The organism is Mycobacterium sp. KBS0706 (assembly GCF_005938675.2).
GTDB lineage: Bacteria > Pseudomonadota > Alphaproteobacteria > DSM-16000 > Inquilinaceae > Inquilinus.
Window position 1 is genome coordinate 57,297 of record NZ_VCCH02000010.1, and the last position, 55,646, is coordinate 112,942.

Annotated in this window: 53 protein-coding genes and 1 pseudogene (2 of these 54 cut by a window edge); 26 read left to right on the forward strand and 28 right to left on the reverse strand. The window is 68.5% G+C overall.

Annotation, left to right across the window (positions count from 1 at the left end; genetic code table 11):
* Positions 1-588, forward strand: partial view of an alpha/beta hydrolase gene (locus tag FFK22_RS07530; RefSeq protein ID WP_138888165.1) — the 3' portion only. Its footprint begins 63 nt before the window's first position; the window shows 588 of its 651 coding nt (coding positions 64-651); its start codon lies beyond the left edge, outside the window; it ends in the stop codon at positions 586-588.
* A gap of 132 nt (positions 589-720) precedes the next feature.
* Entirely contained in the window at positions 721-993 is a 273-nt protein-coding gene (locus FFK22_RS07535; protein WP_138888166.1) for a hypothetical protein, read from the forward strand.
* Positions 994-1,780: 787 nt separating this feature from the next.
* Here FFK22_RS07535 and FFK22_RS44380 read toward each other — a convergent pair.
* Both FFK22_RS44380 and FFK22_RS07545 read right to left on the reverse strand, forming a co-directional pair.
* A pseudogene (locus FFK22_RS44380) lies at positions 1,781-2,221 on the reverse strand (IS5 family transposase); the annotation flags it as partial.
* Between the two features lie 433 nt (positions 2,222-2,654).
* On the reverse strand, positions 2,655-2,933 hold the full coding sequence (locus FFK22_RS07545) for a hypothetical protein (protein ID WP_138888168.1): 279 nt from the start codon (positions 2,931-2,933) through the stop codon (positions 2,655-2,657).
* Positions 2,934-3,092: 159 nt separating this feature from the next.
* On the opposite strand from FFK22_RS07545, the gene FFK22_RS07550 reads away from it, so the two are divergent.
* The 9 genes from FFK22_RS07550 (at position 3,093) to ppa (ending at position 11,934) form a co-directional block, all read left to right on the forward strand.
* Positions 3,093-3,350 carry a helix-turn-helix domain-containing protein gene (locus FFK22_RS07550; RefSeq protein WP_138888169.1) on the forward strand — a complete coding sequence of 86 codons (258 nt, stop codon included), beginning with the start codon at positions 3,093-3,095 and terminating at the stop codon, positions 3,348-3,350.
* The gene (gene hyfB / locus FFK22_RS07555; RefSeq protein WP_138888170.1) at positions 3,351-5,363 is read left to right on the forward strand and encodes a hydrogenase 4 subunit B; all 2,013 of its coding nucleotides are present in this window, start codon (positions 3,351-3,353) and stop codon (positions 5,361-5,363) included.
* Positions 5,360-6,310 (forward strand): respiratory chain complex I subunit 1 family protein, encoded by a 951-nt coding sequence (locus FFK22_RS07560; RefSeq protein WP_221938459.1) that lies wholly within the window; start codon positions 5,360-5,362, stop codon positions 6,308-6,310. Before hyfB ends, FFK22_RS07560 begins: the two co-directional genes overlap by 4 nt.
* The gene (locus tag FFK22_RS07565; protein ID WP_138888172.1) at positions 6,311-6,973 is read left to right on the forward strand and encodes a hydrogenase-4 component E; all 663 of its coding nucleotides are present in this window, start codon (positions 6,311-6,313) and stop codon (positions 6,971-6,973) included.
* Positions 6,970-8,418, forward strand: a complete 1,449-nt coding sequence (locus tag FFK22_RS07570) for a hydrogenase 4 subunit F (RefSeq protein ID WP_138888173.1) — start codon at positions 6,970-6,972, stop codon at positions 8,416-8,418. Before FFK22_RS07565 ends, FFK22_RS07570 begins: the two co-directional genes overlap by 4 nt.
* Positions 8,419-8,492: 74 nt before the next feature.
* The gene (locus FFK22_RS07575; protein ID WP_221938460.1) at positions 8,493-9,938 is read left to right on the forward strand and encodes an NADH-quinone oxidoreductase subunit C; all 1,446 of its coding nucleotides are present in this window, start codon (positions 8,493-8,495) and stop codon (positions 9,936-9,938) included.
* Between the two features lie 7 nt (positions 9,939-9,945).
* Complete coding sequence (locus tag FFK22_RS07580) at positions 9,946-10,479, forward strand: NADH-quinone oxidoreductase subunit B family protein (RefSeq protein ID WP_138888175.1); 534 nt, start codon at positions 9,946-9,948, stop codon at positions 10,477-10,479.
* Positions 10,480-10,493: 14 nt separating this feature from the next.
* Positions 10,494-11,330, forward strand: a complete 837-nt coding sequence (locus FFK22_RS07585) for an SMP-30/gluconolactonase/LRE family protein (RefSeq protein WP_138888176.1) — start codon at positions 10,494-10,496, stop codon at positions 11,328-11,330.
* 58 nt (positions 11,331-11,388) lie between these two features.
* Complete coding sequence (ppa, locus tag FFK22_RS07590; protein ID WP_138888177.1) at positions 11,389-11,934, forward strand: inorganic diphosphatase; 546 nt, start codon at positions 11,389-11,391, stop codon at positions 11,932-11,934.
* Positions 11,935-12,043: 109 nt separating this feature from the next.
* On the opposite strand, the gene FFK22_RS07595 is transcribed toward ppa, so the two are convergent.
* The gene (locus tag FFK22_RS07595; RefSeq protein WP_138888178.1) at positions 12,044-13,099 is read right to left on the reverse strand and encodes a chromate transporter; all 1,056 of its coding nucleotides are present in this window, start codon (positions 13,097-13,099) and stop codon (positions 12,044-12,046) included.
* Positions 13,100-13,186: 87 nt separating this feature from the next.
* Between FFK22_RS07595 and FFK22_RS07600 the strand changes: the two genes are divergently transcribed.
* Complete coding sequence (locus FFK22_RS07600) at positions 13,187-13,339, forward strand: type II toxin-antitoxin system VapC family toxin (RefSeq protein ID WP_221938461.1); 153 nt, start codon at positions 13,187-13,189, stop codon at positions 13,337-13,339.
* A 209-nt stretch (positions 13,340-13,548) separates the two neighbouring features.
* On the opposite strand, the gene FFK22_RS07605 is transcribed toward FFK22_RS07600, so the two are convergent.
* The 4 genes from FFK22_RS07605 to FFK22_RS07620 are packed head-to-tail and all read right to left on the reverse strand — an operon-like array spanning position 13,549 to position 19,372.
* Complete coding sequence (locus FFK22_RS07605; protein WP_138888179.1) at positions 13,549-16,251, reverse strand: glycoside hydrolase family 2 TIM barrel-domain containing protein; 2,703 nt, start codon at positions 16,249-16,251, stop codon at positions 13,549-13,551.
* 40 nt (positions 16,252-16,291) lie between these two features.
* Complete coding sequence (locus FFK22_RS07610) at positions 16,292-17,578, reverse strand: sugar ABC transporter substrate-binding protein (RefSeq protein ID WP_138888180.1); 1,287 nt, start codon at positions 17,576-17,578, stop codon at positions 16,292-16,294.
* 22 nt (positions 17,579-17,600) lie between these two features.
* Positions 17,601-18,446, reverse strand: a complete 846-nt coding sequence (locus FFK22_RS07615) for a carbohydrate ABC transporter permease (RefSeq protein WP_138888181.1) — start codon at positions 18,444-18,446, stop codon at positions 17,601-17,603.
* Positions 18,446-19,372, reverse strand: coding sequence for a carbohydrate ABC transporter permease (locus FFK22_RS07620; protein WP_138888182.1), 927 nt, complete (start codon positions 19,370-19,372; stop codon positions 18,446-18,448). The genes FFK22_RS07615 and FFK22_RS07620 overlap by 1 nt, the downstream gene beginning before the upstream one ends.
* A 196-nt stretch (positions 19,373-19,568) precedes the next feature.
* Here FFK22_RS07620 and dgoD point away from each other — a divergent pair, with 196 nt between their 5' ends.
* Both dgoD and FFK22_RS07630 read left to right on the forward strand, forming a co-directional pair.
* Entirely contained in the window at positions 19,569-20,741 is a 1,173-nt protein-coding gene (gene dgoD, locus FFK22_RS07625; RefSeq protein ID WP_138888183.1) for a galactonate dehydratase, read from the forward strand.
* A 1-nt stretch (position 20,742) separates the two neighbouring features.
* Positions 20,743-21,495 (forward strand): FadR/GntR family transcriptional regulator, encoded by a 753-nt coding sequence (locus tag FFK22_RS07630; RefSeq protein WP_138888184.1) that lies wholly within the window; start codon positions 20,743-20,745, stop codon positions 21,493-21,495.
* 38 nt (positions 21,496-21,533) lie between these two features.
* On the opposite strand, the gene FFK22_RS07635 is transcribed toward FFK22_RS07630, so the two are convergent.
* From FFK22_RS07635 to FFK22_RS07680, 11 genes are all read right to left on the reverse strand, one after another.
* A complete protein-coding gene (locus FFK22_RS07635; RefSeq protein WP_138888185.1) occupies positions 21,534-25,007 on the reverse strand; it encodes a YhaN family protein in 3,474 nt (1,157 codons plus the stop codon).
* Between the two features lie 3 nt (positions 25,008-25,010).
* Positions 25,011-26,246, reverse strand: a complete 1,236-nt coding sequence (locus FFK22_RS07640; protein ID WP_138888186.1) for a DNA repair exonuclease — start codon at positions 26,244-26,246, stop codon at positions 25,011-25,013.
* A 57-nt stretch (positions 26,247-26,303) separates the two neighbouring features.
* A complete protein-coding gene (locus FFK22_RS07645) occupies positions 26,304-27,143 on the reverse strand; it encodes a MaoC family dehydratase N-terminal domain-containing protein (RefSeq protein ID WP_138888187.1) in 840 nt (279 codons plus the stop codon).
* Positions 27,143-28,306, reverse strand: a complete 1,164-nt coding sequence (locus tag FFK22_RS07650) for an acyl-CoA dehydrogenase family protein (RefSeq protein ID WP_138888188.1) — start codon at positions 28,304-28,306, stop codon at positions 27,143-27,145. The genes FFK22_RS07645 and FFK22_RS07650 overlap by 1 nt, the downstream gene beginning before the upstream one ends.
* Positions 28,307-28,425: 119 nt before the next feature.
* Positions 28,426-28,734 carry a hypothetical protein gene (locus tag FFK22_RS07655; RefSeq protein ID WP_138888189.1) on the reverse strand — a complete coding sequence of 103 codons (309 nt, stop codon included), beginning with the start codon at positions 28,732-28,734 and terminating at the stop codon, positions 28,426-28,428.
* Positions 28,731-29,414: a hypothetical protein gene (locus FFK22_RS07660; protein ID WP_138888190.1), complete on the reverse strand. Its 684-nt coding sequence runs from the start codon at positions 29,412-29,414 to the stop codon at positions 28,731-28,733. Before FFK22_RS07660 ends, FFK22_RS07655 begins: the two co-directional genes overlap by 4 nt.
* A 6-nt stretch (positions 29,415-29,420) precedes the next feature.
* The gene (locus tag FFK22_RS07665) at positions 29,421-30,812 is read right to left on the reverse strand and encodes an APC family permease (RefSeq protein WP_138888191.1); all 1,392 of its coding nucleotides are present in this window, start codon (positions 30,810-30,812) and stop codon (positions 29,421-29,423) included.
* Between the two features lie 25 nt (positions 30,813-30,837).
* Positions 30,838-30,981: a hypothetical protein gene (locus FFK22_RS42765; protein ID WP_186002364.1), complete on the reverse strand. Its 144-nt coding sequence runs from the start codon at positions 30,979-30,981 to the stop codon at positions 30,838-30,840.
* Positions 30,978-31,379 carry a hypothetical protein gene (locus FFK22_RS07670; protein ID WP_138888192.1) on the reverse strand — a complete coding sequence of 134 codons (402 nt, stop codon included), beginning with the start codon at positions 31,377-31,379 and terminating at the stop codon, positions 30,978-30,980. Before FFK22_RS07670 ends, FFK22_RS42765 begins: the two co-directional genes overlap by 4 nt.
* Positions 31,351-31,686, reverse strand: a complete 336-nt coding sequence (locus FFK22_RS07675; RefSeq protein WP_186002359.1) for a hypothetical protein — start codon at positions 31,684-31,686, stop codon at positions 31,351-31,353. Before FFK22_RS07675 ends, FFK22_RS07670 begins: the two co-directional genes overlap by 29 nt.
* Before the next feature lie 111 nt (positions 31,687-31,797).
* Positions 31,798-32,418 (reverse strand): GNAT family N-acetyltransferase, encoded by a 621-nt coding sequence (locus tag FFK22_RS07680; RefSeq protein ID WP_138888193.1) that lies wholly within the window; start codon positions 32,416-32,418, stop codon positions 31,798-31,800.
* Between the two features lie 526 nt (positions 32,419-32,944).
* Here FFK22_RS07680 and FFK22_RS07685 point away from each other — a divergent pair.
* The 3 genes from FFK22_RS07685 to FFK22_RS07695 all read left to right on the forward strand — a co-directional run bounded on the left by FFK22_RS07685 (position 32,945) and on the right by FFK22_RS07695 (position 34,878).
* Entirely contained in the window at positions 32,945-33,166 is a 222-nt protein-coding gene (locus FFK22_RS07685) for a hypothetical protein (RefSeq protein WP_138888194.1), read from the forward strand.
* Positions 33,167-33,213: 47 nt separating this feature from the next.
* Complete coding sequence (locus FFK22_RS07690) at positions 33,214-34,188, forward strand: aldo/keto reductase (RefSeq protein ID WP_138888195.1); 975 nt, start codon at positions 33,214-33,216, stop codon at positions 34,186-34,188.
* 102 nt (positions 34,189-34,290) lie between these two features.
* On the forward strand, positions 34,291-34,878 hold the full coding sequence (locus tag FFK22_RS07695; protein ID WP_138888196.1) for a GNAT family N-acetyltransferase: 588 nt from the start codon (positions 34,291-34,293) through the stop codon (positions 34,876-34,878).
* On the opposite strand, the gene FFK22_RS07700 is transcribed toward FFK22_RS07695, so the two are convergent.
* Positions 34,827-35,663, reverse strand: a complete 837-nt coding sequence (locus FFK22_RS07700; protein WP_138888197.1) for a dimethylarginine dimethylaminohydrolase family protein — start codon at positions 35,661-35,663, stop codon at positions 34,827-34,829. The two genes, FFK22_RS07695 and FFK22_RS07700, sit on opposite strands and share 52 nt — an antisense overlap.
* A 553-nt stretch (positions 35,664-36,216) precedes the next feature.
* Between FFK22_RS07700 and FFK22_RS07705 the strand changes: the two genes are divergently transcribed.
* Positions 36,217-37,128: a hypothetical protein gene (locus FFK22_RS07705; RefSeq protein WP_138888198.1), complete on the forward strand. Its 912-nt coding sequence runs from the start codon at positions 36,217-36,219 to the stop codon at positions 37,126-37,128.
* Between the two features lie 48 nt (positions 37,129-37,176).
* Here FFK22_RS07705 and FFK22_RS07710 read toward each other — a convergent pair whose 3' ends face one another.
* The 7 genes from FFK22_RS07710 to FFK22_RS07740 form a co-directional block, all read right to left on the reverse strand.
* A complete protein-coding gene (locus FFK22_RS07710; protein ID WP_138888199.1) occupies positions 37,177-38,067 on the reverse strand; it encodes a glycine betaine ABC transporter substrate-binding protein in 891 nt (296 codons plus the stop codon).
* A 26-nt stretch (positions 38,068-38,093) separates the two neighbouring features.
* Positions 38,094-38,873: an ABC transporter permease gene (locus tag FFK22_RS07715; protein ID WP_138888200.1), complete on the reverse strand. Its 780-nt coding sequence runs from the start codon at positions 38,871-38,873 to the stop codon at positions 38,094-38,096.
* A complete protein-coding gene (locus tag FFK22_RS07720; RefSeq protein ID WP_138888201.1) occupies positions 38,870-39,991 on the reverse strand; it encodes an ABC transporter ATP-binding protein in 1,122 nt (373 codons plus the stop codon). Before FFK22_RS07720 ends, FFK22_RS07715 begins: the two co-directional genes overlap by 4 nt.
* Positions 39,988-40,650 carry an ABC transporter permease gene (locus FFK22_RS07725; RefSeq protein ID WP_138888202.1) on the reverse strand — a complete coding sequence of 221 codons (663 nt, stop codon included), beginning with the start codon at positions 40,648-40,650 and terminating at the stop codon, positions 39,988-39,990. The genes FFK22_RS07720 and FFK22_RS07725 overlap by 4 nt, the downstream gene beginning before the upstream one ends.
* Before the next feature lie 29 nt (positions 40,651-40,679).
* A complete protein-coding gene (locus FFK22_RS07730; RefSeq protein ID WP_138888203.1) occupies positions 40,680-41,363 on the reverse strand; it encodes an isochorismatase family protein in 684 nt (227 codons plus the stop codon).
* Positions 41,363-42,667 (reverse strand): Xaa-Pro peptidase family protein, encoded by a 1,305-nt coding sequence (locus FFK22_RS07735; protein WP_138888204.1) that lies wholly within the window; start codon positions 42,665-42,667, stop codon positions 41,363-41,365. The genes FFK22_RS07730 and FFK22_RS07735 overlap by 1 nt, the downstream gene beginning before the upstream one ends.
* Before the next feature lie 108 nt (positions 42,668-42,775).
* Positions 42,776-43,756, reverse strand: coding sequence for a GlxA family transcriptional regulator (locus tag FFK22_RS07740; protein WP_221938462.1), 981 nt, complete (start codon positions 43,754-43,756; stop codon positions 42,776-42,778).
* An 89-nt stretch (positions 43,757-43,845) separates the two neighbouring features.
* Between FFK22_RS07740 and FFK22_RS07745 the strand changes: the two genes are divergently transcribed.
* The 3 genes from FFK22_RS07745 (at position 43,846) to FFK22_RS07755 (ending at position 49,214) form a co-directional block, all read left to right on the forward strand.
* Entirely contained in the window at positions 43,846-44,694 is an 849-nt protein-coding gene (locus FFK22_RS07745; protein WP_138888205.1) for an alpha/beta hydrolase, read from the forward strand.
* A 283-nt stretch (positions 44,695-44,977) separates the two neighbouring features.
* Entirely contained in the window at positions 44,978-47,167 is a 2,190-nt protein-coding gene (locus tag FFK22_RS07750) for a hypothetical protein (protein ID WP_138888206.1), read from the forward strand.
* A 4-nt stretch (positions 47,168-47,171) separates the two neighbouring features.
* Positions 47,172-49,214, forward strand: a complete 2,043-nt coding sequence (locus tag FFK22_RS07755) for a glycoside hydrolase family 5 protein (RefSeq protein WP_138888207.1) — start codon at positions 47,172-47,174, stop codon at positions 49,212-49,214.
* 7 nt (positions 49,215-49,221) lie between these two features.
* Here FFK22_RS07755 and FFK22_RS07760 read toward each other — a convergent pair whose 3' ends face one another.
* Both FFK22_RS07760 and FFK22_RS07765 read right to left on the reverse strand, forming a co-directional pair.
* Entirely contained in the window at positions 49,222-49,857 is a 636-nt protein-coding gene (locus tag FFK22_RS07760; protein WP_138888208.1) for an NrsF family protein, read from the reverse strand.
* Complete coding sequence (locus tag FFK22_RS07765; RefSeq protein WP_138888209.1) at positions 49,854-50,411, reverse strand: sigma-70 family RNA polymerase sigma factor; 558 nt, start codon at positions 50,409-50,411, stop codon at positions 49,854-49,856. Before FFK22_RS07765 ends, FFK22_RS07760 begins: the two co-directional genes overlap by 4 nt.
* Positions 50,412-50,790: 379 nt before the next feature.
* On the opposite strand from FFK22_RS07765, the gene FFK22_RS07770 reads away from it, so the two are divergent.
* The 5 genes in view from FFK22_RS07770 to FFK22_RS07790 are tightly spaced (at most 21 nt apart) and all read left to right on the forward strand, a layout consistent with a single transcriptional unit that may run on beyond the window.
* Entirely contained in the window at positions 50,791-52,122 is a 1,332-nt protein-coding gene (locus tag FFK22_RS07770; RefSeq protein ID WP_138888210.1) for a tetratricopeptide repeat protein, read from the forward strand.
* A gap of 21 nt (positions 52,123-52,143) precedes the next feature.
* Positions 52,144-52,647 (forward strand): hypothetical protein, encoded by a 504-nt coding sequence (locus tag FFK22_RS07775; protein ID WP_138888211.1) that lies wholly within the window; start codon positions 52,144-52,146, stop codon positions 52,645-52,647.
* Positions 52,648-54,444 carry a thiamine pyrophosphate-binding protein gene (locus FFK22_RS43785; protein WP_221938463.1) on the forward strand — a complete coding sequence of 599 codons (1,797 nt, stop codon included), beginning with the start codon at positions 52,648-52,650 and terminating at the stop codon, positions 54,442-54,444.
* Positions 54,422-55,600 carry an OpgC family protein gene (locus FFK22_RS07785; RefSeq protein ID WP_138888212.1) on the forward strand — a complete coding sequence of 393 codons (1,179 nt, stop codon included), beginning with the start codon at positions 54,422-54,424 and terminating at the stop codon, positions 55,598-55,600. The genes FFK22_RS43785 and FFK22_RS07785 overlap by 23 nt, the downstream gene beginning before the upstream one ends.
* A protein-coding gene (locus FFK22_RS07790) for a PHB depolymerase family esterase (RefSeq protein ID WP_138888213.1) crosses the window boundary here: on the forward strand, positions 55,600-55,646 show its beginning. 799 nt of this gene lie beyond the right edge of the window; 47 of the gene's 846 nt are visible here — the first part of the coding sequence; it begins with the start codon at positions 55,600-55,602; its stop codon lies off the right edge, out of view. The genes FFK22_RS07785 and FFK22_RS07790 overlap by 1 nt, the downstream gene beginning before the upstream one ends.

A 55,646-nucleotide genomic window follows, 5' to 3' on the forward strand; every position in this document is an offset into this window, starting at 1 on the left:
CTCCTGCTGCTGCACGGCACGGGCGGCGACGAGGCCGACCTGCTGCCGCTGGGGCGCGCCGTCGCCCCGGGCTCGGCACTGCTGTCGCCCCGCGGCAAGGTGCTGGAAGGCGGGATGCCGCGCTTCTTCCGCCGGCTCCGCGAGGGTGTGTTCGACGAGGAGGATGTCCGGGCCCGGGCGCATGAGCTTGCGGATTTCGTCGCCGAAGCCCGTGCCGCCTATGGCCTGCCGGCCCCGGTGGCGCTGGGCTTCTCCAACGGGGCGAATATCGCTGCCGCCGTGCTGCAGCTGCGGCCGGAGGCGCTGGCCGGCGCCATCCTGCTCAGGGCGATGGTGCCGCTCGGCGATCCACCGCCCGCGGAGCTGCGGGGCAAGCCGGTGCTGCTGCTGTCGGGCCGGCTGGACCCGATCGTGCCGGCCGACAATGCGGCCCGCCTCGCCGGATTGCTGAGGGAGGCCGGCGCCGCTGTCCGGCACCGCGTCCTGCCATCCGGCCACGGCCTGTCGCAGGCCGATGTCGCGACCGCCAGCGCCTGGTTGCGGGAGTTCGCGGCGGCGTCGCCGTTCCCGCCCCATCACCTTGGGTGAGATTGCACGTCGACTCATTGGTCGATGCCGGACTGGTTCCTTCGTCCTATTGCCCAAACTCACCGGGCTTCTGCAAATATGGATGCCGCCGTCCCGAGGCAGCCAAGTCCACCGAGAGATCCCGCGCTCGCGATGACAATCGACGCCGGTTGTCGGCCCGTCGATGCATCCGCGGGCGATGGGAACGAGAAAGGAATCGGTCATGCGGGTTCAGAGAGTGGCGGTTCTGTCCTGTTCGTCATCACCAAACTATGGAACAGCGACCAGGACTACGATCACGCGCTGCAAGTGTTCGACGCCAGCCTTGCGATGCTCGGGGTGGATCACGCCGACCTGTGGCGGATAGGTACGCTTGACGGCAACTATGGGCGCACCGGCCCGAACCCACTGACGACCAACGTTTGAAGATACATCTCTCCCGCCTACATTTTTAGCTTGAGATTTCCCCCTAAATCGTCGGCCAGATCTAGTGCGCGTAGTCCACCGCTATCGGTGTATTTCCGATGGGGAATTAGATCTCCGCGGCTCACCATCGAACTCATTCTTCAGGCAGCGAAGCATATCCGTCGCGTCCGCACGAAGGTCAATTAGATCGCGGGTCGAAAGGCCTTTAACCTCGGCTACGGCGCGCAGGTATCTGCGGCGCTTGCGGAATTTGCTCTGCAAACTGATGATCAGGGGGGCGAAAATCATGGTTCGGATCCTCTGCATGCCGCCTCTGGGCGCGGGCAGTTCTCCTCCCCAAACACACGCAAATCTTATCACGGTTATGCTGCAATGCAACATAAATGCTGCGTTGCAGCATCCTGTACGTTCACACTTGGTGCCAGCGCCGAGAGTCGCTGTGAATCGGCGTCACCTGGTGTGGTCGCCTCGCAGTATCGTGCGAATTCAGGCGTTTGCCGCGCCGATTGGCGCCCAGACCCCACGCCAATCTATAGGTAGCCGAGCGATGCGTCTTCACACGGGGTGTCGAGCAGCATCTCTTGCCGGCCATCCGATCTCCGTCAGATGCTCAAAATATAGGCAATATCTGCTATGAACAAATCTTGGGCCATTTGCACTTGCGCCGCAGCGATGGCCATGCATATGTTGCAGTGCGGTATGCAGTTCTTGATTGCTGCCGTAACGCACTTCTTGGGCGTTTCCTCCCTAAACTCGGGCCGCATCCGGCAACGGTGCGGCTCGCTTTCTTTGGGAACAGCGGATCAGCAGTCCGACAGTGCGCCGCCTGGCCTGGCGTCAGGGCGAAGCCGAGCGGACGGCCCCCTTCCATCGGTGAGCGCGTGGAGCTTGCTGGTGCGTCCGCCACGGCTGACGCTGATCGCCTGCGCCCGGCTCCCTTTGCCACCGGCAGCCGAGCGATGCGTCTTCACATGAATGCCGTCGAGCAGCGCCTCCATCGCCGCGCCACCGGTTCCGGCCAGCGCGATGAGCATCTTCCGTCACACGCCCTTTGCTGCCTGGCGAACATGCCGGTTGTGCAGCGTCTTGGCTGGTCCGTAGACCGCCGGGCATCCTTCCATCGGCAGTCCGATTTCAACACATGTACGATCCCGCTGATCACGCGACGGTCGTCAACTCGCGGTATGCCCCGCGGCTTGTTCGGCGCAGCGGTCACAACCGCTCCCATTAACCATCGCTCAGCCAGAACTCCGACCTCATCAGATCTTCCTCCCAGTCGAGATCGTGAATCACATAACCCCCAACCTGAAGAGCCCCTTTACGGGGCCTGACCCTAGACCGCGATGGCGAGCTTGTATGGGTATCGGTGGTATCCTGTCCCCGCAACCAACTTTGTTATAACTCGATACACATCGAGGTCTGATCCAGAGCCCCGCCTAAAAAAGGTGGGGCTTTCTGCGTTCTGCGGAGCGGCTAGAGGGATTCTAGGCCTGCTTCGGGCACCGTGGCCAGCGCGCGCGTAGCGCACGTCGCGCCCTGTGCTGCCCCCTTGCCGCCGACGAGCGCCGGCGTCTCAGCTGTGCGACAATTGTTGTCGCGCTGACAGCCAACGCTGGGCCGCCCTCGAATGAGTCATCATTGCCGGCGGCGGGCTCTCGCGGTCATCGGCCTCTTGCGACGTTCTCGAGCGCCTTCACCGCTGCCCAAAGCACATCGCGGCGACGCAGCTTGACGGCCCGCAAAGCCTCCTCCTCAAATTGCTCGATCAGCTCCCAGCACAGCAATTCGGTGCGGCTCGGCGTCAGGACCTCCGTTTCAGCCTGAAACTGGCTGACGATGTGCTGGAGCTCTGCCTGCCAGGTCGCGAGAGATTGCGGTGACTGATTTGCCAGCTGTTCAACGAGCTGTCGATATCGCCCGTACAACTCGCGCGCCGGCACTGTGCTTCTCCCGTTCGCTGCCATTGCTCGTCGGCCCTGGGTGATCGTTCCGTGGGGCATGCTCATGCTCTGCGCATTCAAAGTCCAGCTTGAAATAGTAAGATCATGGGTGTAACCATGATGTATGCATGTCTGTCAGTAATAATTGATGGCTGAAACATGATCACCTCGGCTCAGCTGCGGGCGGCCCGGGCCCTGCTCGGCATGGACCAGCGCACACTGGCCGACTTGTCCGGGCTTTCACTGCCGACCATCCAGCGCATGGAAGGAAGCGGAGGACAAATTCGCGGCAACGTCGACTCGCTGGTGAAGCTCGTGGGCGCCCTCGATACCGCGGGGATTGAGCTGATCGGCGAGGGCATGGTGAGCCCTGCTGGTGGCCGTGGGGTCCGGTTGCGGGGAAGCGGAGAACGCTAGATGGCCATCGGCGCAGCTGTGTCGTGCGTGGCGATCCTGCTCGGCTTCGCCGTCTGTGCCGTCGCCGGAGCACGCAGTCGATTCGCCACACCTGTCATCTACGCCGGCTGCCTTGCGACGTCCGTCGCCTTGGCCGTGCTTAGCGTCACGCACCTGCTATCTGGCGCTGCGGTGTCCGACACCTTGATCCTGCCGCTCGGCCTGCCCTGGACCGGAGCGCGGTTCAGGATCGATAACCTGTCCGCGCTGTTCCTGACCATCGTCGGTTTCGGCGCCGCGGCGGCCAGCCTGTACGGCCTTGGCTATGGCCGCCACGAAGAGGCGCCGCACCGCGTGCTGCCCTTTTTCCCGGCCTTCCTGGCCGGCATGACCCTGGTGATCCTCGCCGACGACGCCTTCAGCTTCCTCCTGAGCTGGGAGTTCATGTCGCTGACGTCCTGGGCGCTGGTGACGGCGCACCACCACGACGGCGAGAACCTTCGCGCCGGCTACGTCTACCTGCTGATGGCGAGCTTTGGCACCCTGGCGCTGCTTATGGCCTTCGGCCTGCTCGCCGGGGCCGAGGGCGGCTATGCCTTCGAGGCGATCCGCGCCGCCGGCCGTCCGGGGTGGGTGGCGGCGGCGGCCCTGATCCTGGTGCTGGTGGGGGCCGGATCGAAGGCCGGGCTGGCGCCGCTGCATGTCTGGCTGCCGCTGGCCCATCCGGCGGCACCGAGCCACGTCTCCGCGCTGATGAGCGGCGTCATGACCAAGGTCGCGGTCTACGCCTTCATCCGCATCGTGTTCGATCTGCTCGGCCCGCCCGATTGGTGGTGGGGGGAAGTGGTGCTCGCCATCGGAGGGCTGACCGCCGTGCTGGGCGTCCTGTCGGCGCTGATGCAGACCGATCTGAAGCGGATTCTGGCCTACAGCACGATCGAGAACATCGGCTTCGTCTTCGTCGGCCTCGGCCTAGCTCTGGCGTTCCGGGCCAACGGCATGGAGGCGGCGGCCGCCCTGGCCCTCACCGCCGCCCTGCTGCACGGCGTCAACCACGCGGTGTTCAAGTCGCTGCTGTTCTTCGGCGCCGGCGCTGTGCTGACGGCGACCGGCGCGCGCGACCTCGAGCGCCTCGGCGGGCTGATCCACCGGATGCCGGTGACGGCGCCGGTGATGCTGGTCGGCTGCGCCGCCATCTCGGCGCTGCCGCCGTTCAACGGCTTCGTCTCCGAATGGCTGACGCTGCAGGCCATCCTGCTCAGCCCGGAGCTGCCGCAATGGGGACTGAAGCTGATGGTCCCCGCGGTCGGCAGCCTGCTGGCGCTGGCCGCGGCGCTGGCCGCCGCCTGCTTCGTCCGGGTCTTCGGCATCGCCTTCCTCGGCCGGCCCCGTTCCGAGGAGGCCGCCAGGGCGCGGGAGGTCGACCGCTGGTCGCTCGGCGCCATGGCCGGCCTGGCCGGCCTCTGCCTCCTCCTCGGCGTCCTGCCCGGCCTGGCGATCGACGCGCTGGCGCCGGCGGTGCGCGGCCTGGTCGGGGCGGAGATGCCGCGGCAGACCGCGGTCGCCTGGCTGTCGATCGTCCCGGTCGGCGAAAGCCGCAACTCCTACAACGGCCTTCTCGTCTTCCTCTTCATCGCGGTCTCGGCCTCGCTCGCCGCCTTCGCTATCCACCGGCTGGCCTCCCGCGCCCTGCGCCGGGCGCCGGCCTGGGATTGCGGCTTCCCCGATCCCAGCCCGGCGACGCAATACAGCGCCGGCAGCTTCGCCCAGCCGATCCGTCGGGTCTTCGGCTCCGTCGTCTTCCGGGCGCGAGACCACGTCGAGATGCCCCCGCCCGGCGACCTGCGGCCAGCCCGGCTGCGGGTGGAGGTGCATGACGTGATCTGGGATCTGCTCTATGCGCCGGTCGCCGGCGCCGTCGCGCTTCTCGCCGACCGGTTCAACCGCCTGCAGTTCCTGACCATCCGCCGCTATCTCAGCCTGGTCTTCCTCATGCTCGTGGCGCTGCTGCTGGTGCTGTCGATATGGGCGTGATCCTCGACCTCGCGGTGCAGGGCCTGCAGATGATGCTGGTGCTGCTGGCGGCGCCGCTCCTGACCGGCTTCGTGCGCAAGGTTAAGGCACGGCTGCTGCGTCGCCGCGGGCCGCCGCTGCTGCAGCCCTATCGCGACCTGATCCGGCTCTTGCGCAAGGAGGTGGTGCTGGCCGAGCACGCCTCCTGGCTGTTCCGGGTGGCGCCCTACCTGATCGTCGCCGCCACCTGGGTCGCGGCGGCGCTGGTGCCGACCTTCGCCCGCGGGCTGGCGTTCAGCTGGTCGGCCGACCTGATCGCGATCATCGCGCTGCTCGGCAGCGCCCGCTTCTTCCTGGCCCTGGCCGGCATGGACATCGGCACCAGCTTCGGCGGCATCGGGTCCAGCCGCGAAGCCATGATCGCCACCCTGGCCGAGCCGGCCCTGACCATGATCGTCTTCACCCTGGCCCTGGTCGCCGGCTCCACCCAGCTGTCGACGGTCGCCGGCATGATGCTGTCGCCGGAGGTGGGGCTGAGGGTATCGCTCGGGCTCGCGCTCGTCGCCCTGATCGCGGTCGCGATCGCCGAGAATGCGCGGATCCCGGTCGACAACCCGGCCACCCATCTCGAGCTGACCATGGTGCACGAGGCCATGGTGCTGGAATATTCCGGCCGGCACCTGGCGGTGATCGAGCTTGCCGCGTCGCTGAAGCTGCTGCTCTACATCTCTCTGATCGCCTGCGTCTTCGCCCCCTGGGGCATGGCGCCGTCCGGCGCCGGCCCGGCCGCCTATGCCGTGGGCATCGCCGCCTATGCCGGCAAGCTGGCGGTGGGCGGCTTCGCCCTGGCCGTGTTCGAGACGGCGGTCGCCAAGATGCGCGTCTTCCGGGTGCCGAACTTCCTCGGCGCGGCGCTGATGCTCGGTCTGCTCGGCACGCTGCTCCTGTTCGTCTCGCGGAGCCTCTAGATGAACGGCCTGACCTTCGACGTCGCGCATCTTCTCGCCGGCGGCCTGGTTCTGGTCAGCTTCATGCTGCTGTACCAGGACCGGCTCTACGCCCTGCTGAACGTCTTCGCCATCCATGCCCTGGTGCTCTCGCTCTCGGTCGCGTGGCAGGCCTATATCCAGGACGCACCGCATCTCTATGTCACCGCCGTGATCGCGCTCCTGTTCAAGGCGATGATCATCCCGGTGGCACTGCACCGGATCGTCGCCCGGCTCGGCATCCATCGCGAGATCGAGCCGGTCGTCGGCATCGGCCTGACCATGCTCGCGGGGATCGGGCTCGTGGCCCTCTCGATGGTGATCATGCTCCGGGTCACGGCCAACGCGGATCCGCTGGCCCGACAGGACCTGGCCTTCGCGCTCTCGGTGCTGCTGCTCGGCCTGCTGATGATGGTCACCCGGCGCAACGCCGTCAGCCAGGTGGTCGGCTTCATGTCGCTGGAGGACGGCCTGGTCCTCGCCGCCGCCGGCGCCAAGGGCATGCCGCTGGTCGTGGAGATCAGCGTTGCTTTCTCGATCCTGATCGCCTTCATCGTCATCGGCGTCTTCCTGTTCCGCATCCGCGAGCGCTTCGACACGGTGGACGTGCAGGCGCTCGACCGCTTCCGGGGAGAGCGCCGATGACGACACTCCCGGCCAACCCCGTGCTTCTTGTCCTGCTGATCCCGATCGGGGCGGCGGCGCTCCTGGCCCTCCTGCCGGGCTACCGGCTGTCCGCCCGGCTGAACGTCCTGGCCAGCTTCCTGACCCTGCTGTCGGCCCTGCTGCTGTTCCTCGGCAAGCCGCAGCCCGGCGCCTATCTCCTGGTCGATGACCTCAACATCGTGTTCGTCGTGCTGAACACCTTCGTCGGCTTCACCACCAGCCTGTTCAGCGCCAGCTACATCGCGCATGAACTGGAGACGGGGCGGCTGACGCCCGGCCATCTGCGCTTCTACCACGCCATGTACCAGGCGATGATGTTCGGGATGAACCTGGCCCTGGTCGCCAACAACATCGGCTTGATGTGGGTGGCGGTCGAGCTGGCGACCCTGACCACCGTGCTGATGGTCGGCCTGTACCGCACGCCGGAGGCGATCGAGGCGGCCTGGAAGTACTTCATCCTCGGCAGCGTCGGCATCGCCATGGCGCTGTTCGGCACCATCCTGGTCTACATGGCGGCGCAGCCGGTCGTCGGCGAAGGCCTGGAGGCCATGGTCTGGACGGTGCTGATCGACCGCGTCGCCGCCTTCGACCCGGCGCTGCTGAACCTCGCCTTCATCTTCCTGATGCTCGGCTACGGCACCAAGGTCGGCCTCGCGCCGCTGCATGCCTGGCTGCCCGACGCCCATGCCGAAGGCCCGACGCCGATCTCCGCCGTGCTGTCGGGGCTTCTGCTCAACGTCGCCCTCTACGCCGTGCTGCGCTTCAAGATGCTGCTGGCCGCCCATCCGGCGGCGATCGCGCCGGGGCCGCTGATGGCGGTGATGGGCCTGGCCTCGCTGCTGTTCGCCGGCCTGATGCTGTACCGGCGGCGCGACATCAAGCGGCTGTTCGCCTACAGCTCGATCGAGCATATGGGCATCATCACCTTCGCCTTCGGCATGGGCGGCCCGCTGGCGAACTTCGCCGGCCTGCTGCACATGACGATGCACAGCCTGACCAAGTCGGCGATCTTCTTCGCCGTCGGCCATATCGCCCAGGTCAAGGGCACGCAGAAGATCGCGGAGATCCGCGGCCTGACGGAAAGCCACCCGGTGCTCGGCTGGGGGCTGGTGACCGGCGTCGTCGCCATCGCCGGCCTGCCGCCGCTCGGCGTCTTCATGAGCGAATTCCTGGTGGTCAGCTCGACCTTCGCCCGCGAGCCGCTGCTGGCGGTGCCGCTGGTCCTCGGCCTGCTCATCGCCTTCGGGGCGCTGCTGCTGCGCGTCCAGGGCCTCGCCTTCGGCGAACCGACCGGATCCTCCGCGCCGATCCAGGCCTCGACCGTGCCGATGCTCGGCCATCTCGGGCTGGTGCTGGCCGCGGGCCTCTACCTGCCGCCGCCGCTGACCGCCTGGTTCCAGCACGTCGCCGGCCTGCTGGGCTGAGGGAGACAAGAAGCATGCCTGCGCTGGCCGACATCATTCTTGCGGGGGACAGAACCGAGACAGATCCGTCGTGGATGCGAGCCGTCGTCGATACGGAGCTGTGGGAGGCCGTCACAGAGTGTCTGGCGGAGGGGGCATGGACGCTGCTCGGGCTATGGGGCGAGCAGGGCCTCGTCCATATGGCGGTGCTCGATGAACCGGCTTCCGACCTCGCCGTCATCAGCCTGAAATGCCCGGACGGCCGCTTCCCATCAGTCGGCCGGCGTCACCCGCCGGCGATCCGGCTGGAGCGAGCGGTCTGGGACCTGTTCGGGCTGGAGCCGGTCGGCATGCCGGACGCCCGGCCGTGGCTCGACCATGGCCGCTGGGGTCTGCACCAGCCGCTCGGTGGCCGGCGACCGGCCCTCGGTGTCGAACCCTATCCCTTCCTGCCGGTCGAGGGCGAGAGCCTGCATCAGGTCCCGGTCGGCCCGGTGCACGCCGGCATCATCGAACCTGGGCATTTCCGGTTCACGGCGAATGGCGAAACCGTGGTCCGGCTCGAAGCCCGCCTCGGCTATGTCCATCGCGGCCTCGAAGGGTTGATGGCCGGCGCCGAGATAGACCACGCCGCCCGGCTGGCAGGCCGGGCCTCCGGAGACAGCACCGTCGCCTACGCCAGCGTCTTCGCCCGGGCGGTCGAAGCGGCTCTCGACGTGAGGATCCCGTTCCGCGCCGCCTGGCTGCGCGCCCTGATGCTCGAGCTGGAACGTCTCGCCAACCATCTCGGCGACATCGGCGCCATCTGCAACGACGCTGCGTTTGCCTTGATGCATGCGCATTGCGGCGTGTTGCGCGAACGCGTGCTGCGCGCCGCCGGCAAGGCCTTCGGACACCGCCTGATGATGGATCGGGTCGTGCCGGGCGGCGTCGGTTTTGACCCCGACAGCGACGGGCTCGAGGCGCTGGCCGCGCTCGTCGACGAAATCCGGCTGCACTTCCCACCGCTGGTCGAGCTCTACGACAACACCGCCTCGCTGCAGGATCGCACCGTCGCAACCGGCATCGTCGCACCCGCCCTGGCGCGGCGCTTCGGGGCCGGCGGCGTCGTCGGGCGGGCGTCGGGCCGCCGCTTCGACGCGAGGCAGGCTTTTGGCGATGCGCCTTACCGGATGCTCTCCTTCGATGTTCCCGTACTGAATGAGGGGGACGTCGACGCCCGTGTCAGGCTCCGGATCCGCGAGGTCGAGCAGAGCCTGTCGCTGATCACCCAGATCCTGGAACGGTTGCCCGCAGGCCCGGTCCGATCCGAGATCCCGCGCCGGGCCGGAGAGGGCCTCGCATTGGTCGAAGGCTTCCGCGGCGACGTGTTCGCATGGGTCCGGGTCGATCGCGCCGGGTTGGTCCTGCGCGGCCATCTGCGCGATCCATCCTGGTTCCAATGGCCGCTGCTGGAGGCCGCGATCGAAGGCAACATCGTCGCCGACTTCCCGCTCTGCAACAAATCCTTCAACTGCTCCTATGCGGGGCACGACCTTTGAGGACGCCATGCGCCGGCACCTCTTTCAGGGCCTCATTCGGCCCCCACTCACCGATCCCCCGCCATCCTTGGATGATCCGGAGCTCGCGGCTCTGGCCGCGCACCTCGACGTGGCGGCCCGGCGGCGTCTCGGGCGCAGTCTGTCACTTCGCGAGGTCGATGCCGGCTCCTGCAACGGCTGCGAGCTGGAAATCAACGCCCTGAATAACGCCGTCTACGATCTTGAGCGGCTCGGCCTCCGCTTCGTGGCATCGCCGCGGCATGCGGACGTGCTCTTGGTAACCGGCCCGGTCACGCACAACATGCGCGAGGCGCTCGAGCGCACGCATGCGGCCACGCCGGCGCCGAAATGGGTGGTCGCGGTCGGCGACTGCGCGGCAGGCTGCGGCCTCTTCGCGGAGTCATACGCGACAGTCGGCAGTGTGGCCGCCGTGCTGCCGGTCGATCTCCACATCCGGGGCTGCCCACCGGATCCGACGGCCCTGCTCAAGGGGTTGCTCGCGCTGATGGAGGGCGGCGGTTCCCCGGGACCGACGCCGTGAGACCGCTGGGCACCATGGCTCTGGCCGAGGGTTTCCATTACGTCGCGGCGCCGCGCTGGAAAGACGATGCGCTGTGGATGTCCGACACCGTCGGCGGCAAGGTCTACCGGCTCGATCTGGCGGGGCGGGCGCAAGTGGTGGCGGACGTGCCACAGCGACCGGCTGGCTTGGCGTTCTTGCCGGACCGGAGCCTGCTGATCGCCTCGGTCCGCGACCGTCGCATTCTTCGACTTCAGGACGGTAGGCTCGAACAGCACGCCGGGCTTGGACCGCTCAGCGGTGAGCCGGGCGACATGGTCGTGGATGAGGCGGGCCGGGTGTACGTGGCGACGTTCAGCTTCGCCTCCCGATCCGAGGCCGGGTTCGACGAGGCGGCGATTGTTATGGTGCGCCCGGACGGGTCGACGGAGATCGTTGCCCGCGGCTTCGAGTTCCCGAATGGCTGTGCCATCCTCTCGAGAGAGCAGCGTCTCATCGTCGCCGAGACGTTCGGTCAGCGCCTGACCTCCTTCGCTGTAGCCGCCGATGGACGTCTTAATGACCGCCGGACCTTCGCCGAGATCGGAACGGTCGCTCCTGACGGCATCTGCCTAGATCAGGATGGCGCCGCCTGGGTGGCCGCCTCCGGCCGCGGCGAATTCCTCCGTGTGGTCGAAGGCCGGCGGATCACCCATCGGGTCGAGACGCCGGGCCGCCAGGCCGTCGCCTGCACCCTCGGCGGCCCGGGCGGGCGGATCTTGTTCTGCCTGACAGTGGCCGAGCAGTTCGAAGACGTTCCGGGATGCCCGGCGACCGCGAGGGTCGACATCGCCAAGGTCGCCATTCCCGCGCAGGGGACATGGGATGCCTGAAACCTTTGCCGATCCTGCGGCCGCTCAATCGGGCCGCTCCCGAAGCTCCAGGACTGAGATGGATATCAGCAAGATCCCCGCCGGCCGGAACCCGCCCTATGACGTCAACGTCATCATCGAAAACTCGGTGGGCGGCTCGCCGGTGAAGTACGAATTCGACGAGAGCGCGGGCGTCATGGTCGTCGACCGCATCATCCACACGGTGATGACCTATCCGGGCAACTACGGCTTCATCCCTCACACCCTTTCGGGCGACGGCGATCCGGTCGACGTCATCGTCATCGGACGCCATCCGATCATCCCCGGCGCGGTGCTGCGGGTCCGCCCGATCGGTGTGCTGCTGATGGAAGATGAGAAGGGCGAGGACGAGAAAATCCTGGCCGCCCCCGTCAGCAAGCTGAAGCCCGACTACGACGACGTGCACAGCCACGAGGATCTGCCGGGCGACCTGTGGCAGCAGATCGCCCACTTCTTTGCCCATTACAAGGACCTGGAGGACGGAAAATGGGTACGGATCGCCGGGTGGGAGGGGCCCAGCAAGGCCGCCCAGATGATCCTGGCCGGCATCGAGCGAGCTACGGCACGGGACCCCGCCGCACCATGACCCCCAGCGCGCGGCGTCGCCGTCCGCCGAGTCTCCCGGTCACCACGCCAGAGCACGGCCACCTTTGGCGTTCTATCCATTCTCTTTCACCTCTGGAATGGCCGGGCGGTCAGGCAACGCCCACGCCGTAGTGGAGCGCGATGCTCGCAGCCGAGCAGGCTGTGAGGGTCCACATCACGCCGAGCTTGAGCCGGAACAGGCAGAGGCCTGCGACCGCCGCGAGCCCCAGCGCCCACAGATCGAGGCTGCCCGGCACCGGCGCAGCGAAGGACAGCCCCAGCCCCTGCACCTGGACGGTCTCGCGGAACAGGACATGCAGCGCGAACCAGACCGCCAGGTTGGCCACCACGCCGACGATGGCCGCCGTGACCGCCGACAGGGCGCCGGACAGCTTGCGGTTCTCCTGCAGCCGCTCGATGAGCGGCGCGCCCAGGAAGACGAACATGAAGCACGGCAGGAAGGTCACCCAGACGGTCAGCGCCGAGGCGATCACCCCGCCGGGAACGCCCGACAGGCTGCCGGGCGCGCGATAGCCGGCCAGGAAGCCGACGAACTGCAGCACCAGGATCAGCGGCCCGGGCGTCGTCTCGGCGAGGCCGAGGCCGCTCAGCATCTCCGGCGCGCTCAGCCAGTGATAGCTCTGGACCGCCTGCTGCGCGACATAGGCCAGCACCGCATAGGCACCGCCGAAGGTCACGACCGCCATCTTCGAGAAGAACAGCGCGACATCGGCATAGGCCCCGCCGACCGGCAGCAGGGCCAGCACCGGCAGCAGCCAGAGTACAGCGGAGGCGAGGCCCGCAATCCGCGCGCCGCGGGCAAGGCGCCCGGCACGGCCCGGATCGGCGCCAAGCACGGCGTCGAGGAGCGCCGGCGGCCCGTCCTTGGCCTTTCCATGCGCCCCGCCGGCGAAGTGGCCGGGGACGAGGGTCCCGATCAGCGCGGCGACCAGCACGACGATCGGAAACGGCACGTTAAACAGGAACAGCGCGGCGAAGGAGACGCCGGCGAGCGTCCATGCCACGCGGCCTCTCAGGGCCCGACGCCCGATCCGGAGAACGGCCTCAATGACGAGCAGCAGAACGGCGCTCTTCAGCCCAAAGAACAGCGCGGCGATGACAGGGACCGTGCCGAACACGGCGTAGATCACCGACAGCGCCAGCATCACCCCGGCCCGGAAGGCCCCTCCACCCTGTTCGCAGGCCGTGTTCTCCCGTTTGACGAGAAGGCGGGACTCGTTTGGGCGAGACTCATGGCCGAAGGCACGGCGGCGGGGCGCCCACGCAGCGCGCTGGACACCATCATCGCCGCGGTTGCCGAGGCGAATGGCTGTGTCGTCGTGACGGACAACGACGGGGACTTCGTCGGGGTCGAGGTTCTGAACCCGTTGCGAAGCACGGGGTAACCGCAGGCCGGCTCGATTTCCTCGGGTGCCATCGTGGTGTCAAGCTGAAGCAACAGTTCGCGGCATCCATAAGCAGACCGCCTGCGCCAGACTCCTGACGGCCGCTCCGGCGGGCTGCTTACCCACAGCTCCTGCACCACCTGGTGGGACACGACCTCGAGAGCGGCCATCGAACACCCGCCATCGACCCGATCCGGAGCCGCGCTGCATCAGCGCGTCCTCACCGCGGCCGCCCAATCCAGCACGGTGTCTCGATCCAGGGCGGTAGGCTGCCGCTCCTGCGGGCTGCCGGCCAGATGGCGGGCGAGGGCATGTCGGAGGGCTGACGCGACCGGCCGCCGGTCGAGATCGCCCGCAAGGTCGATGCCGCTGATGACGAGTCGGCCGCGCCCGATCCGGCATTCCGCCAGAAGCGCGAGGTCTCGGTTCGAATTCCAGTCGTCGACGACGCGGACGATCGGCGACAGGCCAAGCCCGCCCAGATCGAGCGCCGCGCGGCCATGAACCAGCTCCCACCAATGCCAATCGGACGTGCGGCCGCTCGGGAACGCGCTGAAGATCGGATGGTCCCGATCGATCAGGAGGCCGAGTGTGTGCGGCGGCTGGCGCCGGGTCCACAGCGTGTTCCAGAACACGGTCGTGAAGCCGAGGATGCTGTCCTGCCGGATCGCCTTCGGATCGGGCGACCAGACGATGGTCTCGCCAGCCTCGATCCGGCGGAGGATCGCCTCATCCAGATCCGACACGATGTCGAGCGGGGCCGCATGCCCAGCCGTCTCGAAGACCCAATAGCCCCAGCGGTTGCGGTATCCGGTTCCGGCGAGCTCGAGCAGGAGCTCGTAACGGCCCTGGGCGAGAGCGTCGGTCTCGATCCTGAGATCGCCGAGCCGGTGAAGGTCCCCGGTTGCGAGCCTTGGGGCCTGGATCTCGCCCTGGGCGACGGCCTTGCCATGGTCGTCGGCGAGGGACCAGCGCAGCACGCCACCCTCGATGTCCGCCGGCCCGAACTGTGCCATCTCGACAGCCGCCAGGATCGGCTCGCCGCGAGTCACGACGAAGCGCCCGCTCCTGACCAGGGGCACGACGGGGGCGCAGAACTCGCGGAACGCTGCGGGCGAGACATAGGGCTTCTCGTCCCAGAAGGCGTCGACGACGCCGACCAGCGCCGTGCCCTGGCCCGGGAAATCCTGCAGGCCGAGCAATTGGATGCCGGCGAAATCCTTGGTCCGCAGCGCGCTCTCGATATCTTCCTTGTACAGCTTCGTCTGCAGGCTGCCGCTCGCCATCATGAAATCCCTGGCGAGGCCCAGCATGTCCTTCCCGGCAAGGCCGTCGCGGACCCGGATGAAGTTCCGCGCCTCGACCACGCCTCGATACTTCTCGATCTCATCGAGGTCCGGGAAGACGCACCATTGCCCCATCTCATGCGTCACCAGCGGCATGTCGACCGCATCGCGATAGGCGCTCCAGTCGGTATTCGTCTCCAGCGCATGCGCGTTGAGCCGCCCGGCGAGGCCCTCGCCCCAGCGCTGCGATCGCGGCTCCGGCTTCGAAACGAAATCGGCCTCCGCGATCGTCGGCCAGCCGGAGCAGCCCGTGTAGAGCCGGCGCGGATCGGCTTCGCTCCAATGCGCGACCCAGCGCGACAGGAAGGCATGCAGCCCCGGGCCGTGCGGCTCGTTGCCGACCGCCATCATCACGAAGGAGGGGTGGTTGCCATAGGCGCGGATGATCCGCTCGGATTCCTCATGAATGAAGCGATCGAGATTGGGGTCGGAGCCGAGCACGGCCCAGACCGGTGTCTCGACATGGAGCAGCACGCCCATCTCGTCGGCCGCGACGAAGGCCGCTTCGGGTGGGCAGTAGGAATGGAAGCGCACGTGGTTGAGGCCATAGGCCTGCACGGTCGAATAGACCTTGCGCCAGCCGTCGACATCGCAGGGCGGATAGCCGGTGAGCGGGAAGATGCAGCAATCGAGCGTGCCGCGCAGGAAGACGGCGCGGCCGTTCAGGCGCAGGCGCCGGCCGTCGCGGGTGAAGGCGCGGATGCCGAAGCTGGCCTCGCGCCGGTCGACCGGGGCGCCGTTCCGTGACCATTCGACATCGAGCCGGTGCACGGTCGGCGAGAACTCGTCCCAAAGGCCCGCTGCGTCCGGCAGATCGACGGACATCGAGATCGGCGTGAAGCCGCTGCGGATCGTGACCGGCTGCTCGACGACCAGCGGCTCGGCGATGCCGGCGAGATGGAACCGCAGGGTCAGCCGGTCCTCGGCCTCCCCGCTCCAGAAGGTCGGGTGGTGGATGTCGGTGTCGAACGCGTCGAGCTCGATGTCGATCCGCGCCTGGCGCGTCGGGGCATGAATGGCGACGCGGCCGATCGCGCCGGCCGAGGCCTCGATCCGCAGCGAGCCGACGACGCCGTTCCAGTTGGTCTGGGTGTGGTCGGTGTTGGAATGGGCGACATCATCGACGCCCGTATGCCTGATCGCCTCGCCGACGGCCTCGATCCGCGCATTGTCGATCATCAGGACGAGGCGATGCGGGCCGGCCGCGAGCCTGCCGAGCAGGAAGCGGTGCTCGGTCGAAAGGCTGCGGTCGCGGCCGATCTTCACGCCGTCGAGCCAGGCCGTCACCTCGCCATGCGGCCGCTCCAGCACGAGCTGGTGATACAGCCCTTCCGTCGCGACCTCGAAGGACCGGCCATACCAGGCGCGGCCGACATAGGGGTGGCGGCGCGAGAGATGCGCCATGGTGGCTTCCGGATTGGCCGGCGCCTTCCGGGCCTCGTCGACGCTGCCGGGGAGGGCGATCGTGTCGCCGAGATCGCGGTCGAACCACGCCTCCTTCAGGCCGCGATGATCGGGATCGAGCGCGAAGGACCAGGTCCCGGCGAGGGATGTTTCGAACAGCATCGTCACTCCGGATGATCAAGAAACAGGAGCCGGGCCGACCTCACATTTTTGCCTTGATCTCGGCCTCGGCCTGCGCGAGGGCCGCGTCGATCGGCTTGCCGCTGGTCACCACGGCATTCACCGCGGTCTCCACCGCCTGGGAGGCGATGGCATCGAGCGGGTTGGTGGTCTGCGGCACCATCTCGGCCTGCACCTTGGCGAAGATCTCGTTGGCGTTCTGGCCGTCATAGTAGGGGTCCTGGAAATTGATCCAGGGTGCCGTCCCAGCCTGCATATAGGCGGGGTAGAGATCGCCCTTCTCATATTGCAGCTTCAGGCTGGTGTCGTTCATGGCGATCCATTTGACCAGCGCCCAGGCCGCGTCCTTGTTCTTGCTCGTCTCCAGCACGCCCAGGAAGTCGCCGCCCCAGTTGAAGGCCGAGACACCGTTCTCCGCGGCCGGCGCCGGCACGACGCCCCATTTGCCGGCATCTCCCGGCGCATAGGCACTCTTCAGCAGCCCGCCGAACCAGTTGCCGACGACAATGGTCGCGATCTGGCCGCGGGCGAAGGCGCCCTGCCATTCCGGCGTCCACATGGCGAAGGGCGAGATCAGGCCGGCATCGCGGGCTTTCGCAACCAGCTCGAAGGCCTGCCTGAAGACCGGGCCGCCGACCTGCAATCCGCCGTCCTTGTCGAAATAGGAGACGCCGTGCTGCGCGATATAGGCGCGGACCAGCTCGTTGCCCGTCCCCACCATCCAGCGCTCGTTCGGCTTCGCGATCTTCTTGCCGGCCTCGATGAAGGCATCCCAGTCCTTGAGCGTCGCCGCGAGCGCCTGCGGATCGCCGGGGAGGCCGGCCGCCGCGAAGAGATCGCGCCGGTAGAAGACCCCGCCCGGACCCGTGTGCTTCGGCAGCGCGAAGATGCGGCCGGTCGCCGGATCCTCGATCTTGGACCAGGCGAAGGGCGCGAATTCGGCCTTGAGCGCACCGGCGTTGAAGGGCGGCTTCGAGAGATCGGCGAATTGCTGCTTGTCGCTCAGCTGCGCGACATTGTTGATCTCGACCATCGCGATGTCCGGCCCGGTGCCGGCGAGAAGGGCCGAGAGCAACTTGTTCAGATAGGCGTTGTTGCCGGACGGGAAGCCCTGGATCCGGACCTTGATGTTCGGATAGGCCTTGTTGAACTCCGGCAGCAGCGACGTCAGCGTCCGGTCGTTGTGCGGCCAGGTCCACAGGCTGACGGCGCCCGAGATTTCCGTGTTCGGCGCATCCTGTGCCGACGCGGCCTGAAGGCTCGCGGCGAGGGCGAGCGCCGCCGCCATGATGGTCCAGCGTCTTGTCATTTCGGATCCTCCCTTCGATCGGTCATGACTTCACGGCGCCCCCGGTCAGGCCGCTGATGAACTGGCGGCTCAGGAAGGCGAAGAGCATGAAGACCGGCACGAGGCCGATCATGGTGGCCAGCATCACCGCCGGCAGATCGGCGAAATAGATCGAGTTCAGCGAGGTCAGCGCCAGCGGCACCGTGAACTTCGTCTGGTCGGTCAGGATGACGAGCGGCAGCTGGAAGTCGTTCCAGGTGCTGATCAGCGTCCAGACGCCGAGTGCCGCGAGGCCGGGCCGGATGATCGGCAGCACGATCCGGAAGAACACCGGGAAGGCGCCGGCGCCATCGACCTCCGCCGCCTCGTACAGCTCATGCGGCACCGTGCCGGAGATGTAGGTGTACATCCAGATCACGCCGAAGCCCGAGGCCAGTGCCGGCACGATCAGCGGCCAGAAGCTGTCGAGCCAGCCGAACCAGTTCATCTCGAGGAAGAACGGGATCAGCGCCAGCGACGGCGGGAAGAACAGCGTCGCGAAGGCGAGGAGCAGCAGCAGCTGATGGCCCTTCGCCCGGCGATAGCGCGCGAAGCCGTAGCCGGCGAGCGCGCTGACCAGGACCAGGCCGGCCGTCTTCGGCACGGCGACGATCAGGCTGTTCACCAGCGGCGCCAGCGGCTCGTAGACCGCCTGGATGCGGGCGAAGTTGTCGAAGACGGCATCGCCGAAAAACACCGGCGGCGGGAACTGGAAGACCTCCTCCAGCCGCCGCGTCGCCATCACGGCGGTCCAGTACAGCGGCAGGACGAAGACGAGGGAGAAGATCCCGAGCCCGATGGTGACCAGGATATTGGCGCGCCGCTCGTGCCGGGCGAGGAAGCCCGCCATCACGCGGTCCCCGCCGACATCCGCCCGAGCAGGCGATGATAGAGGATCGTCAGGAGCGTGATCGCGGTGAAGATGTACCAGGACACCGCCGAGCCGAGGCCGAAGTCGAAATTGGTGAAGGCGGTCGCATAGAGATACATGCCGAGCGTCGTCGTGGCGTTGTCGGTGCCGCCGGTGCCCGCGGTGAGCACGAAGGGCTCGTCGAAGATCTGCAGCCCGCCGAGCGTCGCGTTCGTGATCGAGAAGGCGAGCGTCGGCAGCATCAACGGCACGGTCACATGCAGGAAGATCTGCACCCGGCTGGCGCCGTCGATCCGGGCCGCCTCGTGGAGGTCGCGCGAGATCGACTGCAGGCCGGACAGGAAGATGATGAAATGCCAGCCGGTCCAGCGCCAGACGACCAGCAGGACGACGAGCGGCTTGATCCACGCTTCCGAGCCGAGCCAGTCGAAGTAGAAGGGCTCGCCCGCGATCGCGCCGATCACCGTGTTCACGATGCCGCCATTCGACGAGAACATGACCCGGAGAATGACGGCCGAGACCGCCGGCGCGACCAGGAGCGGAAACAGGAAGACGATCCGGAAATACTGCCGGCCGACCACAACGTACTCGTTGACCAGGACGGCAAGCGCGAAGGCCAGCGCCACGGTGGCCGCCGCCGAGGCGATCCAGACGACGAAGGTGTTCCAGATCGCCTTGCGGAACACCGGGTCGTCGAGGGCGCGCAGGTAGTTGTCGAGGCCGACGAATTCCGGCCGGCCGAAGCCGTCCCAGCGATTGAAGCCGAGATAGAGCGAGAACAGGACCGGGAAGAGGCTGAAGACGGCGAAAATGACGAAGAACGGCGCCACGGTCGCATAGAAGGCGCGATCCCGCTTGGACCAGCCGCCGGACAACGGAAGCGCTGAGGCGCTGCCAGGCCGCATCCTCCCTGTCCTCCTTTTATCGGATCGTTGCCTATTAAACATCCGATATTTGATCGGCGGTCAACCCCTGGATCGATCTCTCAGCGCAGGCTATGATGGGCGATGGACCATTAATCCGGGCTTTCACCACCGGTTTGACGCTTGCGCATAGAATTTTCATGCCGATAATAAATCAGACAAGAGCGAAGGAGCCTTCGTGAAGATCACCGCCATCCGGACGCGCATCGTCAATGCCGAGATGCGGAACTGGGTTTTCGTGAAGGTGGAGACCGACCAGCCGGGTCTCCATGGCTGGGGCGAGGCGACGCTCGAATGGAAGACCCGGGCGGTGGTCGGCGCGATCGAGGATCTGGCGCCGCTGATCGTCGGCCGCGATCCGCGCGACATCGAGCAGGCGGTGCGCGCCATGAAGAAGCAGTCCTTCTGGCGGCTCGGCGCGGTGGCGATGAGCGCGATCTCGGGGATCGAAATCGCGCTGTGGGACATCCTGGGCAAGGAGCTCGGCGTGCCGGTCTGGCGCCTCCTCGGCGGCAAGGTGCGCGACAAGGTCGGCGTCTACACCCATCTCGGCCTCGGCGATATGCGCGCCGTCTATGAGACGCTGGAGGTCGATCCGCTGGTCGAGCGCGCCTGCGCCGTGGTCGAGGGCGGCTATCGGGCCTTCAAGGCGGTCTTCATCCCCTACACGCATTTCCATGCGCCGCTGCCGGAGATCGACAAGGTGGCGCGCCTGATGGATGCGCTGCGGTCCGCCGTCGGGCCGGAGGTCGAGATCATGGTCGACTTCCACGGCCGCCCGGCCTCGGTCGGCGCGGCGCTCGCCTATGTCGACGCGCTCACGCCGGGCCGGCCGATGTTCGTCGAGGAACCCTTGCCGCCCGGCGACACGACCGGCCTCGCGGCCATAGCCGCCCGGACCTCGGTGCCGATCGCGACCGGCGAGCGCCTGGTCGAGCGCACCGAATTCACCGACCTGGTCACCAGCCGGGCGGTGAGCGTGATCCAGCCGGACATCTGCCATTGCGGCGGCCTGCTCGAAGGCAAGAAGATCGCGGCGATCGCCGAGACGTTCGGGATCGGCGTCGCGCCGCACAATCCGCTGGGGCCGATCGCCGGCGTCGCGGCGCTGCATTTCGCCGTGTCGACGCCGAACCATGTGATCCAGGAGGAGATGGTCGGCGCCGTGCCCTGGTATTTCGATGTCGTGCAGGGCCCGATCCGGATGATCGACGGGTTCTGGCAGGTGCCGGACGGGCCCGGCCTGGGGATCGAGGTCGATGAAGCCGAATGCGCACGCCATCCCTTCGCGCAGGAGGTGATCCACACGCAGCACGCCGTCCTCGGCGACGGCACGATCGTGGATTGGTGAGATGGCGCAACGCCTCGAGGACAGGGTGGCGATCGGCGCCGGAGCGGGAGGGCGGACGCTCTCGAAGCCCCGCATCCACGGCCAGGTGGTGCGCGCGATCGCGATCCGCATCCTGTCGGGCGAGTTCAAGCCCGGTTCGCTGCTGCCCTCCGAAACCGAGCTCTGCGAATCCCTGAAGATCAGCCGGAGCGCGCTCCGCGAGGCGATCCGCGTCCTCTCCGCCAAAGGGCTCGTCCGCACGCGTCCCCGGGTGGGCACGCTGGTGCGCGAGATCGAGGATTGGAGCCTGCTCGACCCGGACATGCTGGAATGGTCGATGGCTTGCCCGCCCAGCCCGGAATTCGTCCGCAGCCTGCTCGAGGCCCGCCGCGTGATCGAGCCCGCCGCGGCCCGCTTCGCCGCGCTCCGCGCCTCGGCCAGGGATGTCGCGGAGCTGGAAGCCGCCTATGAACGCATGGAACGGACGCCCGAGGACCTCGTCGCCTTCAACGAAGCCGATGTCGATTTCCATCGCGGCCTCCTCCGGGCCAGCCACAATCTGATCTTCCAGCAGATGTGGACGACGATCAGCGCCGCCCTCGCCTATTCCTTCCGCATCTCGACGGGGCAGGCACGCTCCCCGGCCGACTCGCTGCCGTTTCATCGCGAGGTGGTTGAACGCATCCGCCTGCGCGATCCCGAAGGCGCTCATTCCTCGATGTCCCGCCTCCTCGACATCGCCGCCCTCGACCTCGCCCTCTTCATGGACGGTTGAGAGAGGCTGGCAATCGGACCCCGGCTCCGGGCCGGCGGTCAGCCGAGCGAGATCACGGCCGTCTCGTCGCCGAGCTCCCGGGCGGCCGCATCCGCCACGTGCTGGTGGTGGGTGAACACCACCATCTGCACCCGGTCGGCAATCGCCGCCAATGCCTTCAGGCCGTGCGCCGTCCGCGCCTCGTCGAAGCTGGCGAAGATGTCGTCGACAACGAACGGCGCCGGCTCCGCCCGGTCGGCATAGGCATCGAGATAGGCCAGGCGCAGCGCGAGGTACAGCTGGTCTCGGGTGCCCTCGCTCATGCCCTCGATCGGAATTGTCCGGCCGTCCGGACGGTGTCCGACCAGGCGCGGCGTGTCGCCGTCGTCGAACTCCTGGACCACGCCGTCATAGGCGCCGCCGGTCAGCATCGCGAACAGGCCCCCGGCCCGGGCCAGCAGCGGATCCTCCTGGCTGGCCCGATGGCGCTCGACCGCCGCCCCGATCATCAGCGCTCCGATCTTGCGCACCGCCCATTCGCGAGCCGTCTCGACCAGCTCGGCTTCCGCATTCCGCCGCTGCTGTGCCGCGACTTCGGCGCCGACACCCTGTTCCAGCTCGGCGCGGCGGCGCAGGGCCCGGTCCTGCTCGGCGAAGGTCTCCTGGGCGGCATGGTCCAGGCCCTCATCCTCCTGGGCGAGACCCTGCAGGCGGGCCTCGGCGGTATCGGCGTCGAACGCGGCCAGGGCGGTCCGCAGCGACGCCTCGTCCAACCCATCCGATTGCAGCACCAGCTGCGTCCGCTGATCGGCGATCGCAGCCGCCAGGCCGTCCCGTTCTGTCCACCGGGCAAGCACGAGGCCGAGATCGAGACCCGGCGGCAGCTCGGCGGCGAGCTCGTCCCGGGTCCGCTCCGCCTCGGCCAGGGCGCGCCGGGCGTCGACGCCGGCGCGATCCGTCCGCGCCAGGTGCTCGATCGCAGCGGCGCGTCGGCTGGCCGCGTCCCGCGCCGCCGCGACCCGCTCGTGCAGGATGGTCACCGCGGCATCCGCCGGCAGGGCGGCGAGATCGGGCGCCAGGCGGGAGATCAGGTCGCCGGCGCGCGCTTCGAAGGTTGCGATGTCGCGATGCAGGCCGGCGACGCGCCGGGCGCGATTGTCGCGTTCCCGCAGGGCTGCGGGCACTTCGCGCCAGACGGCCAGGGCCGCCTCCGCCCCATCGATCGATGTCGACAGCGCCTGGCCGATGCCCGGCGTCGCCTCGGCCCAGAGGGCGGTCCAGGCCTCGAGGCCGGCGGCGGTCTCGACCTCGGCGGCGCGAAGCGCTTCGACGCGGCGCCGGCCGTCATCGATGCGCGCCGCCAGGCCACGGGCCTTGTCCCAGCCATTCGCCAGCTCCGCGAGGTGCTGGCGGAGGCGGTTCGCGACCAGCCCCGGCTCCAGCGGGTCGAGCGCGGGCAGGCCGGATTCCGCAGCAATCGCCTGCAGGGTGGGGACCACGTCGCGCACCATCCGGTCGATGGCCGCCACCCGGTCGCGCTGGGCTTCGACGGCGTCGCGGCGCTGCAGCAAGGCCTCCACCGCGGTCAGCCAGCCGGTCATCTCGGCCGGCGTGCCGGGCGTGACCGCAAGGCCCGTCCACAGGCCCTGCCAGTCCGCCGCCGCCTCGCGCCGGCGCGTCTCCAGGACCGCCAGGCGATCCTGCGCCGCCGCGGCCTGCTGCCGGGCCAGGACCAGGTTCCGGGTCTCGACCGCGTGCTCGCCGACACGCGCCGCATCGGCCTGCGCCTCATCCGCCAGCTGGTCGGCCTCGGCCGCCAGGCGTTCGAACCGGGCGACGGTGCTCGCCAGCGCGCCGCCATGCGGAGCACCGGATTCTCCGAACAGGGTGCCTCGCAATTGCTCCCACTCCCGGTCACGGTCCAGGCGAAGGGCCGCGATGCGCTCAACCGACGGCACCGGCCGGCTGGTTGAAAGGGCCTCGAGCTTCGTTTCGATGGAGGTGGCGGTGGCCGCCGCCGCGGCGATCTGATCCCGTTCGCGCCGCTCCTGCGCGGCCAGCTCGTCCTGGAGGCTGCGATGCCGTCCGATGGCCTCCGCCCCGGGACGGGGCGCGGAGGCGGCGGCATCGAGATCCGTCACCGGCGGCAGCAGCCGGGCCGCGGCCTCGGCCAGGCTCCGGCGCTCGGTCCGGATCTCCCGGTCGAGCTCGGCCCGGCGGTCGAGCTGCTGCAGGACGGGCTCGATCGCGCCGAGCCGCTGCTGCAACGGCCGCGGATCGCTGAGGCCGCCCTGCTCGGCCTGCTGGCGCTCGAGCTCGACGAGGGTCGCCGTCTCGCGCTCGATCGCGGCGTGCTGCCCGCGCCGGGTCTCCGCCAAGGCTCGGCCGTCGGCGATCAGGCGCTGCAGCTGCGCCTGTGCCGCGTCGGTGGGCTGGACTGTCTCGACCGCCCCGGGCTCCTGGCCGAGCCGGCCGGCCAGGGCGGCCAGGGTCTGCTCCAGATCGTCGAGCTCCGCCTGGATGCGGGGCAGGTCGCGCCGGCTTGCGGCATGGCCGCCGCTCTCGCCGAAGATCTGCACGACCTGGTCGGCGGCACCGGTCAGCGCCTGATCCACGACGATGCCGTCGAGGTCCTGTTGCGCCGTGGCCTGGTCCGCCTGCGCCCGCCGCAGCCTGTCCTCGGCCTGGGTGACGGCGTCGAGGCTGTCGCGCAGCGCGTCGGCGGCGCCGCGAGACAGAAGCGGCAGGTCGGCGAAGGCGTCGAGCCGGAGGAGATGCTCGTCGAGCAGCCGCATCAGCGGGCCGACCCGTTTCAGCCGCAGCAGCTGCGATCGCGCCGCGGCGATGTCGGCCCGCTGCGCCTTGATCTCGGCGAGGCGGGCGGCGAGGCCGCCGATCGACTCGTTGAGCGCCTTCCAGTCGCCGGCCCTCAGCTCGCGCTCGCGGATCGCCTTGCGCGCGTCCTCGAAGCGATCGAGCGCCTGGTAGAAGCGTCGGTCTTTCGACGCGCGGGGGGCGAAGATGCCGTTCGCCTCGTCCTCCAGGCTGCGCCGCAGGTCGCTCAAGCCCCGCAGGCCGGAGGCCGCGGCGAACAGGCTGGCGCCGGCCTCGCCGTCGCTGCGGAGCATGTCCTCGGCGCCACGGCGCAAGGTCTCGGCGTTCAGCCCGAAGGCGCGGCAGAACACGTCGCGCGTCAGGCTGCCGAGATAGGGCAGCAGGGCGTCGTCGGCGATCGGGCTGTCGTCGGGCCCGAGCAGGGTGTTCTTGTTGCCCTTGCGCCGGCGGAAGGCGAGCCGGCCGCCATCCCGGGCGATGATCTCGGCGCCGATCCGCAGCTCCTTGCCCTCGTGCAGGAAGTCGTAGCGGGTCGTCCGCTCGATGCCGAACAGCAGGTCGGTGATGGCGGCCAGGGCGCAGCTCTTGCCCGCCTCGTTCGGCCCGTGCACGACGTGCAGCCTCGCCTCCGGCCGGAAGCTTAGCGTCCGGCCGGTGAAGGGGCCGTAGCGGTCGAGGTCCAGTCGCAGCAGGCGCATCGGTCAGCGCAGGGCTGTCGCGCGGGCGACCAGCATCGCCCGGGCCTCGTCCAGCAACGCGCCCAGATCCGCGGCGAGCGGCGGCCCGTCGCTCGCGAGTCCGCCCGGCAGCTTGCCGGTGACGGTGGCGACCAGCTCGGCCGCCCGCGCCTGGAACTGCGGATCCTGCTCCAGGCCGTCGAGCAGGGCGGAGAGGTCGAGCGAGGCCAGGGCGTCGTCGGCCGCGGGGTGGGGATCCGCCGTCCCGATCCGCAGGCGTTCGAGCCAGATGTCCTCATGGATCCGGTTGGCGGCGGCCTGGACCTCGTCGGCCATCCGCCCCGGATCGGCGGTCAGCTGGCGGTGCAGTGGCGTGCTGCCGGTCAGCCGGACGCGCAGGGCCAGCAGCCGCCCCTTGGCCGCCGCGGCCTCCGGCGCGATGGCGTCCTCGATGCGTCGCAGGGCGCCGGCCTCATCCTCGATGCCGGTCAGGTCGATGGCGGCGACCGCCCAGCGGGCCCGGTCGAGGGCAAGGCGCGTGGTCCCGACGACATGGCCGTCGGCGACATCGACCAGGATCGCGCCCTTCGGGCCGCATTCCCGGATGCTGCGCCCCTGCAGGTTGCCCGGATAGACGATCCAGGGATCCCGCGACAGCTCCTCATATTCATGGACATGGCCCAGCGCCCAGTACTGGTAGCCGCGCGACGCCAGGTCCGCGACGGTGCAGGGGGCATAGTCCGCATGGCCCGGCCGGCCGTCGCAGGAGGTGTGCAGCACGCCGATATTGACCCAGCCGGGCAGCGGTGCGGGGTAGCCCAGCGCGTAGTTCTCGGGAACGGCGCGGTCGGGGAAGCCGCGGCCGTGCAGGGCGACCTTCAGGCTCTCGATCCTGAACGTCCCGGGGCGGCCGGTCGGGAACTCCGAGACGCAGTCGGGGAGCGAGATGGTCTTGGTCACGACGCTCTCGGCGTCGTGGTTGCCTTTCAGCAGGAACAGCGGAATGCCGGCCCGGTCGAGCCGCGCCACCTCGCGGTTGAAGAACAGGCCGATCGACGTATCGCGCCACTCGCCGTCATAGACGTCGCCAGCGACGACGACGAAGGCGACCTTCGCCTCGATCGCCCGGGTGACCAGGTCGGAGAACGCCTCGCGGCTGGCCGAGGCGAAGCGCCGGGCCACCTCCGGATCCTTGAGGCCGAGGCCCGTCAGCGGACTGCCGAGATGCAGGTCGGCTGCATGCAGGAACGTGAATCGCATTGGTCCACCCTACGGGCCCGCCCGGCCGCCTTCAACGGCATCGCGCCGGCCGCGCCATCATGCCCAGCCGGCCTCCGCCATCATCGCCACCGGGCCGTTCTCCCGGGCCGTCCACAGGGCCAGCCCGTCGCCGTCTTCCGTGGCGTGCAGGATCATCGGGTCGCCGTCGAACAGCGGCGACAGGCTGCGGAAGGCGAACCGCGCCGGCGGCGTGCCGCGGATCCCGGCCGCGAAATGGAGCAGCAGCGTTGCCTGCAGCGGCCCGTGCACGATCAGGCCGGGATAGCCTTCGACTTCGGTGACGTAGCGGCGGTCGTAATGGATGCGGTGGCCGTTGAAGGTCAGGGCGGAGTAGCGGAACAGCAGGGGCGCGGAGGCATCGATGCGGCGCTGGTGGCGGCCGGATTCGGCCGCGGCGGGGGCCTTCGCCGCGCCGCCGTCGAGACCGCGATAGACGATGTCCTGCCGTTCCTGCAGCAGCGGCCGGCCCTTCCCCTCGATGGTGTGGTCGACGGTGACGAAGCACAGCGGCCCGGTGCGGCCCTCCTTGGCCACGACATCGGCGATGCGGGAGACGCGCCGCACGGCATCGCCGACCCGCAGGTCGCCGTGGAAGGTCACGCTGCCGCCGGCCCACATCCGCCGCGGCAGCGGCACCGGCGGCAGGAAGCCGCCGCGCTGCGGATGGCCGTCCGGGCCGAGCGCCGCCGTCGGCGCGGCCGGCTGGGCCAGGCAGAAGTGGAGCAGGCGCGGCGCGGCCTCTCCGGCCTGCTGCGGACCGCCGGGGAGATCGAGCGTCGCCTTGAACTTGCGGACGAGATCGGCGGTGACGATGTCCTCCGCCACTTCCTCGCGTCCGATCCAGGAGCGCAGGTGATCGATGTCGAGGGTGGCCATCAGAACGACCTCGGCAGGCCGAGCACATGCTCGGCGACATAGCTCAGGATCAGGTTGGTCGAGATCGGCGCCACCTGGTACAGCCGGGTCTCGCGGAACTTGCGCTCGACGTCGTATTCGCAGGCGAAGCCGAAGCCGCCATGGAACTGGATGCAGGCATTCGCCGCCTCCCAGGACGCCTTGGCCGCCAGATACTTCGCCATGTTTGCCTGGGCGCCGCAGGGCTGCTGGGCGTCGTAGAGGCGGCAGGCCTCGAAGCGCATCAGATTGGCCGCCTCGACCTCGATGAAGCTTTCGGCGATCGGGAACTGCACCCCCTGGTTCTGGCCGATCGGCCGGCCGAACACCACGCGCTCCTTGGCATAGGCGGTGACCTTGTCGATGAACCAGTAGCCGTCGCCGATGCATTCGGCGGCGATCAGCGTGCGTTCGGCGTTCAGTCCGGTGAGAATGTATTTGAAGCCCTGGCCCTCCTCGCCGATCAGGGTCTCCGCCGGGATCTCCAGCTTGTCGAAGAACAGCTCGTTGGTCTCGTGGTTGACCATGTTGGGGATGGGGCGGACGGCCATGCCCTTGCCGACCGCCTCGCGCAGATCGACCAGGAAGATCGACAGCCCCTCGGACTTCGTCTTCACCTGATCCAGCGGCGTGGTGCGGGCCAGCAGGATCATCAGGTCCGAATGCTGGATGCGCGAGATCCACACCTTCTGGCCGTTGACGACGTAGCGGTCGCCCTGCCGCACCGCCGTGGTCATGATCTTCGTCGTGTCGGTGCCGGTGGTGGGCTCGGTCACGCCCATCGACTGCAGCCGCAGCTCGCCGCTGGCGATCCTCGGCAGGTAGAGCCGCTTCTGCTCTTCCGACCCGTGCCGGACCAGCGTGCCCATATTGTACATCTGGCCGTGGCAGGCGCCGGAATTGCCGCCCGCCCGGTTGATCTCCTCCATGATGATCGACGCCTCGGTCAGGCCGAGGCCGGAGCCGCCATATTCTTCGGGGATCAGTGCCGCCAGCCAGCCGGCCCTGGTCAGAGCGTCGACGAAGGCCTCGGGATAGCCCCGCGCCTGGTCGACCTCGCGGTGGTATTCGGGTGGGAACTCCGAACAGAGCGCCCTCACGGCGTCGCGGATGTCCTGGTGGTCGCCGCCGGTGGTCGTGTGCATTCCTGGGATCCTCGGCCTGCGGGGTCCGGCTTGGTCGACGGATGATGCCGCATCGGGTCGCGAAGCAGGAAGCGATCTGCTCGGTCGGTGGAGCGAAGGACCGGCTCTCCCGGGCCGGGCTAGGCGACCGGGGCGATCCGCCGCGCCTCCCAGCGCAGCCGGGCCCAGCGATAGGCGTCGAGCATCGCCAGCGACTGCACGAACAGGCCGCCGGCGACGCGCCCGACCGGCGAGGCCGCCGGCGGTGCCAGATGCAGGCTGATCCAGCCGAACACCAGCACGAAGAAGGCGAAAGTCAGCGCCCGCTGCGGCATCCGCAGCAGCAGATGGCCGACGCCCGGCAGCACGGCGGCGACCGCGAGCACCAGCCAGGGATGCGGCAGCGCCTCGGCGGCAGCCGGGTCGCGGTATTCGCCTGGCCGCCTCATGCCCGCAGCGCCGCCCGTACCGGCGCCTCCGGCCGTAGCGCCTCGTCCAGCGCGTGCAGCCGGTCCAGCCAGCCCTCGAGCCGGCGCGGGTCGAGGCGGTCGGCGGCGAAGCGGGCCTGGCGGAACAGCAGATAGCCGCCGCGGTCGCCCTCATCCGCCTGCCACACCAGGCGCAGGAAGGCCGGGGTGACCAGCACCTCCTTGAGGCGGGGATCGCGCAGCAGGTCCCCGATCGCCTCCAGGGCCGGGCCGTCCGGCAGCGCCTCCGGATCGTCGCATTTGACGATGGCGCCGTCGGGCCAGCCCGGCGGCGGGTCGATCCGGTGCGGCAGACCGGCGGAGGGCGAATAGAACTCGACCCCGAGCGGCCGCATCAGCACGTCGAGCGTGCCACGGGCGCCGGTCGGCCCGTCCAGCCGCATCGCCAGCCACAGCGACGGCAGCTTGCGCGGCGTCAGTGCCTCGACGAAGGGCAGCAGGGTCACCGTCCGGCCGCGATGCCGGCCCCGCAGCGTCGGATAGGCGGTGCCGCCGCGGGTCAGGGTGCCGCCTTCGAACAGCGGCCGGCAGCCGTCGAGGAAGCCGTCGCGCCGCCTTCGGGCCGCGATCTGGTCGCGCCGCCAGACCAGCCCGAGCGCCAGCAGCCCGAGGACGACGACGGCAAGGGGGATGACGCCCATCGGCCGTCAATAGCCCTTCGGCCGCGGCCAGGGCATGGTGAACTGGTCGCCGCGGCGGACAAATTTGTAGCGGTGGAAGGCGAACCAGGCCGAGGCGACGATGTAGAACACCAGCATCGCCGCCAGCTGCGTGCCGTAGCCGAGGAAGATCGCGACATAGGTCATGGCGCACAGCGCCAGCAGCAGCAGGGCCGGCAGCGGGTGGAACGGGTGGATGTAGCCGCGGTTGATGCTGCCCAGCGGCCACTTCTTCCGGAACAGGATCATGTTGACCGGCATGAAGGTGTAGCCGAGCAGCCCGGACAGGATCGAGAAGGTGACGACCTGGTCGAGCGGCACGACATAGGCGAAGGCGACCGCGATCGGCACCAGGAACAGGATCGAGCGATAGGGCGTGCGGTAGCGCGGATGGACCGCGCCGAACCAGGACGGCAGGTAGCGGTCGCGCCCCATCGAGAACCAGGCGCGCGAAGCGTCGTTGATGCAGCCATTGGCCGAGGCGACGGCGGCGAACAGGGTGCCGACGAACAGCATCACCTCGAGCCAGGCGTTGCCGGTGACCAGCGCCGCATCGTACAGCGGCGTGATCGCCCGGCCGAGATACTCCCAGGGCAGCAGGCCGGTGCAGACATACCAGGTCAGGGTCGCGGCGATCAGCAGCGTGATCATGCCGCTCATCGTGCCGTAGGGCAGGGACCGGGCGGGCGATCGCACCTCCTCGGCCGCCTGGCAGGTGCCTTCGATGCCAAGATAGAACCAGATGCCGAAATGCATCGCCGCCAGCACCCCGAGCCAGCCATAGGGCAGGTCGGTCAGCAGGGCCTTGTGCTGCAGCATGCCGCCGGGGGCCCAGGGGGCGGAGGCGAAGAAGAACACCAGGATCGACAGGAAGGCCTCGGCGGTGATGACGAAGTTCACCGTCAGGGTCATGAACACGCCGCGATAGTTCAGCCAGGCCAGGACGGCGACGGTCAGCAGCACGAAGGGCTCGCGCTGCAAAGCGTGGCCGGTCTGGGCGGCGACGCTGGCCAGCAGGTCGCCGACCACCAGCGCGTCGCCCGCCTCCAGCATGGTGTAGGCCATCACCAGATACAGCCCGACATTGAACGCCATCAGCGGGCCGATGATGTGCTTGGCCTGGGCGTATTGCCCGCCGGCCGCCGCGACGGTCGAGGTGACCTCGGAATCGATCATGGCGACGCAGGTGTACAGGATGCCGATCACCCAGCAGGCGATCAGCGCCCCGACCGCGCCGCCCTTGCCGACGGCGAAGTTCCAGCCCATGAACTCGCCGACCAGCACGATGCCGACGCCCAGCGCCCAGACATGGCCGGGGCCGAGCACGCGCAGCAGGCTGATCGTGCGGGTGTCGGCGGCGATCTCCGGCACGCTGGTCATCGGCATCCCCCTCGGCTGCGGCGGCTCATTCCAGCTCGCCTTCGCGGGACGACGTCAGAAGCTCCTCATCATAGTCGCGGTCGACCCGCAGCATGTCGGCCAGCATCCACAGCAGGATCGCGGCCGACACCGCCCAGGCGGCGTATTCCGCCAGAATCCACAGGCTCATCGCCGGGCCTCCCCCTCATCCTCGCCGAAGCGCTCGGCGATCACTTGACGGTATTCGCGGCCGGAGATGCGGATGACGAAGACGAAATAGGCGACCAGCAGGAACGCAGTCAGGCCGAAGGTCGTCGGGTCGATCGAATAGTCGAAGCGGGTCAGGATCGCCGGCGCCGCGGTCTCCGGCGTCATGCCCAGCTTTTCCCAGGCCTGCTGCATCTCCGGAGTCTGGCCCAGGCTCTGCCAGGTCGGGTCCGCCAGCTCCCGGGTCACGGTGCCGGCGCCGGTCATGCCCAGGAAGGCGGGGGCCCAGAGCGCGCCGAACACCAGCGCCAGGATGACGACGACGTCGATGACCTGGCCGGCCCGGCTCTGCTCAGGCGGTTGGTACGGTCGGCGGGACATGGGCTTCGCTCCCGGAAAAGCGGTCGGGATCCTGTCCGCGGGCCGCGTCGAGATGGCGGAGGTCGAGGCCGTAGATCGCCTCCTTGTCCTCGGCATAGTGCTTGACCAGCGCCCAGATCGAGGCGGTGTTGAGGACCAGCACCGCACCGCCGGCCACGGCCAGCAGCAGCCGGACCGGGCCGTCGACCAGCGGCCACATGGCGATGAAGACGAACAGCATGGCGGCCCAAAGCAGGACCACGAAGCCGGTGGCGCCGCGCCGGTCGGCACGGAACAGCCCTTCGATCCGAGGATCTGGACTCGGCATGGGACCTCCCTGTGGCGGACCTCCCCCGGTCCGGCGGTTCGGTTTCCGCCTCTTTATTGGCAGGAAAAATTATTCCCTGTCATGAAATGAAGCGCCGGTGGGGGAGCTTTGTCAAGAGGGTCGGGATTCGAGATCCTGCGGCTCCCGGATCATCGGATAGTAGACGGGCGAGTTCCCGACCTGGACCTCGTCCACGACCTTCCACCCCAGGGTCTGGTACAGTCGCACTGCCCCCTTTGTCGTTGCCTCCAGGTACGAGACCTTTCCTGCACGATCGGGGTATTGCAGGGCATACCGGAACAGCGCGGCTCCCAGCCCCTGCCGCTGGAAGTACGGATCGACTGCGATGACGGATGTATAGAAGTGCGGCTCTTTCGGGTGGTATTGATAGAACCGGTCGAACAATCGGCGGACGTCGTCTCGATTTGCCGGCAATGTGGTCTTGGTGAGGAAATCGACCAGTTGGCCGTGGTCGCCGTGCTCATCCGGTGTCTGCCACAGCGTCGTGCCCTTGACGCCGTCCGGGAAGTAGGCGCCGCTGCCGTGCTTGTAGGGCTCGCCGCAATACTCCCTGACGAAGCCTTCGAAGTGTTCGAGATAGCGTTCCGGCTCGGGATAGATGAACCGCAGGAGCGGGCAGCTGGCAAAGCCGACCTTGAGCGCGGCGTTGCATTGGGCTTCGACAGATGTGGAGACAGTCTTGATGACTGGAGTAGCGGTGAGCGTGTCCATGGTTGGCTCCGTCAATATTTAAACCAATCGCGACGTCGGCCGCTTCGTCGCGTGCGCGTCAGATCACACAGTCGCGGTGACTGGTACGGATCCTGGAAATCGAGCAGAAGAGGCCAAAGCACGGCGACCGCCCAAGAAACGGTCGATAGACGCGATGCTCGCTTGCCGTCTGCGGGAGACATTCACGACGTCGAGCGCCGTGAGAAGGTTTGAAGCGTCGAGCGCTTCAAGACAGCGCAACCTAAGCGCCAGGTAAGACCCTCTGTCAACAGTTTCCGCGTTGAGTCGGATCGTGTGAGTAAAAATTTGCTAAAAAAATCGAATCGTTTTGAATTTGTTGAAACAAGTTCGGGGAAAATATTGAGAGATTTTGGAATTCCGTCGCCATCTTTCTTGTGGAAATCGATTGTCAGACGAAGAGAGAAGATATAAGACTCCATGCCTATAGCGTTCTTATTCAAATCTCCAGGGGAGGCGGACGAAGCAGCCGAGTGGTCTGGGCCTCATCCGGCCACGGTCCTGAGACTTGCCCAAGGCGCTATTGTCGAGCGAGGAACCGGCTGAAGAGGGTCTGCGCCAAGCTGCGGGCGTGACGTGGCGTCTCCCGGGAGTGGAATTCCGGCTGCTGCACATCCGTCGATGGCCGCTGATCGAAACACTGCCGCTCATCCGCAGCAACGGTATCGGTGGCGTCCGCCAAGGCGCTCCATCTCATGATCTCAAGGAAGATTTTCTTAATCTGGCCTGAAAGACGTTTCGGATGTGAACCGGAACGGAATGCGGCAGGAGGACACAATGGTTCCATCGCGACGGCTTGGGCAGCATCTGGTCGTGCCCGCTGTCGGTCTCGGCTGCGTCGGGATGAGTCATCCTTGCGGCAGTCCTGATGAGAGAAAGTCGGCTTCCACCATCGATCGGGCCTTCGAGCTCGGTTGCGCCTTCTTCGATACGGCCGAAGCCTATGGTCCGTTCCTGGGCGAGGAGTTTCTGGGCCGGTGCCTCAAGGGGCGACGCGACCGGGCGGTGATCGCGACCAAGTTCGGGTTCGTCTTCAACGGCGAAAAGCGCTCGGGCGTCGACAGCCGGCCAGCGCAGATCCGGCGCGCGGTCGAGGGCTCGCTCAAGCGCCTGCAGACGGATCGGATCGATCTGCTGTACCAGCATCGGCCTGATCCCGATGTCCCGGTGGAGGATGTCGCCGGGACGGTCGGCCAACTGATCGCCGAGGGGAAGGTCCTGCATTTCGGCTTGAACAGCACGGATGCAGACATGATCCGCCGTGCCCATGCCGTCCAGCCCTTGACTGCGGTGCAGGCCGACCATTCGCTGTGGCAGCGCAGCGTCGAGGACCGGATCCTGCCGCTGCTCGGGCGCCTCGGCATCGGGTTCGTCCCGACCTCTCCGCTCGGCCACGGCGTTCTGACCGGCACGGCGAGGCGCGCGAGCAGAGGCGAGAGGGCCGATCCGAGTGGTGATTCCGCGGCAAACGGACTCCTCCAGAACACGCGGCTCGTCGGTGCGGTCCGGGAAATCGCCCAGGCGAGGCACATTGCTCCCTCGCAGATTGCCTTGGCCTGGCTGCTGGCCATGGGTCCGGGCATCGTCCCGGTCGCCGGCACGCGGTGGCGTCGATTCCTGGACAGCAATGCCGCCGCGGCCTCGATCACTCTGACGGCCTGGGACATGGCGCTGCTGAGCGATCCCGCGCCATCCTCCGGAGCCCTGCGGCCGGATCCCGGCATCCATGAACTTGCACTCGCAGCAATATAGACTTCCGCGAGCATTCCAGCGAAGTGCGGCCAGCCTCTCCGCTTCAGCAACCCTCTCTCACATCTGCACATCTCCGGATGGTCGAGACCATGGAGGTTCCTCATGAATAGTCCGGTCGTCAGAAACGTAGCGTCCTCGGATCGAGCCAGGGTCAGTGCCCTGATGACGCTGGCTTTTGCCAGGGACCCGCTTCTTCGCTGGATTTACGAGGAGGGAGATCGCTACCTCCGGTATTTCGACGGCTTCCTCGATGCCTATTGCGGCGACGCATTCGCCAGTCGCAGCGGCGCGTGCTATGCCGACGTCGGAAGTGGTGCGGTGCTGTGGGTATCTCCCACGCAGGCCCGGAACGACGACCATCTCAGTTCTTTCCTGCAGAGAACGGCCACCGAATCACGGCGCGACGAAGTCCTCCGGCTATTCGACCGGTTTGGCGAATGCCATCCCCACACCCCCCATTACTACATCACATTGCTGGGCAGGGACCCCTGCACGCGGAACAGGGGCGTCGGCTCGGAGCTGATGGACTCCATTTTCGAGCGGTGCGATCGCGAGCGGGCGTTCGCCTATGGCGAGGCCACCACGCCCGCGCATGTCAAATTCTATCGTCGGCTTGGATGCGAGCTTGTCGATGTCGTTCAGGTCGGAACCTCGCCGAGATTCTTCCCGATGATCCGTGCTCCTCGCTGAATAGGCACGCGCCGATTCCAGCGCAGCGACAGGCAGGTGAGGCCGGCGTCGAGCTTGCCGATCTCCGACACCGCCAGCGGCACGATGCGATAGCCGAGACGGTCGAGCAGCTCCGCCGTCCGTGGAAATCCGGCGCCGATCAGCACGACGCCGTTGATCCGCAGGACGTTGGCAGCCGCCTCCTCCTCTGGCGGCACCCGGACCACGCGCATCCCGGGAAAGAACCCGGCCAGGCGATCGGGCGCAAGAATAGTCTCGCCGTCGAGGAGCGAGCACAGGGTCTTGAAATGCAGTGCGCCGGGCGGTGGGGCCACGATTTCGGCTTTGCGCCCCAGCCCGGTCAGAAGCCTGGCCAGCTCTGCGGCGCCACGGTCATCGGTGCGGCCGGACAGGCCGATCATCACCGCGCGCGGCGTCACCAGCACGTCGCCGCCTTCGGCGAAGCCGTCCTCCATCGCCAGCACCCGGTCGAACCGGCGCTGCAGCTCGGGCTCGAGCTCGGCCGCCTCGCCCCGTCGTGACGGCGCGCCGGGCCGCAGCAGGATCGCGGCCTCGGGGAAGGTCAGCGCCGGATCCTCCATGAACACGGAATCCGGGAAGCCGGCCAGCGGCGGCAGCACGTCGACAGCCACGCCGGCCGCTTCCAGGGCGCGGATATAGGCCGCATGCTCGGCCCGAAATCGGCCGATGTCCGGCGCTCCGCGGTCGACCGCCCGGAGCCCGCTGGCGGCGGAGTCGGCAGGTGCGCGCGCCAATGCACGATCGAACCGGAACACATCTCCCATGGTTTTCTCCAATCTTCAGCTGAAGACTTTGCGGCGTCGAAGACTGCCCACGGCAAGACGAGCCATTTGCGAGCTACGGCGGAGCGCCGCTGCCGGCCCCGAAATGCCTTTGATGGTGATTTTGACCGGTCGTTCGCAGCGTCTGGCGCCGCGAGACGATTCAAGGCGTCCAGCGCCTCGAGAAGCGATAGCGTAAGGGGCAACTGCCGTCGCTTGTCAACACCTCTGGCCGCTTTCAGAGCGGTCCAACTGAGATGATGCCGTCCAAGATCGCTTCGTTTCGCTGTTTGGACAATATAATGGGTATTTTTATGAAATACTTCGTTAATGAAATGCCCGGAATCGTATTCTTATACATATATAATATTTTTATATAATTGCGGTCATTTCAGTTTTCATTTGAGTCTCCGATCTGAATCGGCATATGGTGGTAATGCAGCCTGTTCTTGACGTATCGGCCGTCAGGCCGGTGGGCGTGCAGCATCTGCGGACGTATTGCGCTCCAGAAGCCGATCTCCGCCTCTGATGATCATCAGTGGGGAAGGAGATGGCCATGCAAGATGGCGTGATGTCCGCAATCGAACTCAGTCTGACCCAGCCGCTCGGAGACCGAACGTTTCCCACATGGCATTTCGCCATGCTGAACGATGCGATGCGCAACGGCATCATGGAGGCTGCGATCAAGAGCGCGGGGATTGCCGGGCGGACAGTGTTCGAGATCGGAACGGGGGCCGGCCTGACGGCGATCATGCTCGCCCGGTGCGGCGCGGATCGCGTCATGACCTGCGAGATGAACCCCCAACTGTTCGAGATCGCGACCGAGATCGTCCGCTCCAGCCCCTATGAGCAGCAGATCACCCTCATCAACAAGCCGTCATGCGACGCGATCAATGACGGTGACATTCCCTTCGGCCCGGATTTCATTTTTACCGAAACGATCGATTGTGGCGTTGTGGATGAAGGCTTCTACAATATTTCTCACGACATCCAGCGAATTTCATCACCCGAAACGCAAATCCTGCCGCAGAATATTCAGCAGTTCGGCTTTCTGGTCGACAGCGAGCAGATTTTCGGCCTCAACGCGGTGGGGCTCGTGAACGGCATCGATGTCCGACCGCTCAACCGCTACAGCACCAGATACTACTTTCCGGTGCGGGCCCCTCTATACCAATACAAGACACTTTCTGCGACGACCCACCTGCGACAGTATATCTACAGACACACGATGCCGGTGCAGAGTCACAGCAACTTCTATGTGCATTCCGAAGGCTGGTGCCACGGCATGCTGTCCTACTTCTGCGCGCATTTCGGCCACCATGTCATCAGCAACGACGTGGCCGCTTCGAGCCATTGGCACCAGGCCTTTCATCCGCTCAGGCACCCGGTCAAGCTGATCGCCGGCGAGACCTATCGGGCGGCGTTCTCTCCGTTCGGGCATCTGATGCTGGACCACGCACCGTCTTGACCGAACGGGATAGCCCGCCGCCTCCGCCAACCCGCTGGAACGGCGGGATCAGAACAGGCTGGTCTCCTTGAGATAGGCCGTGGCGACCGCCTCGATCGTCTTCTTCTGCACGTCGACCTCGCCGTTCAGGCGCTGCATCGTCGCGTCGTCCAGCCGGGTGGCCAGGGTTTCGAGCAAGGGCTTGAGGTCGGGGTGGGCGGCGAGCACGTCCTGCCGCACCACCGGCACCAGCGCATAGTTCGGGAAGAAGCCCTTGTCGTCCTTCAGCAAAGTCAGGTCCATCGCGGCGATGCGGCCGTCGGTCGCCGCCACCACCGAGACGTCGACATCGCCATTGGCCAGGGCCGGGAACACCAGGCCGATCTCCATCGGCCGGACATTGGCGCGGCCGGCCTTGAAGTCGTAGGCCTTCTGCAGGCCCAGGAGGCCGTCCTCGCGCTTGGGGAACTCGGCCGTCGTCGCCATCACCGGGTCCTTGCCGTCCTTGTAGGCGGCGGCCAGGTCGGACAGCGTCGCCATGCCGTCGGTCTTCGGATTGCCCTTGCGGACGGCCAGGGCATAGGTGTTGTTCGCCTTGGACGGGGCCAGCCAGACCAGCCCCTTGGCGCCGTCCAACTCCTTGACCTTGGCGTAGGTCTCGTCCGGCGTGAGCTTGTCGGTGACCTTGTTGAAGGTGACCAGCGAAGTGCCGGTGTATTCCCAGTACAGGTCGACCTCGCCGCTTTCCAGGGCGGCGCGGACGATGTTGGTGCCCATGCCGTCCTTCTTCTCGACGGTGTAGCCCTTGCTCTCCAGCAGCTGCTTGGTCATCTCGGCCAGCAGGAACTGCTCGGTGAAGTCCTTGCCGCCGACGGTCAGCTCGGCCGCGCCGGCGGCGCCGCCGAAGGCCAGCAGCGCGATCGCCGACAGGATCGCGCGCTTCAACGTCGTCTTGATCATCGTCTTGCTCCCTGCTTGTTGTGTCTTCACCGCAGCGGATTGATCCCGCGCGGCACGAGATGGATCTGCAGCCGGCCGACGACGAAGTCGGTCAGCACGGCCAGCAGTGCCGTCGGGATCGCGCCGGCCAGCATCATCGGCAGGTCGTTCAGGGCGATGCCGGTGAAGATCAGCTCGCCCAGTCCGCCGGCGCCGATCAGGAAGGCCAGCGGCGCGGTGCCGACGCAGATCGAAAGGGCGGTGCGGATGCCGCCGAAGATGACGAACAGCGCGTTCGGCAGCTCGACCCGCCAGAACACCTGGGCGGGGGTCATGCCCATGCCGCGCGCCGCCTCGATCAGCGGCGTCGGTACGTTGCGCAGCCCGGCATAGGTGTTGCGGACGATCGGCAGCAGCGTCGCCGCCCACAGGCCGAACACCGATGGCACCGTGCCGATGCCGAGGACGGTCATGCACAAGGCCAGCACCGCCAGCGTCGGAATCGTGGTGCCGAGGTTGAACACCTGCAGAACCAGCTCGGCCGAGCGGCGAAAGGCGGGGCGGGACAGCACAGCACCTGCCGGCACACCGGCCAGGATGGCGAGGCCGCCGGCCCAGGCCACCAGCTCGACATGCTGGATGCCGAGGAAGACGATGTCCTCCTGATAGGACAGGATCTCGGCCGGCATGTCGCTCGCCAGTCCCCACAGCACCGCCGCCGCGGCCAGCAGCAGCCACAGCAGCACCGCGATGCCCGGGACGGGGAGGGGGCGCCCGCCCGTCAGCGGCGCCGCCCGTCCGGTCCAGGCCTTGCCGACATCGCTCATGCTGCCGCCCCCCGGGCGGACAGGCCGCGGATGATGCCGGCATAGGTCAGGGCGCCCTGGATCCGCCCCTCGGCGTCGACGCAGGGCAACAGCGGCATGTCATGCGCGAACATCAGCGCCACGGCGCTGCGCAAATCGGCGGTCAGCGGGATGGTGGCGCGGATCGGCTCGGCGCAGTCGCCGCATGTGCCGCCGCGCACCGCCCCGGCCCGGCTGCCGGAGACCATGGCAGCCGGCTGGCCGTCCGAATCCAGCAGCAGCACGGCCGGGCAGCCGCTGGCCTGCATCAGCTCGCGCGCCCGGCCGACCGGGTCGTCGGGCCGGACCGTGCCGGGCCGGCCCAGCGGCACGTCGGCGATGCGCACCAGGCGCAGCCGCTTCAGCGTGCGGTCGGTGCCGAGGAAGGTCTCGATGAACGGGGTGGCGGGGCTGGCCAGCAGCTGGTCGGGGGTCGCGAACTGCTCCAGCCGCCCGGCGCGGAAGATGGCGACCCGGTCGGCCATCTTCACCGCCTCGTCCAAATCGTGCGAGACGAAGATCACGGTCTTGCGCAAGGCCGCCTGCATGCGCAGGAACTCGTCCTGGATCGCCTCGCGGTTGATCGGGTCGATGGCGCCGAAGGGCTCGTCCATCAGCAGCACCGGCGGGTCGGCGGCCAGCGCCCGGATCACGCCGACGCGCTGCTGCTGGCCGCCCGACAGCTCCTTCGGATAGCGGTCCATGAACACCGCCGGCTCCATCGCCACCAGCTCCAGCAGCTCGGCGGCGCGGGCGCGGGACTTCTTGCGGTCCCAGCCCAGCAGGTCGGGCACGACGCAGATGTTCTCGGCCACCGTCTTGTTCGGAAACAGCCCGATCTGCTGGATCACGTAGCCGATCGACCGGCGCAGCCGGATCGGGTCGACCGCCCTTGTGTCGCGGCCGTCGATGAACACGGTGCCGCCGGTCGGCTCGATCAGGCGGTTGATCATCCGCATGGTCGTGGTCTTGCCGCAGCCCGACGGGCCCAGCAGGACGCAGATCTCGCCGGCCGGCAGGTCGAAGCTGACCTCGTCGACCGCGACCACCGGGCCGGACGGGGTGTCGAAGACCTTGGTCAGGCGGTCCAGCCGGATCATGCCAGGGCTCCCCGGGCCAGACCCTTCGAGGTCAGCCGCCGCTGCGCCAGCGCCAACAGCAGGTCGACCGCGATCGCCAGCAGCGACACCGCGACCGCGCCGGTGATCAGCTGCCGTGGGTCCGACTGGCTGATGCCGCGGGCGATGAAGGTGCCCAGGCCGCCGGCGCCGATATAGGCGGCGATCGCCGTCACCCCGATATTCATCACCGCGGCGGTGCGGATGCCGGCCATGATCACCGGGATCGCCAGCGGGATCTCGACCTGGCGCAGCCGCTGCCGCGCGTTCATGCCCATGCCGATGCCGGCCTCGCGCAGCGCCGGGTCGACATCGACGATGGCGGTGTAGGTGTTGCGGATGATCGGCAACTGCGAATAGAGGATGATCGCGATCACGGCCGGCACGGTGCCGATGCCGTGGCCGATCGGCGACAGCAGCGGGATCATCAGCCCAAACAGCGCCACCGACGGCACGGTGATCATCATCGAGGCGAGGTACAGGACCACATCCGCCGCCCGCTTCGACTGGGTGATGGCGATGCCGATCGGGACGGCGGTGACGATCGCGATCGACACTGCGACAGCGACGATCGACACATGCTCCAGCGCCCGCGCCGCGATCACGTCCAGGTTGTCATAGGCAAAGGTGAGCGTGTCCATCAGGCCGCGTTCCCGTGATTGCCTCGCCGTCAAAGGTCGAGATAGAGCCTCGCCGCGTTGTCGTAGGTGAAGCGCAGCGGCACCGATCCCTGCACCCGCCAGGCCTCGACCGTCTCGCCGGCCATCAGCCGGCAGGCGCTTGCGGTGTCGACCACGGCGCCGCCATAGAGGCGATTGGCGAGGTTGAGGATGGCGGTCTGGTGCATCGCCGCGCTGCCGCTGCCGCAGGAATCCTTCACCAGGGCGACGCGGAAGCCGAGATCGACCGCGTCCTTCACGGTCTGGGCGATGCAGGCCTCGGTCCACACCCCGGCGACGAACAGCCATTCGGTACCCAGCGGCGCCAGCCTGTCGGCCAGCCCGCCGCCGGCGAAGGCGCTGGCGTCGGCCTTCACCAGCACCGGCTCGCGGTCGGTCGGTCCGACCTCGGCGCAGATATCCGACATCGGGTCGTTGGCGTCGCTGAAGGCCGAGCTGCCGTCCGCCATCACCGGGTGGAACGGCTTCGCCCGCTGTGCCGCCAGGTCGACGACATAGGCGGAGTGCAGCACCGGGATTCCGGCCGCCCGCGCCGCCCGCTGCAGGCGCCGGACGCTGCCGATCAGCGCGTCGAAGCCCTCGACCAGGTAGCGGTGGTCGCGGCGGTGCTCCTCCTGCAGGTCGACGAACAGCGCCGCCGCCTTGCCCGGGTCGATGGTCAGGGCCGTCCGCATCACACTTCCCCGTCCAGGAACTCGTCCTCATAAGGGAAGCGCGACAGCACCTCCGTGCCGGTCTCGGTGATCAGGATCTCGTCCTCCAGCTTGACGCCCTCGCGCCCGCCCTTCTCGCCGACATAGCTCTCGACGCTGACCACCATGCCGGGCAGCAGGTGGCCCTCGCGGCCGTAGGTCGCGTAGTCCATGGCATGGGCGATGAACGGCGTCTCGCCATGCATGCCGACGCCATGCATGACCGAGGTGTAGCGCTGCTCGACGAAGCGGTCGGGGATGGTCCAGGCCTTCTCCGCCACCTCGCGGAAGGCCATGCCCGGCCTGACGATGCCGATATTGTGCCGGATCTGGTCATGCGCCATCCGGTACAGCATCTTCTGGTAGTCGGACGGCCGGCCCGGCCCGCAGCGGAAGGTGCGCGAGAAGTCGGAATAGTAGCCGTAGCAGCCGATCGTGTCGGTATCGAGCGCCACCAGCTCGCCCGGCCGGACCTTGCGGCCGCCGGCCTCGCTGAACCAGGGGTTGGTGCGCTGGCCGGAGGTCAAGAGGCGGGTCTCGATGAACTCGCCGCCCTGGCGGATCACCTCGTGATACATGATGGCGAACAGCTCGTTCTCCGAGATGCCGGGCCTGATCGCCTCGCGCACCGCGGCGACCGCCGCCTCGGCCCCGGCCATCGAGGCCTGCAGGCACTTGATCTCCTCCGGGGTCTTGACTGCGCGCACGGCCAGGATCTCGCCCTGGCAGTCGGTGACGGTGCAGCCGCGCTTCTCCAGCGCCAGGGCGTGCAGGTGGTTGCAGCGGTCGAGGCCGATCTTCATCGACCCGCCGCCATGGGCCCGGAGCAGCTCGGCGATCTCGTCGGCGAAGGGGCCGGCGCTCTCGCCGTCCCGGTTCGACACCGACGACCAGACCAGCTTCGACGGCCGTGCCTCGTCGACCGTGTCGAGCACGGTGGAGACGTGGTAGCTCTGCGGATATTCGAACAGCACGATCGGCCCTGCGGCGGGCACGAAGAAGTAGCGGGTCGAGTTGCGCAGGAAGTAGCCGAACATGTTGCGCGACCCGGTGGCGTAGCGCTGGTTGTACGGGTCGAACAGCACCACCGCGCCATAGCCGGAATCGGCCATCCAGCGGCGCAGCCGGGCCAGCCGGCCCTGGCGCAGCGCATGGACGTCGACGAAGGACGGCTCGGTGTCCGACAGCCACATGCCGCCGGATTCGTCCGCGGTCGCCGGATGGCGCATCCGCTCGGCGAAATCGACGTCCTCGACGCTGTCGGGGTTGAACACCACGATGCTCATGCGCGTCTCCCTGTTCGTCCCAGGATGCGACGCTCGGCAGGCACGGTTCGTGCGGACATCCGCGAAAAGCGTGCGGGATTCCGCAACCGCGACAATTGACGAGCGAGGTCAGCCGCGACGGGCGGCGCGGGGCGACATGCCCTCCTGCTCACGGAACGCCCGGGCGAAGCTCGACATGTCGGAGAAGCCGCAGGCCAGCGCCACGTCGCGCACCGGCAGGGTGGAATGGGCCAGCAGGTCCGCCGCCCGCCGCAGCCGCAGCCGGCGGTAATAGGCGCCGGGGGAGGTGCCGGCCGCCGCGCGGAAGGCGCGCTCCAGCCGGTCGGCGGAGACGCCGAGGCGGCCGGCCAGCCCGGTCATGCGCAGCCGGTCCTCCACCGCCTCCTCCATGATCGCGATCGCCGACAGCACCAGCTCGTCCTGGATGCCGGTGCGCAGCCGCAGCGGCATCAGCTTGCGGTCGACGCTGGACCGCAATGGGCTGTGCACGAACCATTCGGCGACGCCGGCCGCCAGCTCGGCCCCGCAATCCGTGCCGATGATGTCCAGCATCATGTCCAGGCTGCCGACGCCGCCGGCCGAGGTGAAGCGCTTGCGGTCGATGACATAGAGGTCGCGGCGCAGCTCGATCTCCGGGAAGGCCTCGGTGAAGGCGGGCTGGCTGGTCCAGTGCAGGGTGCATGCATGGCCGTCCAGGAGCCCGGCCCGGGCCAGGAAGAAGGCGGCGTCGGCGACCGCGCCGATCCAGGCTCCGGCCCGCAGGTTGCGGCGGATCCAGGCGACCGCGTGCTCGGCCACCACATGGTCGGCGTCGCCGCCGGAGCACGCGACGATGCGGTCGACCAGCGGCGCCTCGCGCGCGCCCAGCACCGGCTCGATGGCGAAGCCGTTCGATGCCCGGACCTTGCCGCCGGACAGCCCCACGGCGATCCAGCGGTAGCATTCCCGCCGGGCCAGGATGTTGGCGGCGCGCAGCGGCTCGATCACCGAGCTGAAGGCCATGGTCGGGAAGCCGGGGAAGACCAGGACGGCGAAGGTGATCGGCGGCGCCGTCCCCGGTTGTGCGCGTCCGCGGGGTGGCTGAATCACGTTGCGCTCCCGCCACTGGTCGTTGCATCCCTGTCAGTGTTCCGCCCGATGACGGCGCGGTCAACGTCCCCCAGTCCGGATCGCGTCGCATGAGCGTGTCATGGGCCACATCGAGTCCCGCGGAGCTGCGGGCGCATCACGCCCACGATGCCGAGGAGCGGGCAGGGCCGCTGCCTGAGGACGTGTCCGAATCGGCGGTGGAGGAGGCTGGCGCCTTCCGCGGCGGCCTGCTGTTCACGCCACCGGATCCGGCGCCGGGTGTCGCGATCGTCTATTTCCATGGCGGCGGCTTCGTGGCCGGAAGCCCGGCGACCCATCGCGGCGTCACCGCCTGGCTGGCGAAGCTGACCGGGATGCGCGTGCTGTCGGGGCGCTACCGCCTGGCGCCGGAGCATCCGTTCCCGGCCCAGCGCGACGACGCGGTCGCCGCCCTCGCCGCGATCGGCGGGGACAGGCTGATCCTGGCCGGCGACAGCGCCGGGGCCTGCGTCGCCCTCTGGGGTCTGCGGGGGCTCGATCCCGAAAATCGGGCCCGGGTTGCCGGGCTGGCCCTGCTGTATGGCGGGTTCGGCGGCATCGAGGGCGGCAGCATCGCGCGTCATGGCACGGCGGAGAACGGGCTGGATGCGGAGACGCTGTCGGTCATGTACCGGCGCCTCGGCCCGCCGGCGCCGGACATCTGGCCCCTGGCCTTCGCCGGCGAGGTCGCCGCGCCGGCCTATGTCCTGGCGGCGGAGCTGGACGCGGTGTTCGACGATTCCGCCTCGCTGTTCCAGCGCCTCGGCTCCCGCGCCGACAGCCGCTTCGTCGTCGCCGCCGGCCAGGACCACGGCTTCCTCAAGGCGGCGGGCCGGGATCCCGCGGCATTGCGCGAGCTCCAACTTCTCGCTCACTGGGTGAAGAATCGCGCCGGCGCTGCCGGGCAGCTTCCGTCATGAATTTCATATGAATTTATTCGCTTTGCGACGATAGGCCTTGCGCAGGGTACAGGAATATGTCGCCGTGAGCCGGCATATAGGAAGTGATTCGCGATAGGGACTCCGGGTCCCAGGCTCCAGCTGGCCGGATTGGTTTTACGGCGTTGGAGAGATCGTTTCGTGCGGACGGGCGTTGGGGGCTGCGGCGGATCGCGGTGCCTTGCGCATGCTGGGGCCTGAGGGCAGCTCCGGGAACAGGGGTGCAGCTCAGGTCCCGATCGACAGATAACGGGAGGGGGACCCGGTGAACCATCGACTCATGGCCGTCCTGCTGGCGGCGCTGCTGCTGTTCGTGCCGGGGCTCGGCCACGCGCAGCTGACCTGGAAGCCGGGCAACCCCGGCGGCGGCGGCGCATTCAACTCGCCGGTGGTGACCAGCGAAGGCTACTGGGCCGTCGGCTCGGACCTCGGCGGCGTCTATCTCAGCATGGATGCCGGCGCCACCTGGACCGCGGTGGGGTCGGCCCAGGGGCTGACCGTCACCCATATCGCATCGCTGGCGGCCCACCCCTCGGGCAAGCTGCTGGTCGGCACCGATGGCGGGCTGTTCGTCGGCAACAGCAATGGCACCGGCTTCAGCCGGAAATACGCGACCGGCTACATCGCCGCCATCGCCGTGTCGGCCGATCCGAACATCGTCTACGCCGCGGTGCATCCGCAGTGGGACAGCCTCAGCCCCTACATCATCCGCTCCAACGACGCCGGCCAGACCTGGGCCGTGACCGGGTCCAACCTGCCGACCAATCTGCGCATCACCGGGCTGCGCACCCATCCGGTGGATCCCGACGGCGTCTGGGCGGTCAGCGGCCGGGGACGCTTCCCGGATACCCCGGAAAGCTCGGTGGTCTACCAGGCCCATTTCTCCACCGACGGCGGCGCGACCTTCGCCCGGATGGACCCGCAGCAGGGCAAGCTGGTCGACATCGCCTACGGCCTCGACCCGTCGAACCTGAACCTGATGTATGCGACGGTGGCCGCAACCGGCAACGCGCCGCGGGTCTACAAGTCGGTGGAAACCGGCTTCTCCTGGACGCTGCTTACCTCCGGCACCCAGGCGCCGTCGGGCATCATCCTGGCCGACAGCACCAATGCCAGCCATGTCAGGATCGTCGGCCTCGACGACCAGTCCCTGCGCCCGGCCGGGACCTATGGCAGCTTCCTGTGGGAGAGCAGCAACGCCGGAACGAGCTGGACCAAATACACGCTCAGCGTCAGCGGCGGCTGGTCCCAGGCCGACGAGGACTGGGGCATGGGCTACAGCTACCAGGGGCTCGGCCAGACCATCGGCGCCCGGCCGTCCAGCCCGAACACCGTGCTGTGGACCAACAACCAGTTCCTCTACTCCAGCAGCAATGGCGGCAAGACCTGGGCCGACGGCGTCTCCACCGCGGTCAGCGGCAAGTGGCGGTCGCGCGGCATCGACAACGTCGTGCCGATCGTGGTCGAGCAGAGCGCGGCGGACGCCAATGTGGTCTATGCCGGCTACATGGATCTCGGCCTGTGGCGCTCGGACGACGGCGGCCTCGGCTGGACCAGCCTGAACACCACGGCCTACACCGGCGGGTGGGGCGGGAAGGGCGGCAACAGCCTGAGCGTGGCCGCGGATCCGGGCCGCGCCAATGTGGTCTGGGCGCAGCTGGGCGGCAATATGGAGAATTGCGGCACGCCCTGCGCCGAGCCGTTGTACCTGCTGAAGAGCACGGACAAGGGCGCGACCTGGCAGAACATCACCCAGGGCCTGCCCAACCCGATCCGGCGCCTGGAGGGCCTGACCGTGGCGCCCGACAGCACCGTCACCTACCGCTGGGTCTACGCCGCCGTGAACGGCGACGTGTATCTCAGCGAGGATGACGGCGTGTCGTGGGCGAAGGTGCTGGACTGCCCGAACGACGACTGCTTCCGGGTCTATTACACCGACACCAACGGCGTCCTGGCCCTGTCGGCCGGCGCGGTCTACCGCTCCTGGCAGGGCGGCAGCGCCGGCACCTGGGACCAGCTGACCCTGCCCGCCACCATGACCAGCGGCTGGACCGCGGGGCAGCACTGGCTGCACGACGTCTGGACCTATAGCGGCCCGATGGATCTGGCCAGCCGCGGCGGCAACATCTGGGTCGCGGTCAAGGGCACCGGCAAGGGCCTGTACCGGTCGGCGGATTACGGCCAGAGCTGGACCCGCGTGCGGGCCGACGACCAGGGCCGGACCGTGGCGGTCAATGCCAGCACCGGCCGCGTCTATTTCGGCAGCTCCAGCGCGGTCCATGCCGGCGGCTACGCCACCACCAGCCAGGGCGTGGTCACCAGCGCCGACGGCGCCACCGGCTGGACGGCGCAGAACCAGGGCCTGGCGTTCCCGTTCGCGCTCTACGCCAGGGTCGCGGCCAACGGCGCGCTGTGGCTGGTTTCGCCCGGGCAGGGCGTGATAAAGTGGCGGTGACGCCATGCGCCCCCGCCTGCTCCAGGGCCTGTTCGCCCTGCTGGGACTGCTCGGCGCGCTGAGCGCCGGCAGCGCCCGCGCCGCCGACCCGCTGGTGATCTACGGCGATGCGCTGCAGACCGGCTGGCAGGACTGGAACTGGTCGTCCGGCCAGAGCCTGACCTACAGCGCCACGGTGCATGGCGGCACCCGCTCGATCCGGCTGGTGCAGGGCGGCTGGGGCGGCCTGTACCTGCACACCGCCGCGCTGGACACCACCGGCTATGGCGCCTTCACCTTCTGGGCGCATGGCGGGACGGCCGGCGGCCAGCAGCTGCAACTGCAGGCCCGCGACACCGCCGGCAATCCGCTGGTCAGCGTGCCGCTGGCGCCGCTGCTGGCCAACCAGTGGCGGCAATACTCGGTCGACCTGTCGGCGCTCGACGCGCAGGACCGGCAGATCACCGGCTTCGTCATCCAGAACGCCACCGCCGCCACCCTGCCGGCCTACGTCGTCGACGATATCGGGCTCAGCGTCGCCCCGACGCGGCAGGTGCTCTACGACGACCAGTTCCAGAACGGCTGGACGCCGGGCAGCGGTTGGAACATCAGCAGCAACACCGCCGTCACCAGCCCGGTGCATGCCGGCACCAAGTCGATCGGGATCACGCCCACCGGGCCCTGGGGGCAGTTCTATTTCGACAAGGAGGGGTTCAGCACCGCCGGCTTCGACACGCTCGATCTGTGGGCCCATGGCGGCACCGCGGGCGGCCAGGTGGTGTCGGTCGACGCCTTCCGCGCCGGAACCTTCCTGGGCACCTCGGTGCTGGCGCCGATGACCGCGGGGCAATGGACCAAATTCGAGGTGCCGCTGGCCGATCTCGGCATCGCCAACACGACGGTCGACACCCTGGCGATCAAACATTATTCGGATCAGGCCGGCCCCCGCTTCTATCTCGACGACCTGGCCATGACCGGGCCGGGCACCGGCCCCTCCGACGTGACGATGAGCGGCCTGCATGTGCAGGGCAACAAGCTGCTCAACGGCGATGGCCAGACGCTGTTCATCCACGGCGTCAACCGCGGCACCACCGGCTTCGAATGCGTGCAGGGCTACGACGCCACGCCGCGCGACCAAGCCTTCGTCGACGCGGTCAAGTCCTGGAACGCCAACGCCGTGCGGGTGCCGCTGAACGAGCAATGCTGGCTCGGCATCAACACCACCGGCGCCAACGCCCCCTATATGGGCGCGACCTACCGGCAGGCGATCATCGACTACGTCAACCTGATGACCGCGAACAACCTGGCCGTCATCGTCGACCTGCACTATGCGATGCCGGGCACGCTGTCGACCATCGGCCTGAACTTCCAGCCGATGCCGAACGCGGACCATTCGGTGACGTTCTGGACCGGCGTGGCCAACGCGTTCAAGGGCAACAGCGCGGTGATCTTCGACCTCTACAACGAGCCCTACCCGCTGAACGACCCGCCCGCGGCCCAGGCCTGGACCTGCTGGCGCGATGGCGGCAGCAGCTGCTCGGTCAAGGTCGCCGAGGGCTATGTCGAGACCGGCACGGCCTACACCGCGGTCGGCATGCAGACGCTGGTGAACACGGTGCGCGCCACCGGGGCGGAGAACGTGCTGATGGTCGGCGGGCTCGGGCTCTCCGGCGACCTCAGCCACTGGCTGGCCTACAAGCCGACCGACCCGGAGAACGGCATCGTCGCCTCCTGGCACCAGTACAATTTCGCGACCTGCACCAGCGAGCAGTGCTGGGAGGACGAGGTCGGGCCGGTGATGGACCAGGTGCCGCTGATCGTCGGCGAGTTCGGCATGGCCGATCACTTCGGCGCCAGCTGCGACACGAACTACCTGGACCGGCTCTGGGCCTTCGTCGAGAGCAAGCAGCAGGGCTATATGGCCTGGAACTTCAACACCTGGCCGGGCACCTGCGGCACCAGCGATTTCAACATCGGCCTGATCACCGACGAAGCCGGCACCCCTTCCGCCTATGGCTCCCAGTACCGCAACCACCTGCAGGGGCTGACGAGCGCCTACCCGGATTGACGTAGCCCTACCAGCGCAGCCAGCGCCTGCCCGCCAGGGTGCCGATCAGCACCACGATCCCGGTCGCCAGCGTGTACCAGGTGGCGACGAAGAACGGGCTGTCGTCGGGGCAATGCGCGGCATAGAAGGTCGCGGCGATGCCGCTGGCCACCAGCCCGGCCACCGCGCCGGCCAGCCCCGGCCGCCGCGGCGCGCCCTGGCGCAGGGCCAGCAGCATCAGGGCCAGCGGCCCCAGCGCCATCAGCGGGATCAGGGTCAGGCACCAGGGCGCGTTGGTGCCGATCCACCGCGTGCCCCAGGTGGACATCGGCATCGCCATCATCTCCAGCGCGACCGAGACGGCCAGCAGGACCGGCGCGGCCAGCAGCGCCCAGCGCCAGGCGCCCAGCGGCACGCCCGGCCGCGCCAGATGCAGGATCAGCCCGGTGGCGGTGACGGCCAGCGCCAGGGTGACGATGAATTTGAACAAGTAGCGGACGGTCTCGACCGCCTGCATCACGTCCGGCCGCACGCCGATGCCGGCGAAGAAGATCACCCCGGCCACGACCGCGCCGCCGGCCATGGCGGCCGCCACCGCACGGCCGAGCGGCCAGCGGATCGGCGCATCCTGCGCCAGGGCGGTGATGAGGTCGTCGGTCTTCACCCGGGTTCACTCCGATACAAGGCGGCCAAGGCCTTCAGCGCGCGGTGCAGCGCCACGCGCACGGCGCCTTCGGTCATGCTCAGTCGCGTGGCGGTCTCGCGCACGCTGCCGCCCTCGACCGAGATCGAGCGCACGATGTCGCGCTGCTGGTCCTTCAGCTGCGACAGCAGGCGCTCGACGTCCCGCTGCTGCAGCCCGTCCGGCGGCGCATCCGCTTCCAGCGTGTCGATCACATCCTCGATCGGCACGTCGACATGGCGGCCGCGCCGGCGCAGCGCGTCGATCATCTTGTTGCGCACGATCACCGAGATCCACGGGCCGATCGGCCGCGACTGGTCCCAGGACCCGCGCTTCAGATGGATCGCCAGCAGCACCTCCTGCACCACGTCCTCGGCATCGTTGGCCGAGGCGCCGAACAGGGGACCGCGTCGCCGCGCCATGGCGCGGAGATGCGGCGTCACCGCCTGCAGGAACAGGCGATAGGCACCGGCGTCGCCCGAGATCGCGGCCCGCATCCATGTCGCCCACTGGTCCTCCCGCAACGGATCATTCACGCGTCATCACCTCATACGGCTCCGACTCCGGATTCGTTACAGGACCGGGCGCATTGCTCGGCCGGCATCAGAAAAAATTTCACCGGCCGTGTAATACCAGCCGTCCGGCCATCGAAGAAGCCGTCACAAGCCCATTGCGGCGTGCCTCTTCCGCGGAACATCCCATGGATCGTCTCCTGCCTCTTCTTGCCCCGAGGGCCGTTGATCCGGCGACGACGCATCTTGCCGCCCCGGCCGGCCCTTCTGCATTGCGGTCGAGGGTCGCAACCCCGGACGGCTGAGCCTCCGGCAGACCTCGCACCGACCATCCCTCTGAACCGATGTGCCGCCGCGTCGCCCGATCGACGCCACGGTCGAGCCTTGCCCAAAGGACCCCGACATGCCGTTGGACGCCTTCGACCTTTCGACCAGCTCCGCCAGCGCCGACGCCGCCAGCGCCTTCGAAGAGGCGGTGCGCGGCCTCGCGGCCCACCGGCCGTCGACCGGCATCGCCCTCGGCCGGGCGCTGGACGCCGACCCGGATCATGTCCCGGCCCTGGCGCTGAAGGGCTTCGCCAACCTGATCCTGGCGCGCCAGGAGCTGGCGGCCCCGGCGCGTCAGGCGCTGGCGGAGGCCCGGCGGGCGCTGGCGGTGCAGGACGGCGGCACCGCTGACGAGCGAGCCCTGGTCGAGGCGCTGGGCCATGCCACCGAGGACCGTTTCGCCGACGCCGCCGACTGCCTGGACCTCCGTTTCGCCGACCGGCCGGCCACCTTCCTGCCGTTCAAGATCGCGCATGCGCTGCGCTTCATGCTCGGCGACGCCGCCGGCATGCTGGCCGCCTCGCAGCGGATGATGACGGTGTGGGCGCCCGACCGTCCGGCCGCCGGCTTCCTGCTCGGCTGCCACGCCTTCGCCATCGAGGAGCATGGTGCTTACGCCGCCGCCGAGGCCTATGGCCGGCAGGCCGTGGCGATGGAACCGGACGATGCCTGGGGGCTGCACGCCGTCTCGCATGTCCATGAGATGCGGGGCGAGACCGCCGCCGGCATCGCCTGGCTGGAGGGCAGCCGCGGCAGTTGGTCCCGCTGCAACAATTTCAGCTTCCACATGGCCTGGCACCTGGCGCTGCTGCATCTCGATCGCGGTGAGAATGAGTGCGTGCTGCGCCTCTACGACCAGGAGGTGCGGCCGACGCCGACCGACGATTTCCGCGACATGGCCAATGCCGTGTCGCTGCTGTGGCGGCTGGAGCGGCTGGGCGTCGATGTCGGCGGCCGCTGGGCCGATCTGGCGGAGATCGCCCGCAAGCGCCGCGCCGACACCACCCTGGTCTTCGCGTCGCTGCACAGCCTGATCGCGCTGGTCGCCCTCGGCGACCGGCCGGCGGCGGCGGAGCTGGTGATGGCGCTGCAGGTCCGCGCCCAGGGCACCGGCGACCAGGCCCGGGTCGCGGCCGATCTCGGCCTGCCCTTGGCCCGTGCGATCACGGGGCTGGGTGGAGAGCGCGGCGCGCTCGACCGGCTCGCCGCCGCCCTGCCGCAGATCGGCGGCAGCAACGCCCAGCGCGACCTGTTCGTCCTGGCCCTGGCCGAGGCCGCGTCCCGGCGCGGCGACGCCCCGGCGCTGCGGGCGATCCGCGGCGCCCGAAGCCGCCTGAAGGCCGAGGACCGTCTGATCGCGGCGGTCGACGGCCGCGCCCTGTCCCCACGCCTCTGCGCCCACCGCTGAACACCCCTGGAGATCCCCATCATGACCATGACCCAGACATCCGCCACGCCGCTGTTTCCCGCGGTCACCGGCCGCCTCGTCCCGACCATCCTGCTGGCCGGCATCGCCGCCGACCTGACCTGGGAGGTCTGGGCCCGCGGCATCACGCCCTTCCTGGTCGGCGGTCCGCTGGAGCCCGCGGCCCTGGTGCAGTCCGTCTTCGGCTTCCAGAGCTGGGTGGCGGGCGAGTTGATCCACGCCATCGTCGGCATCGTCTTCTACCCCATCGGCTACCTGTTTATCGCCCGGCCGCTGCAGCGCCGGATCCTGCCGCAGCTGCCGCTGGTGCTGACCGGCGCCGGCTTCGGCATCGGGCTGTGGATCTTCGCCCTGTACATCATGGCGCATCTGATCGCCGGGCTGCCCGCCTTTCTCGGCTTCATCCCGCTGACCTGGGCCTCGCTGGTGGGCCACATCCTGTTCGGCCTGGTCGTCGCCTTCGTCGTACGCTTCCGCGAGTCGCAACCCGCTGAAAGCGCCCGGTAAATGACCCGCATCGCCGACACGATCGCCGCCACCCTGCATGACCATGGCATCCGCCACGCCTTCGGCATGCCGGGCGGCGAGGTCGTGACCCTGATCGACGGGCTGGAGGCGGCAGGCATCCGCTTCCACCTGGCCCGGCACGAGACCGCGGCGGCGATCATGGCCGCCGGCGCCTCGGTGACCACGGCCACGCCTGGCCTGCTTGTGGCCACCGTCGGTCCGGGGCTGGCGAATGCGGTCAACGGCATCGCCGACGCGGCGCAGGAGCATGTGCCGCTGGTGGTGATCTCCGGCATCGTCGACCGGCCGACCCGGGCTCGCTACACCCACCAGGTGATCGACCACGCGGCGATGTTGCGGCCGCTGGTCAAGGCCAGCTTCGAGGTCGAGCCCGAGAGCGCCGGCCAGACCGTGGCGCGGGCCCTGGCCATCGCGCTGGCCGAGCCGATGGGGCCGGTGCATCTCGATCTGTCGCCGGCGGTGGCGGCGATGCCCGATCCGGCGCCGCGGCCGGTCGCCCCGCCGGCGGTGCTGCGCCCGGCGGTGGCGCCACAGGACCCGGCGATCGCGGCGCTGGCCGAGCGGCTGTCCCAGGCCCGCCGGCCGCTGATCCTGGCGGGGCTGGAGGCGGCGCAGGGCGGCGCCGGCCCGGCGTTGCTGCGCCTGGCCGAACGGCTCGGCGCTCCGGTGGTCACCACCTACAAGGCCAAGGGGCTGGTGCCGGAGGATCATCCCCTGGCGCTGGGCGGCGCCGGGCTGTCGCCGCTGGCCGACGCGGTGCTGCTGCCGCTGTTCGCCCGGGCCGACCTGCTGCTGTTCGTCGGCTACGACCCGATCGAGATGCGGCTCGGCTGGCTCGACCCGGTCTCGGATCCCGACCGGATCGTCGAGATCACCGCCGCCCCGGCCGACCACGCCATGCACCACGCCGGTACGCGCCTCCTGGCAGCCCCCGCGGCGGCGATCGAGGCGCTGGCCGAGGCAATCAGTGCAGACAATTGCCAGGAAGGTGGCGGTGTCTCGAATTGCCTCTCCCGCCTGGCGGGAGAGGTCGGGCGTCCGCAGGACGACCGGGTGAGGGCTGGCTCCGGCCTCGACAAAATCCCCTCACCCGGAGCCGCTGGCGCGGCTCCGACCTCTCCCGCAAGCGGGAGAGGCAATTTGGAAGCCGAAAAGGCGACGCAGACCTGGACTGACGGTGAGCCCGCAGTGGCCCGGGCGGCGCTGGTAAAGCGCTTCGCCGCCCCCGCCGAATGGGGCCCGCACGCCATCGTCGAGGTGCTGAACCGCGCGGTGGGGGAGGGCGACCTGGTCACCGTCGATGCCGGCGCCCACCGCATCCTCCTGTCGCAGAAATGGGTGGCGCGGCGGCCGCTGTCGCTGCTGCAATCGACCGGCTTCTGCACCATGGCCGCGGCCCTGCCGCTGGCGATCGGCGCCAAGGTCGCCGACCCGTCGCGCCGCATCGTCGCCGTGATGGGCGATGGCGGGCTGGAGATGGGGATCGGCGAGCTCGCCACCCTGCGCGACCTCGGCTTGCCCGTTACCATCGTGCTGTTCCAGGACCAGAGCCTGGCCCTGATCGCCCTGAAGCAGAATTCGGCCGGGCTGGCGCCGCATGGCGTCGGCCTCGGCCTCACCGATTTCGCCGCGGTTGCCGCCGGCTTCGGCGGCCATGGCCGCACCGTCGCGAGCGGGACGGAGCTGGCAGCCGAGCTGGCCGCCGCCCGGGACCGCGACCGCTTCACCCTGATCGTCTGCAGGTTCGACGCCGATGCATATCACCAGGCCTTCTGAGCTGACGCGCGAGGCGCTGTCCAGCGCCATCGCGGCGAAGCCCCGGCGCGACCCGCGGCTCGATGTCTTCCGCGGCCTCGGGATGCTGATCATCCTGACCGCGCATATCCCGGACAATCAGTGGATCCTGTGGATCCCGGCGCGCTTCGGCTTCTCCGACGCCACCGAGATGTTCGTGTTCCTGTCCGGCATGGCCTCGGCCATCGCCTTCGGCCGGGTGTTCGACCGCGACGGCTTCGCCTGCGGCACCGGCCGCGTCGCCCGCCGGGTCTGGCAGATCTACTGGATCCATGTCGCGGTCTTCGTCGTCATCGCCGCGCTGGTGGCGGCGGCCGGCACCCGGCCGGGCGGCGAGAGCTACATCGTCGAGCTGAACCTGCCGCATTTCTTCGCCGATCCGGTCGGCCTGCTGCCGCGGTTCCTGGCCCTGGCCTATGTGCCGAACTACTTCGACATCCTGCCGATGTACCTGGTGATCCTGGCGCTGATGCCGGCGATGATCCTGGCCGAGCGGCTGCACAAGGCGCTTCCCTTCGTGCTGATGGCCGCGATCTGGGGCCTGACCCAGGCGCATCTCCTGGACCTGCCGGCCGAACCCTGGTCGGACCGCCCCTGGTTCTTCGATCCGTTCGGCTGGCAGCTGCTGTTCTATCTCGGCTTCTTCCTGATGCGCCGCACCCTGCCGGCGCCCGGCTTCAGCTGGACCCTGATGGCGCTGGCCGCGCTCTTCGTGCTGGCGACGGTGCCCTTCGCCTATTACCGGATCCTCGAGGCATCGCCCTTCTTCGGCGGCTGGGCCCGGGCGCTGGAACCGCTGACCGACAAGACCCATTTCGGCGTCCTTCGCCTGGTGCATTTCCTGGCGCTGGCCTATCTCGCCGCCCATCTGGTCGGCCCCGGCGGGGCGCGGCTGAAGGGCGCGGCGGTCGCCGTGATCTCCAAGGTCGGGCAGCAGACGCTGGCCGTCTTCGTCAGCGGCATGGTCACGGCCCAGCTGCTGGGCATGCTGCTGGACCACACCGGCCGCGATGCCTTCACCACCGCCGCCGCCAATCTGGCCGGCTTCGGTGTGCTGGTCGCGGTCGCCTATGCCGTCGCCTGGTTCAAGGCGATGCCGGCCCGCACCGCCGGCTCGGCGGCGTCGGAGGTGGCGTGATGGCCAGTCTCGCGACCCTCCTGGCCGGCGCCGCGCTGATCCTGGC

Coding starts and splice junctions, on each gene's coding strand:
- FFK22_RS07775 (WP_138888211.1), top strand. CDS start 52,144: ATGACCATGACCCAGACATCCGCCACGCCGCTGTTTCCCGCGGTCACC.
- FFK22_RS07620 (WP_138888182.1), bottom strand. CDS start 19,372: ATGCGGCCTGGCAGCGCCTCAGCGCTTCCGTTGTCCGGCGGCTGGTCC.
- FFK22_RS07615 (WP_138888181.1), bottom strand. CDS start 18,446: ATGGCGGGCTTCCTCGCCCGGCACGAGCGGCGCGCCAATATCCTGGTC.
- FFK22_RS07770 (WP_138888210.1), top strand. CDS start 50,791: ATGCCGTTGGACGCCTTCGACCTTTCGACCAGCTCCGCCAGCGCCGAC.
- FFK22_RS07570 (WP_138888173.1), top strand. CDS start 6,970: ATGACGACACTCCCGGCCAACCCCGTGCTTCTTGTCCTGCTGATCCCG.
- FFK22_RS07645 (WP_138888187.1), bottom strand. CDS start 27,143: ATGGCCACCCTCGACATCGATCACCTGCGCTCCTGGATCGGACGCGAG.
- FFK22_RS07690 (WP_138888195.1), top strand. CDS start 33,214: ATGGTTCCATCGCGACGGCTTGGGCAGCATCTGGTCGTGCCCGCTGTC.
- FFK22_RS07720 (WP_138888201.1), bottom strand. CDS start 39,991: ATGATCCGGCTGGACCGCCTGACCAAGGTCTTCGACACCCCGTCCGGC.
- FFK22_RS07635 (WP_138888185.1), bottom strand. CDS start 25,007: ATGCGCCTGCTGCGACTGGACCTCGACCGCTACGGCCCCTTCACCGGC.
- FFK22_RS07670 (WP_138888192.1), bottom strand. CDS start 31,379: ATGTCCCGCCGACCGTACCAACCGCCTGAGCAGAGCCGGGCCGGCCAG.
- FFK22_RS07725 (WP_138888202.1), bottom strand. CDS start 40,650: ATGGACACGCTCACCTTTGCCTATGACAACCTGGACGTGATCGCGGCG.
- FFK22_RS07675 (WP_186002359.1), bottom strand. CDS start 31,686: ATGCCGAGTCCAGATCCTCGGATCGAAGGGCTGTTCCGTGCCGACCGG.
- FFK22_RS07650 (WP_138888188.1), bottom strand. CDS start 28,306: ATGCACACGACCACCGGCGGCGACCACCAGGACATCCGCGACGCCGTG.
- FFK22_RS07680 (WP_138888193.1), bottom strand. CDS start 32,418: ATGGACACGCTCACCGCTACTCCAGTCATCAAGACTGTCTCCACATCT.
- FFK22_RS07710 (WP_138888199.1), bottom strand. CDS start 38,067: ATGATCAAGACGACGTTGAAGCGCGCGATCCTGTCGGCGATCGCGCTG.
- FFK22_RS43785 (WP_221938463.1), top strand. CDS start 52,648: ATGACCCGCATCGCCGACACGATCGCCGCCACCCTGCATGACCATGGC.
- FFK22_RS07745 (WP_138888205.1), top strand. CDS start 43,846: ATGAGCGTGTCATGGGCCACATCGAGTCCCGCGGAGCTGCGGGCGCAT.
- FFK22_RS07655 (WP_138888189.1), bottom strand. CDS start 28,734: ATGAGGCGGCCAGGCGAATACCGCGACCCGGCTGCCGCCGAGGCGCTG.
- FFK22_RS07665 (WP_138888191.1), bottom strand. CDS start 30,812: ATGACCAGCGTGCCGGAGATCGCCGCCGACACCCGCACGATCAGCCTG.
- FFK22_RS42765 (WP_186002364.1), bottom strand. CDS start 30,981: ATGAGCCTGTGGATTCTGGCGGAATACGCCGCCTGGGCGGTGTCGGCC.
- FFK22_RS07580 (WP_138888175.1), top strand. CDS start 9,946: ATGCGCCGGCACCTCTTTCAGGGCCTCATTCGGCCCCCACTCACCGAT.
- FFK22_RS07600 (WP_221938461.1), top strand. CDS start 13,187: ATGGCCGAAGGCACGGCGGCGGGGCGCCCACGCAGCGCGCTGGACACC.
- FFK22_RS07700 (WP_138888197.1), bottom strand. CDS start 35,663: ATGGGAGATGTGTTCCGGTTCGATCGTGCATTGGCGCGCGCACCTGCC.
- FFK22_RS07630 (WP_138888184.1), top strand. CDS start 20,743: ATGGCGCAACGCCTCGAGGACAGGGTGGCGATCGGCGCCGGAGCGGGA.
- FFK22_RS07730 (WP_138888203.1), bottom strand. CDS start 41,363: ATGCGGACGGCCCTGACCATCGACCCGGGCAAGGCGGCGGCGCTGTTC.
- FFK22_RS07735 (WP_138888204.1), bottom strand. CDS start 42,667: ATGAGCATCGTGGTGTTCAACCCCGACAGCGTCGAGGACGTCGATTTC.
- FFK22_RS07640 (WP_138888186.1), bottom strand. CDS start 26,246: ATGCGATTCACGTTCCTGCATGCAGCCGACCTGCATCTCGGCAGTCCG.
- FFK22_RS07585 (WP_138888176.1), top strand. CDS start 10,494: ATGGCTCTGGCCGAGGGTTTCCATTACGTCGCGGCGCCGCGCTGGAAA.
- FFK22_RS07605 (WP_138888179.1), bottom strand. CDS start 16,251: ATGCTGTTCGAAACATCCCTCGCCGGGACCTGGTCCTTCGCGCTCGAT.
- FFK22_RS07595 (WP_138888178.1), bottom strand. CDS start 13,099: ATGCTGGCGCTGTCGGTGATCTACGCCGTGTTCGGCACGGTCCCTGTC.
- FFK22_RS07550 (WP_138888169.1), top strand. CDS start 3,093: ATGATCACCTCGGCTCAGCTGCGGGCGGCCCGGGCCCTGCTCGGCATG.
- FFK22_RS07610 (WP_138888180.1), bottom strand. CDS start 17,578: ATGACAAGACGCTGGACCATCATGGCGGCGGCGCTCGCCCTCGCCGCG.
- FFK22_RS07575 (WP_221938460.1), top strand. CDS start 8,493: ATGCGAGCCGTCGTCGATACGGAGCTGTGGGAGGCCGTCACAGAGTGT.
- FFK22_RS07565 (WP_138888172.1), top strand. CDS start 6,311: ATGAACGGCCTGACCTTCGACGTCGCGCATCTTCTCGCCGGCGGCCTG.
- FFK22_RS07695 (WP_138888196.1), top strand. CDS start 34,291: ATGAATAGTCCGGTCGTCAGAAACGTAGCGTCCTCGGATCGAGCCAGG.
- FFK22_RS07715 (WP_138888200.1), bottom strand. CDS start 38,873: ATGAGCGATGTCGGCAAGGCCTGGACCGGACGGGCGGCGCCGCTGACG.
- FFK22_RS07755 (WP_138888207.1), top strand. CDS start 47,172: ATGCGCCCCCGCCTGCTCCAGGGCCTGTTCGCCCTGCTGGGACTGCTC.
- FFK22_RS07535 (WP_138888166.1), top strand. CDS start 721: ATGACAATCGACGCCGGTTGTCGGCCCGTCGATGCATCCGCGGGCGAT.
- hyfB (WP_138888170.1), top strand. CDS start 3,351: ATGGCCATCGGCGCAGCTGTGTCGTGCGTGGCGATCCTGCTCGGCTTC.
- FFK22_RS07660 (WP_138888190.1), bottom strand. CDS start 29,414: ATGGGCGTCATCCCCCTTGCCGTCGTCGTCCTCGGGCTGCTGGCGCTC.
- FFK22_RS07785 (WP_138888212.1), top strand. CDS start 54,422: ATGCATATCACCAGGCCTTCTGAGCTGACGCGCGAGGCGCTGTCCAGC.
- FFK22_RS07705 (WP_138888198.1), top strand. CDS start 36,217: ATGCAAGATGGCGTGATGTCCGCAATCGAACTCAGTCTGACCCAGCCG.
- ppa (WP_138888177.1), top strand. CDS start 11,389: ATGGATATCAGCAAGATCCCCGCCGGCCGGAACCCGCCCTATGACGTC.